This window comes from Candidatus Nitronereus thalassa, from assembly GCF_032191465.1.
Taxonomy (GTDB): Bacteria; Nitrospirota; Nitrospiria; order Nitrospirales; family UBA8639; genus Nitronereus; species Nitronereus thalassa.
Window position 1 is genome coordinate 281693 of the sequence record NZ_JAQOUE010000001.1, and the last position, 57671, is coordinate 339363.

The following is a 57671-nucleotide window of genomic DNA, read 5'->3' on the forward strand; positions in this document are numbered from 1 at the left end:
AAGCCAGTTTTCTTGCGGGTGGGGAATTCCCTGTTCCCGTACCCCAATCATTTGGAGTGACCACCATCAAATTTAAGGAATTTGGAGTAAGCTTGAAATTTAATCCAACAGTTTTGGGTGATGGAAATATTACATTGAAAATTGCTCCTGAAGTATCGGAACTAGATTTTTCAAATGGTGTAAATTTTGAAGGATTCACCATTCCGGCATTACTCACGAGAAAAGTCGAAACAATCATTGAATTAAAGGATGGTCAGAGTTTTGCAATCGCGGGTCTTCTACAGGACAACATTCGCGAAGCCATTGCAAAGTACCCAGTCTTAGGTGACATCCCTATTTTGGGGGCCCTATTCCGGAGCACCAGCTTCCGAAAAAATGAGACCGAGTTGATTATCATTGTAACTCCTCGTTTAGTGAAGCCATTGGATATGAAAAAACAAAGTCTTCCCACGGATGCCTATTTGGAGCCGAATGATTTTGAACTCATGCTCATGGGATACATGGAGGGGGTACGACGAAATCCTGGTCAGAATTCAGGAGGAGTATCACAGGAAATATCTAAGACAAAACAGTCAAATCGAAAAACGCTTTCTGTTTCTTCACCCACAGAGCCCCCTTCAGCACTAGTTCCGATGGCTGGTGGGTTCGAGGGGCAGTTTGGGCATTTGGCACCCTAAGATCTAGAGGTATTTGATGGAACGAATAATCCCAAATTTTATCATGGTTGGAATTTTTAGTGTGTTACTTGAAGGATGTCTGGTCTGGCCAACGATGACTGAAACCATGGGGCATCGGCCTGTTGAAATGGGTAAGGATGATCAAGTCATGTTCCCAACGGCTCCTCAACCCATTAACTTATCCACAAATTATGGCAATTCATTTAGAGCGGCCCGTGACAATCAAATTCTTAATCCTGAGGCTTCAGATAATTTAGAACCTGTTGAAGGGTTGGATGGAAATGCAGGTGTTCTTGCGACACAACGATTCAACTCATTCTTTAAGAAGCCTCCATTTGGAGGAAAAAAAGCCGGAGGCTCTGGTAAGTAATGAGTCAACAATCTTGGAAACCAGTACGATTGAATGATGGGAAGTCTGGAGGGAGCAAGGGAGGATCGTCCAGCCAATTTCTGGTGGACTTAGTCATTTATAATCCAGAAGTCAAAAAAACCTTTCAAGAGGTGGTTGACGCTCATCCAAGTTTACAGGTCAAAGATCCCAATGATCCTACTGTGGCGCGACTTGTTATTTTAGAACTTGATGAAGACCCATCTGAATCCTTTTCCTTTATTGAAACTGTCGTCCAAGCGGTCGAAGGGCGAGAAGTATTTCTTACATCACCCCGCACAGATTCTCAGGTACTACTGGAAGCACTTCGGGCGGGCGCCAAAGAATTTTTTCCTCAGCCAATTCAAGAATCTGAAGTGGGAGTGGCTTTAGAGAAATTCGTGACTCGATGTCAACAGGCGACAAAGGAACACACGAAAAAAGTTGGAAATATTCTTTGTCTCCTTGGAGGAAAGGGTGGCGTAGGGACCACGACAGTAGCCGTAAACCTTGGCTTGGGTCTTCATGGCGCTTCGCCAGGAAGATCGGTGGTCCTGGTTGAATTAAATCAGCATGGTGGGGACCTAGCGATCTTTCTTGATGTGCAGTCCAATCATAGTTTGCGTGACCTCGGCTCAGATTTGACTCGATTGGACCTTGCCTTGTTGACGCGTGTGCTCACCAAGCATTCTTCAGGAATGCATATTCTTCCTTCTGGATATGATGATTTGAGTAGTGGCCGGATTTCCCCAGAATCCGTGGAGCCCATCTTGAAACTCCTCCAATCAGTATTTGATCATGTCGTGGTTGATTGTGGTCATGTGTTGGACCTTCCGACTAAAAAGGTACTTGAGATGGCATCAACGATCATTGTGATGTCGACCTTGATTGTCCCGGTCATTCACCGAACTAAAAAAATCTTAGATTTATTACGGAATTCCGGCATTGATGGGAAAAAAGTTCGTGTGGTGTTTAATCGTTTTTCTACACAAGAACAGGAGGTACTTCGAGAAACCGAGGAAACTCTTAAGATTGACTCCTCCTTTGTGATACCTAACGACTATCCCACAGCAAGTGATTCAATTAATAACGGGACGCCAATGGTCCTCTCGGCTCCCCGAATGCCTATTACCAAGGTCTTTCATGATATCGTAAAGGATTTAGGGTTTGGTTCAGATGACCCAAAAGAGCAGGCAAATTGGATGGGGCGTTTGCGAGGAATGATGAATGGGCGGGCGGCATCCAAGACCGCTCAAGTGTCATAGGATTTCCTTCCAGTGAAGGGTTTTTACCTCAATGTTTAGTCCTAATTGGGATGATAGTGCAGCTATTGGACTTGCGAATTATGGTGACCTCAAGCATGAATTGCATCGGAAGGTCATCGAAGCACTTGATCTTTCTGTTGTCTCAAAACTCGATCCGGATCTACTCAAAAAAGAATTAAGTACACTTGTCGAACATCTCCTCGAGCAGGAGTCTGCCCCGCTTAACATCCGAGAACGCGAACAACTAATTTCCGAAATTCAAAATGAAGTGATGGGGCTGGGACCCCTCGAACCGCTTGTTCAAGATCCAACGATCAATGATATTTTGGTGAATCGTTGCGATCAGATTTATGTGGAACGGGCAGGGAAGCTTGAATTAGCCGACGTACGATTTCGCGATGAAGCGCACCTGAGGAAGGTGATCGAAAAAATCGTGTCTGCCATAGGGCGTCGGATTGATGAGTCTTCCCCCATGTGTGATTGCCGGTTGTTGGATGGCTCTCGGGTAAATGCCATTATTCCTCCTCTTGCCCTTGATGGTTCATCAATCTCAATCCGGAAATTCAGCAAAGACAAACTTCAGATTCAAGATCTCGTCAATAAGCGATCCTTGACCCCAGAAATTGCGGAGCTGCTCCAAGGCATTGTGGAAGCAAGACTAAACGTCATTATTGCAGGGGGTACTGGCTGCGGAAAGACTACGATTTTAAATATTTTGTCAGGATTTATTCCAGACGACGAGCGAATCATTACGATAGAAGATGCGGCGGAGCTCCAACTTCGGCAGGATCACGTCGTTCGTCTTGAAACACGGCCACCCAATGTTGAAGGGAAAGGAGAAGTCAACCAACGAGATTTGGTGAAGAACTGTCTCCGTATGCGACCCGATCGAATCGTGATGGGGGAATGCCGTGGTCCCGAAACCTTGGACATGCTCCAAGCGATGAACACGGGTCATGATGGTTCGTTAACAACGATTCATGCGAATACTCCACGGGATGCCTTGACTCGAATTGAAACCTTGGTGGCCTTGGCTGGTTTGAATATTAGTACCAAGGGCCTTCGCCATTATATTAGTTCAGCGGTAGATGTCATTTTGCAAATGACTCGCTTGTCCGATGGGTCAAGGAAATTAACCAGTTTGCAAGAAATTACTGGGATGGAAGGAGAGATTATCACACTCCAAGAAATTTTTACGTTTGAACAGACTGGGTTATCTGATGATCGAAAGGTCCGTGGAAAATTTACGTCAACGGGAGTTCGCCCGAAGTTCACGGAGAAGTTTAGAGCGTTGGGAATTGAATTGTCTCAAGATGTCTTTGATCCCTTAAAAGTCTATGAAGTGTAAGTTATTTTGTGGGCGATACTTCTTGAGCACATCTCTGGTAACAGCAATGACAGGATTTAGAGGACGGGGCTGAGGAATTAATCATGACAATTCTCATGAGTATAGGCATTTTCTTGTCAGTGATCCTATTTATTGAGGGAGGTGCCTATGCCTACCATGCTCATTTGAATCCTAAGACCAAAGCCCTGAAACGGCGTTTACGCGGTTCTGTGGGGTCAACACCTACAAGAAAGACCCCAGAGCAAGTTGAGGTCATGAGAAAAAGAAGTTCAGGGGACATGCCCTGGATTGATCGGTTGTTAACAAAGTTGCCGAAATTAGACTCCCTCGAAAAAACTCTTCAACAAGCTAATAGTAGTATGCCGCTGGGCGTGTTTTTGTTTCTCTCCGTAGGGATGGCCGTGACAGGCTTGGCCATTGCTGCCCTCAATAATGCCCCTCTTTATGCCATGTTCATTGCGACGATCGTTGGTGGGTTTTTGCCGTGGTTGTATATGCGTCGGCAGCGAGCTCAGCGCTTTAAAGATTTTCAACGCCAACTTCCTGATGCATTAGACTTAGTCTCTCGGTCACTTAGGGCCGGCCACGCGTTTAGCGTGGGCATGAAAATGGTAGGGGACGAATTCCCCGATCCGATTGGGCCAGAATTTAATCGAGCCGTTGAAGAAATATCTTTTGGCATTGATGTGGCGGAAGCATTAAAAAATCTTTCAACGAGAATCGAATGTGTGGATCTACGGTTTTTTATTACTTCTCTGATTGTACAACGAGAAACAGGTGGAAATCTTGCAGAAATCCTAGAGTCGATTAGTCGGCTGATTCGGCAACGTTTCGAATTGTTAGGAAAGGTTGCCGCTCTATCAGCTGAAGGGAAATTGTCTGGAATAGTTCTTGTCTTGTTGCCCTTTGGGATTGGCATTCTTCTCTGGTTTCTGAATCCTGCCTATATGAATCTGCTTGTCACCGACCCTATGGGAAAAAACATGTTAACGATTAGTGGGGTCTTGATGGTCATTGGTTCATTTATGATGAAAAAAATGATTTCTTTTAAAGTGTAAGGATTTCATGGATCAAGCGCTTATCATTGCTTTTATGGTGTTTATGATGACGGTCCTCACCATGGTGGGTGTCTATACTCTTGTCCGTTCTCGACAAACTGCAAAAGATTGGGGTGAACGTATAAGGGGAAGAACGCCGACAGTTGAAAGCACGGAAACCGGTAAAGGCTTGGCATATCTGAGCGGAATATTTCTTAAGCTTCTTGAGCGATTAGGTCAGGCCAATAAACCCAAAGACCAAGCGGAAACCTCTCGTCTTAAAAAGACGCTTGTGACGGCAGGGTATCGTGGACCTCGGGCTCCAGTAATTTTTCTTGGGAGTAAAATATTTCTCGGGATACTTTTTGGTGCATTGTTTTTTATTTTTGGTGACCAGATTACAAAAGGTATGACGGCTAATGTCTTTTCCATGATCATGATCGCTACGGCACTTGGGGGCTTTTATATGCCTCAATTGTGGTTGTCTCTGGCAACTTCACAACGAAAGCAAAAGTTGCTCAATGGGTTTCCCGATGCCCTGGATCTTATGGTGGTCTGCGTAGAAGCTGGTCTTGGGCTTGATCAAGCCATTGCTCGAGTGGGTGAAGAAATCAAAATTGGGCATAAAGACCTTGGTGATGAATTCCAATTAGTGAGCTTGGAATTGCGCGCTGGGTTTTCTCGTGAACAAGCGTTGCGAAATTTAAGTGATCGCACTGACATTGATGAAATAAGAAGTTTGATTGCCCTGTTGATTCAAACTGATCGGTTTGGGACGAGTGTGGGCCAAGCCTTACGCGTGCATTCAGATTCCATGCGAATGAATCGACGCCTTCGGGCCGAAGAAATGGCGGCGAAGCTGCCGGTTAAACTCATGCTTCCCCTTATAGTGTTTATCTTTCCGAGTTTAATGGTCGTCATTATTGGTCCAGGTGCGATAAAACTTATTCGAAATTTTCTGCCCGCTATGTCAGGAAGTTAGTTATTTTAGGCGGTACCTTATTAGGGCCACTCGTCAATACATATTACCGCGAAGGGAATATCATGAAATTAATTCAGATGCCACAATATCTTATTGTTACTGCTTGTTGCGGCCTCATCTTAGTGGGGTGTGAGTCTTTTTCTATGAAGCCCCAAAAATTTTCTACTCCCGATGAACATTATCAGCAAGTATTAGAGGCACAAAAAGCTGGTGTAGAATTTGATGAAGCTGCAAAAAATCTTCCGGAAGCCACGGCTGAAGAGCATGCCAAACTTGGAGATGCTCATCTTCAACAAGGGCAGTTAGGGCTGGCGATTGGTCAATATCTTCAAGTCTTAGAAAAAGATCCCACACAAACTGCCACTCGGTATAAATTGGCTATGCTGTTATTAAAGCATGGCAAGGCTGATGCTAGTCGGAAAGAATTTAAGAAAGTGCTCGAGCAAGATGACCAATTTGCCTTAGCCTACGAGGGGCTAGGCCAAGCATTTCTCGTGTTAGGTGACCATCTTGGTGCAGATCAATCGTTTCGCAAAGCACTCAGCCTTGATCAAAATCTTTGGCGATCCCATACCTATTTGGGCATTATGGCTGATCGACGTCATCTGCATTTATCGGCCATTGAGGCATACAATGCAGCGTTAGCCATTCAACCTAGAGAAGGGATGGTCTTGAATAACCTAGGTATGGCTCAATATATGAACCGGCAATATCGTCAAGCTGCAAACACTTTTCAGTTGGCCATTCAGGCAGGAACAGACTCACCGAAAGTAGCAAACAACTTGGGATTAGCACTTTCAAAGCTAGGAAAGTTTCCAGAGGCTTTTGATGCATTTAAAAAGGGGACAAATCCTGCCAAGGCCTACAATAATGTCGGAATTGCTTTGCTGGAAGCAGGGCGGCCAAAGCGTGCCATATCCTGCTTTGAAAAGGCCATTGAGTTGGAACCGACGTTTTATGAAAAAGCCAATGAGAATCTTGAACAAGCCAAACGAGCTGCGAGTCAGGTTGACCCAAAGGGGTCTACTAAATTAGAGGCCTGTTTGTAGCGTTTAGAGTTTGAAAGGACGTCTCTAGTTATCCGGAAAACTCTGACGAGAAAAAATTCCCACCGTTTTGGTTAATGAACTATGACGATAATGTTGAATTTCTTTTCTTTTTTTTCACTCCTTTCTCCCCAATAGAAAAACGTGGGTACGTTATGGCCTCACTCCGGCAGTGCGGGCAACGGCTAGGTCGTTTGAGGCGAGTCCGATGTCGAAATTCATACCCGCAATCAATGCATGTCGGTTTTTCCATCATAATTTGTTGTGACGGGCTTCTGGCGAAAGAACGAATGATATGAGTCAGATGGTCCTCTACCTGCCGTTCTGAGAGATGGACTAGACCAGATAGTTCGTGCACGGTATAGGATTGATGGGCCAATAAGTGAATGAGGTATTGTCGAGCGGTCAAGGCCGAGGAAATCCTATGGTGTCAAGATTACAAGAACCTTTAAGTAAGTGGTGTATGGCCTTTGGTTCATTGGCGTAAAATGGCTTCTCTTCTAGCATGTAGTTTTCCTGCTTCTTCTTCACGATTCATCAAGTTCATTAGAGAACCATACACTTCAAGGGTTGAGGCAATCTGTGGATGCTCCATTCCAAAGGCCTTTTCTCGAATCTTTAACGCCTGTTTAATTAATGGTTCTGCCTTTTGGTATTCTTGCCTGTCCTGGTAAATTTGAGCAAGACTCGTGAGAGCGTTGGCCATGTTTGGGTGTTCAGCACCTACGGATTTTGTCCAAATTGGGAGTGCCCTCCAAAAATAGGGTTCGGCTTTTGCCAAGTCATGTTGCCGCCGATATACCTCCCCTAAAGAGTACAAGACCGAGGCGAGTCGGCTATCGGACTCTCCCCACATTTCGGCCTGTGGCAAGGCTTTTGTCAGGAGACCTTCTGCATAGGCATATTCCTTCTGTTCAATGGCTTCCTGAGCTTCTCGTAAGGAAGCTTCCCAGGGGGATTCCTGACCGCTGCATCCATACAGCGGGAGCCCCAACAATACTAATAGGAAAAGACACCTCAGTTGTTTCATCAGTTCTTTCATAGTAAAAAACTTATAAGGTTTTCGCCAACTTTGTTGTGGAGGAGATTGGAAAGTCTATCCATTTAGGCTTTTTCCTGGACATTTCCCTTTCTCCACTGTAGCCTTATTAATTGGAGTGAAGCATTCTTATGTCTTTGAAATTAGGCATAATTTCGAGGTGCAAGGGGTTTAAGCATGAGTGTCATTTCGAGAATTGAAAAATTCCTACGACGAGATTTATGGCTCCCTGAGCTGGAAACGCTCCGAGGCTGGGCAGCATTCTATATCAAGACCCTTCGGTTGATCGTCGTCGCATTTTCAGACTTTCGTGACGGTGCGTTAAGCATTAGGGCCACGAGTTTGGTGTCTACTACCCTATTGTCTTTGGTCCCGGTATTGGCAGTGACGTTTTCTGTGCTGAAAGGTTTTGGCATTCATCAGCAAGTGGAACCGCTCTTGGCACAAGCTCTTGAGCCATTAGGCGCCAAGGGGGCGGAGCTTACCACCAAAATCATCGAATTTGTGAATAATCTTAAAGTGGGAGCTTTGGGGGCGGTGGGTGTGGCTGGACTCTTTTATACGACGTATTCGCTCATCGATAAAATCGAGGAAGCGCTCAATCATATTTGGCGTGTTCGCCAAGCCCGTCCGTTGGCTCGGAAATTCACCGATTATTTGAGCGTCATTCTAGTAGGGCCCGTACTGGTCTTTACCGCTTTTGCGACTACAGCTTCTGCCCAAAGTCATTGGTTGGTTCAATCCATATTGAAAATTGAACCACTCGGCGCGGCCTTTGTGTGGGCGACGACCCTTATGCCCTTTCTGTTGATTTGTGTGGGGTTTAGCTTTCTTTACAAATTTGTCCCGCATACCGTGGTTCACACGTCTTCCGCGTTGATGGGAGGAGTCACGGCAGGAATATTGTGGCAAATCGCAGGAATGCTCTTCGCGACCTTTGTCGCTGGGACAGCCAAATATAGTGCGATTTACTCAAGCTTTGCAATCCTTATTTTGTTCCTCATGTGGGTCTATGTTGGATGGTTAATTGTGTTGATTGGGGCCCAGGTGGCTTATTATTATCAACACCCTTCGGCGTATCTCACGAGACTACGCTGGAAGCACAATACCGCCGCATTCCGAGAACACCTGGCGTTGACCATGCTTGTCCATATGACCCGCCGTTATCTTGCTCAAGAGCCACCCTTTGAGGAGGCGGAATTGGCCAGCATGTTAGGGGTGCCCCTTTCTGCTCAAGAGGAAATCGTTGAGGATTTTATTGATCATGGGTTGGTCTACCGCACGGTAGATCCCAAGGGTCTCATGTTGGGGAAACCCCCGGAGCAAGTCACCGTGTTGGAAATTCTGCAATTGGTCTCCCATCGGGAATATCCTCCGGCGCCGATGGATTCCCATGCGGACGATCCTGTTGGGTCGATTTTACGCGTGAAGGATCAGGCCGTGAATGAATCATTGAATGGGTTGACCTTAAAAACATTGTCGGAAAAAGACCCTTCTGCCTTCACACTTTCAGAATCCTCCTCAATTTTAATTGACGAACCTGTCTCGTAATTTGGCATAGTGCAGTTCCCCCGGGCTGTTGGTGCTAGAATATGAAACGTAACCCGACTACTGTCGTTCCAATTTTTGGAAGGAAATTCTGTGATGGGATAGGGTTATGGAAACGAAGAGAGTATCAACTGATGTCCAAATCATCACTCATGCCCAGACGGGGGAAAGATTAGGCACTGGCCATTGATTCAAAGGATGATTTATCCCGCCCCAGGATTGATCCAGAGGCATTATGTACAAAGTCTATAAAGAAAAGATGAGTTCATTCGTACCAGACTACCTTTTAACTGCCTTCGTTAGCGTTCCATGGATTCATGATTATGCAACCTTCAAGTAAGATTCGCGTGGGTCTTGTTCAGCTTGCCTGTTCCCCAGGTCCAAAAGATAACCTGGATCGGGCGGTGGCCAAAATTGAAGTAGCCGCTCGTGACGGTGTGACGCTGGTGTGTTTGCCAGAGCTATTTACATCCCAATATTTTTGCCAAAAAGAAGATGCGGCATTGTTTGATTTGGCCGAACCTGTTCCTGGGCCTTCAACGGAAGCATTAAGCAAGATCGCTAAGCAGTATAAGATCGTCATCATTGTTCCAATTTTCGAAAGACGAACTGCTGGAATCTATCACAACTCCATTGTGGTGTTGGATAAGGATGGCTCCTTAGTCGGGCTGTATCGCAAGATGCACATTCCCGACGACCCGGCATATTATGAAAAATTCTATTTCACGCCAGGAGATAAAGGGTTCCAGGCGATTTCTACAAGTGTGGGAAAGGTCGGCACATTAATTTGTTGGGATCAATGGTATCCGGAGGCCGCACGGTTGACCACGCTTCAAGGTGCCGAAATGTTGTTCTATCCTACCGCGATTGGATGGCATCCATCGGAAAAGGCGCAAGAAGGGAAAGCGCAACGGGAAGCCTGGCAAACGATTCAACGAAGTCATGCCATTGCCAATGGCGTGTTTGTGGTGTCCGTGAATCGTATTGGTCATGAGAAACCAAATGCTGGGGCTGACGGAATTGAGTTTTGGGGCAGCTCCTTTGTCTGTGATCCCTTTGGTGTGGTGCTTGCCGAGGCATCTATTGATAAGGAGGAAACTCTAATGACGGAAGTGGATTTACGTCGGGTGGAGGAAGTCCGACGGAATTGGCCCTTTCTTCGCGACCGGCGAGTTGATGCGTATGGTGGTATCACGAAACGGTTTCTAGACCAAGAGGATCCTGGTGAATGCTAAAACAAAAACCGGCCAGGCAGAAATGCGGGGCATGGGGACAGGTTATCGGATGCCTGCAGAATGGGAGCCTCATGAAGCGACCTGGTTGGGTTGGCCGCACAATGTCTCAGATTGGCCAGGAAAGTTGGCTCCCATTCATTGGGTGTATGCCGAGATCGTTCGAAAATTGTCGGAAGGGGAATTCGTCAGGATTCTCGTCCAGTCGAAAGTCCATGAAAATCGTGCCAGGCGGTTTCTTCGTCGCGCTCATGTAAATCTGGATCAGGTTCAATTCTTTCAAATTCCTACCAATCGAGGGTGGACCCGGGATTTCGGTCCTATTTTTGTAACTCAGGAACAACCATGCCTTCAGAGGACCATAGCTCGATTTCGATTTAATGCATGGGCCCGGTATTCCGACTGGAAAAAGGATGATCAGGTGCCGGTACGTTTAGCCAAATGCCTCAAACATCCAATGGTTCCTGTGACCTATAAAGGGAATGATGTGGTCCTCGAAGGAGGGAGTATCGACGTCAATGGCGCTGGGACCTTGTTGACTACTGAAGAATGTTTGCTTGATCCTCATATCCAAGTTCGCAACGTCGACATGACTAGATATGATTACGAAACGATCTTCAAGGACGCATTGGGGATTACCAATACCGTATGGTTAAATAAGGGAATTGCCGGTGATGATACCCATGGGCATGTGGATGATATTTGCCGATTCGTGAATCCACGCACAGTTGTCCTTTGCCAAGAACGAAATGGGTACGACGAAAACCATCGACCTCTGGCTGAAAATCGAGAACGCCTTGAAGGGGCTTTATTACAAGATGGCTCAAAAGTTGAAATGATCCCGTTGCCCATGCCTAGTCCATTAATGTTCGATGGGCGTCGATTGCCGGCGAGTTATGCGAATTTTTATATTGGGAACGCCGCAGTGCTGGTGCCAACCTTTAATGATCCTAATGACCGTGTCGCACTCGGCATTTTGAGCGACATTTTCCGCGATCGCCCTGTGGTGGGAATTCATGCGGTGGATCTCGTGTGGGGCTTTGGCACCATTCATTGCCTCACCCAGCAACAGCCTGTCTTGTCTGTGTCATGAAATTTTACATGCTTCTATGACATTGCAAAAATTATTGCGTCTTTCTTCACCCCTTCGGCTTGGATGGATTGGCACTGGTGTCATGGGCGCCGCTATGTGCCAACACCTCCTGAAGAATTCTTATCCAGTCACGGTTTATTCTCGAACTCGTCAAAAGGCCGAGGGTCTCTTGGCGAATGGGGCCCAGTGGGCTTCATCTCCATCGGAGGTCGTTAAACACGCGGATGTCGTATTCACCATGGTGGGGTTTCCTCATGATGTGCGAGAAGTCTACTGTGGGGATTCCGGCCTTCTGAAGTCCCTTCGCCCCAACACCGTACTCGTGGATATGACAACTTCACTGCCAAGTTTGGCCGTGGAAATTTCGGCAATTTGCAATGCCAAGGGCAGTTATTTTGTTGATGCCCCGGTTTCAGGAGGAGATGTCGGGGCGCAACAGGCTACTTTATCCATCATGGTTGGAGGCGAAACCGAAGTCGTAGTTGCCCTTCGGCCATTTTTTAAAATCTTAAGTCAGACGATAAATCATCAAGGTCCCCCTGGAGCTGGCCAACATGCAAAGCTGTGCAACCAAATTACCATCGCTGGGACCATGATTGGGGTGTGTGAATCTTTATTGTATGGCTATCGAGCAGGTTTGGATTTGGATACCTTGCTGCAATCTATCCGTGGAGGGGCTGCGGCCTGCTGGACCTTAGACCATCTGGCTCCTCGAATATTGGTCAGAAATTTTGAACCCGGGTTCTATGTCGACCATTTTGTGAAAGACATGGGGATGGCATTAGAGGAGGCCAAGCGATTGGGGCTCGTTCTGCCTGGATTGGCCTTGGTACACCAGTTATATCTCTCTGTGCAAGCTTATGGGCATGGTCGTGCAGGAACCCATGCGCTCATGTTGGCCCTTGAACGTCTCTCCAATATTTCTGGAAAAGAGGATATGTGAGGAAGGCAGTCTTAGGTTTCCTTGACCTTTGTGACTGTCCTTAAACGGGAGATTGTGCTTTTCTAGATCACTGAATTGAGGGACGATGGTACTCTGGCCTGGAAATTGCCTAGTTCTAAAAAGCCGGAATTCTCCTAATCCCTAGACGGATTCTTCTGCCATAGCGCTTAACACGATGAGAAGCACGCCAAGCCGTTTTTTCTCAGATAAGCCTAAGGGTGGTTCTGTTCGTAGACGTTTTTTAGAAGCGGATAATGACGCAGGTCTCAATATGGTAATCGTTGGCACGGCTTTTTCGAAAGATTGGGAAATATATCGTTCAGAACCCTGCATATTGTAGGCGCCAATATTGGCCCACCCTTCAACTCCCAAAACTGACAACCCAAAGGAAAGAGTCAGACAACCAACGGCCAAGGCTTTGTGAATGAATGTTTTTCGTTCATGTCGCATAAGTTCCTCCTCAGCCCTGCACCGTGAACGAGTCACGATGCAGGGTGGGCTGGGTAACGAAGGTGCACCAAGGGCGGTGGCGCTTCGTATGAATGAATTCTTACTTCCATTCTCGGCACATTTTGAAACTTATTGCCTCTCCACCTTCAAGGGTAGGAACAAGAACCTGCAGCCAACCACATTTGCTGTTTATTCGAATGGTAGTGATCCTATGCCCCATTTTGTGCTCTCATGGTTGTTATTCAAAAATTCCAACTTTGTCTCTAGGTTGATGGTCTTTTCCCTCAAGCCTAATGAATTGGCCTGGCTCTTTCATTATCGGTCCCTGGTAATGAATGCTTCCAGACTGATTGGTTCGTGAAGATTGGTCGAAGTTGTATTGGAATGGTTTCTGTTGCTAGAAGGCTAAAAAGCGGAGATGGAGTGCGAGGAAAATCGATAGGAAGGGAATTCCTAGGTCAAATCAAAGATTACGTGGCCATTCAAGAGTGGTGTATTCCGTGATGCAAGTTTCTGATCGTGAGATGTTTTGTTGTGAACACGAAATGTTATAACGCGACCCAATCGGCGAGTACCTCTTCAACCGAAACGCCTTCTTTTTCTGCATCAAGCACTTCAGTGATTTGTAGTGGGGGTTCTTCGGGTAAGCGTGTGGAGAAATTAATGGGAATGGGGTTGTCGTATGGTTGCCGATTTGCATCTTGGATGATCAGGACAACCGGATAGAGAAGTTTGCCAGGTGTGATGGCGGTAATGATTCCTCGCTCCCCAGTATTTAATTCTACAAGACTATAGATGGGATAGATGCCAATTTGATTGATCAAGTGGGAAACCAAAGTCAAATCGAGTTCATTTCGTTGACCTCGTTGGTACAACTCACTGAGGGTATCTTTCACAGGCATGGGTTTTTGTAGCCCTTGCCCAGTTAGAAGCTCGTCGTAGGCATCGACCACTCGGAGCACACCACCGGCGGTATTCCATTCACCCGGGCTCCCATCATCTAGAATATTAGAAAAAGTCGATTGGTGGTGAATAGCGATCATCTCGATGACTTCTTCCGAGATCCCTTCACTTTTTTTCAGAATTTCAACTCCGAGAACCGGATGTTGATGGTAAAGTTTTAGTTCGGTTTCAGAAAGGAGTCTGCGTGGGCGGACCACATTGGCGGGTAGTTGTAGAAGGCCGATATCATGCAAAAGAGCTCCCATGGCTAACTGGTGGAGCAGGTGTTTTTCGTAACCTAAGAGGCGCCCGAGTAGAACGGAAATCGTGCAGACGGACAAGGAATGATCATAGAGGTCAGGGGAGAATTCCCGTGTGCGAATCAATGCACCCAGTGCATCTTCGTATCCTATCGTTCGGGCAATAATATCTTCTGCCACTTCCTTCGCTTTTTCTCCATCGACTACGCCTGATGTTCGAACCTGGCTTAATACGTCTTGAACTTCACCAAGCATTTCCTTGCGGAAATCCCGGGCATGATGAAATTCATTTGAAAGGGGATGCCCCTGGGAATCAGCAGGTAGCTTAGCCAGTTCTTCTTCTAGCTGCATGGCTGGATCTGAATCTGACGATTCGGGTATTTCGTCAGTTTGGGGTTGGGTATCATCCAGTCCTTGATCCGTATCTATCTCAACATAGCGAATACCCGTCTCTCGGATTTTTGTGAGTTGGGAGACTTTTTTTATGAGGAATCGGTGCGTAAGAAAAGGAGTCTCAAGCCAAGAACGGTCAAATCCCACAATAAACATGCCAAGTCTGACTGAATCGATTGGGATTTTTTTTATACTCATGGCATGAGATGGCTTTATGCAACGCAGTGACTGAGGGATAGTATTTAATTCATCAACTTTCTTGTTACTCTTCAATTTTTTCGGAAAAGGAGAGAGTGATCTTAAGCAATTGTATATACGTAGTTTTAGATATTTTTATTTGATGCTAGGCACAGGGTCTTAATCGGGAAAAAAGGTTGGGGGAAAACGATAAGAATGATCGAAGATATTGATTGCTGGTTCAAGTTGATGCCTCGTTGCCCCGAAAGGGAAAAGAGAGGAATTGGACGGAGGAAGGTCGAATGGTCGAGAAAGCGGTCATTTCCCCACTATTCTTAGAAGGTGCTTGCGCCAAACGAGAGAGCACCGTTGGCCCTTCCTTTCTTTTTCGTCTGATTCTCTGGTCTTGGGTCATAAGTCTGGTTTTAAATTCCGGTATCCCTCTTCCCTCATTTGCCCAAGAGGTGTTTTTACCAAGTTCAATTCAACGTGTGACCGTACCCATTTTGGGAACTACCCTGAATCGCCATTGGGAACAGATTGGGGTTGTGGCTGAAGTCCAAATACAATTTGAACTTCGTCCCGATCATAATGGCCTTCGGGTACTTTTTCAAAAAACACCGGGTCGGTTTTCGCCTTTGGCTCAACAGGCAGTACAGCAAGCGATTCGCGAAGTGGTAAAAGTTGGTAACGTGGATCCTGATTCGTGGACCGTCACGCTTACTTTGCCTTATCAAGGGTTGACGATGTATGGGGAAAGTTTGTCCGGAATGGTTGGCTTGTGCGTGTTGGCGTTAGCCAGAGGGGATGCATTGCCCAGAGGGCGAGTCTTGACTGGAACCATTACCCCAACAGGGCAAATTGGCATGGTGGGTGGAATTCCATTGAAAATTGAAGCAGCCTTTCAACGAAATCTTCATAAAGTGATTATTCCAGAGGAAATCGATGTAGCCGATGGAGATTGGAGTACCCCATTTTTGATGGTAATTTCTCCAGTGGGGACAATCAAAAAAGCGTATCGTGCCTTGACTGATCGGTCATTGGAATTTCCTCCGTCTAAGCAAGCTATTTCAGCATTTGCGTCGCATAACCTCCGGTAGTCAATTCGATTTTCCAAAGTATGGCCTCTTTTAAGTAATTTTTGCTTGCCGCAGAGTTCGGACCGCACATCTTGACACCTCACCTAAAAATGATGATTCTTCGATATGGTTCGTAAGAACATCCAATACCCTGAATTTTCGGGGAGGGTAGTGTAAGGCTTATAATCAAGAAATAGAGAAGGGGAGAAATGCGACCAGGGTTTGCTGTAGATATTGATAATGTGTTGGCAATTGCTGAAGACGAAGTTCAGCGCATTTTTCAGGAATTAACTGGAGAGGCCTGGCCAGGAGACCTCTACGCAAGTGCCGGAGGGTTAGATGGAAGTGCTCTTGATCGAAGTGTAATTGAGCAAATTTTTGATTATTTCCATGATCGAAGTATTCCCGCTCTTCCAGTCGTTCCTGGAGCCCGCCTGGCATTGGAAACTCTTCAGGAGCAATTTAGGATTGTCATTATAACGGCTCGACGTCCCAGTGCCAGACCTCAAACTTTGGAATGGCTACACCGACATGAATTGCCATTTGATGAGCTTCATCTGACGGGTGAGAAAACTGATGTTTCGGAAGGTGTGGTATGTGCGGTGGATGATCACCCTGCCCATATTCAAGATTACCTCAGTCGCGGGATTCAAACATTTTTGATGGATCAGCCCTGGAACCGCTCGTTTTCAAGGGTTGGGGTGACCAGGGTCGAAAATTGGGAACAATTGCTTCAGACCTTCCATTGAACTCCGCGTTTTGCCCAATTCCCATCTCGGAGGCTTCTTCTACTCCATATTTCTCATGCCTAAAATTGAAAACGTAGAATTTCCGTCCCTCGGTAGTATTCAGCTCATTATTCAATCTAAGCGAGAAATACGTGAATACGAGAAGATGGGAAGTGTTGATGCCGAATCGAGTGAGTGGTTTTACTGGAACCGCATATGGGCGTCCGAGGTTGGCTTGTCGGAGTTTCTTATTCGAGAGTTCTATCCAGATTCCCTTAAAGGGAAAAAGATTTTAGAGCTTGGATGTGGGACGGGTCTTGCCGGAATGGTTTGCGGCAAATTAGGCGGAATCCCAACTTTTTCGGATAAAGTTCCGATGGTAATGGAATCCATCCGCGAAGCCTGTCGACTTAATAAGCTATCCAAGTATCAAACGCTGGTATTGGATTGGGCTAATTGCGAAGGAATCGGGCATCGTTACGATACGGTATTAGGCAGTGAGATTTTTTATGATAACACCTTTCTTAACGATATCTCTCGATTGTTAGATCAGGTACTAACTCCTGGAGGGACCGGGTTATTTTGTGATCCTAATCGTCTGGGATTTGAAGTGGTCGAAGCATGCTTCAGTAAAAAGTTCCATCTGACAATTTCAAATTTGGAGGTTGAATGGCCTCAATCACGGTCCATACATCGAAAGAAAAAGACCGTTTTTCTTTATCAGTTGGTAAAAAAGAAACCTGTAAACTAAGTGTCTGAAAATTAAAAATACCCGAAGACCGGGATTATGCATGGGCCTGTCTGGAAATTCACTTTAAGGTTGTTCTTTTCAGAACGGTAACTTATGGATTTTGTGAATTTTCGGATTTCCCTGTGGAGTGTTTTACTCGCAGAATTCTCTGAGAATCTTGGGTTTTTTGTTGTTTCAATGCAAGATAGATTTGAGATCCATCTGCTAATTGCATAGGAATGTCCCGTGCAGTTACCGTGGCGCAAGGACCGTCATTTGATCGTTCAAATGAAGTCAACCGAGTCACAGAATTTTCTTCTTTCCGAATTTGTAAAATCGTTGATACACAGGTGCCGGTCTTCGAAGGCTTTGTGATGATGTCCGTGTCATTCCATGTCTCAACTTCATAGATATTGGTATAGCTCAGCAAGGTTGGGGTATATCCCGGAGAGAGTTTTGCGGTGGAAACGGCGCATAAATTCCATTTTCTGTGACAAGAAATTTGGGATGTCTGCAGGGCTTCCGCCACGGGAAGATTTTCGACTGCCCATGTTCCATGAGCGGAAACGGTCTCTGGCCAATGTTCGTCTTTAAAGTTAAATTTGGGAATGAACGGAAGAATCTGGTCTAAGGTGTTATTATCGTCAGTGAGATGTTTTAACGTTTCCTTGTTAATCGTACCCGTTTCCGCAATGCCGACATTTTTCTGATACTCGCGAAGCGCCTTTTGCGTTTGTTGATCTAGCTCTCCCGTAAAGGGGCCCACCCCATACCCAAATCGTCCAAGATAAATTTGAGTGCCAAGGACAAGCAAGCGATACTCTTCCGGTTTTAACTTTTCCAATTCTTTGGCTTCTTCAGATTGTTGGTTAGATGTTTGGGATGTGCCAGCCTTGATTGATGGTTTAGAAGGGTCTTCAGCATGTTTCCCGTGATTGGGCTTTGCCGTCTCAGCTAAGGCTGTCGATGAAAGGGAGAATACAAAAAGTATACCGATAACCAAAAAACTTCGTCGCATGAAACCAACCCTCCTTCAGAAAAAATTAGTGAAATTATGGGGGGAGATACCTGTGACTATGATGGCAAGACCATCTCAGAAGGGTCAAGTTGCGGGAAGAATTATTACTAGGGACCTGTGGCGTTTCTGGTCAGAAGAAAGCACAGAAAAAATGTGAAAATAAATTATTGAGGGCTGGTTCTTGGGAATGAGGAATTAATGACATGGCCCAGAAAGAAGAAGTGAGAATCTGCAACAGTAGACCCTGTGTCCATTAAAGAGGTGGCTGGTGTGCCGGTGGTCGAATGTCTTCTCGCTTCTTCTGGCCAAAGTACATGCTGCCAAATTTTTGTTTCAATGTCCGTAGAGTTTTTTGTCAATTATCAAACTCCTACTTGGCCTGATCATCCTCCGGGGGTGGTAATAAATTTTGTGATGGCGGAGATTGTTGTTTACGTCGCGCAACAGCGGACTCTAGCAAATTCACCGAATCTTTGAGTAAATCCGCAGCGCATCCCAGGGTCACTTGCAGTTGCTGCATGGCTTCTGGCCACATGCCAGCCGCTTGCAATTCCTGAAAACGGCGATGTTGTTCCTCAAGAATGGCCTTTTTCGCATCCAGCATTAAACTTTCCGCATCGAGATTTGAATGATTGTCCATAATCATGCCTCCCCCTTGAGTGTTGTTTTCACGTGTTGCTCATCTTCATTGAGCAAGGGGAATGCCATCTCGTTTGGAATGATGCATTCATGATAAATATTTTTGATTAAAGAAGAACGTGTGCAGTTCTTGTCCTATTGATATAAGAAAATGAGTGGAGTTGGATCGGTGTATCGTAAATAATTCTGACACGGCTCTGGTGGATAGGTAAAAATAGTTGAGAAATATTCAGCATTTGAATGAGTTGCATCCTCAGGGCGAGGAGTAAAAAAACCCGACAGCATTGTCGAGACAAATTTCAAGGGCCGGGTTATTCGAATATATGTGCGTTTAGTGCAGGTTGTATTTCAATATTCTCTGTTTTTGGGAAGACACAGGAAGTAGGATTAGAAGAAGACATTTGTAAGTTGTGAAATATCTGAAACAATAAACCAGCCATCCTTATTGAATTTCAATGGCCCCGCCATTGAGATCAACATCGACGTCTTTGAGTTCTAATTTCTTCCCTACCTGCCAAGATTCCGGAGTGACCTCAGATACCATACCTCCAGGTAAATAAAATTTGGCCTGGGGGACTGAGATTGCGGTTTGGCTTTCTTTTTTGATGGCCAAAATGACACCTTTCAGAGTTTTGTCGACGAGGAGGGCGGTTTCGCCTTCCGTCCTTAATTCAAACCTATCCTGCTCATTTGATTCCCATGCATTGTGCTTGAGTTGAGCCACCTGGGTCCCAGCGGGATTAAATAAATCCATGGATAATAGGATTGCCCCATCATCACTGATGGCGACCTGAATGAGGTCTTGGCCTTCAGCTTGGAAAATGCCGTTGGTGTTGCGGAGTTGATTAGATCCGATTGAAATATCCATCCTGTCCTCGTATTCACAAGAAAAATGATGAAGAGGGAATTAGTATAATGGGCAACCCTCACGTCTTTTTGAAGAACCATGCACCTTACCGAAGAAAAACAAAGCTGGTCAACTTGCCTGGATTTACGTAATTGTGCTGAAGGTAAGTGTGTGCACAGGCCCATGGTTAGTGACGAAAATGAATTTCAGTGGGTTTCAAAGGTTAAGTTCTTCATCATGGGAAACCGATGAAGGACTTGTGCATACGATGCTGGTCTTTCCAATCAATGTCATCCTTGTTTCTTACACCACAACTACGATGAGAGTTTCTTATGGTCTCCTTGACTCCTGAATATTCTAGCCTCACGCGGTTTGCCAATTTGTTTTCACAACCTGGTGGGCGGTCAGCGCAAACTTTCTCCAAGGCCGATGTGCAGTCGCAGACCCAAACGGGACTTTCGATTGTTACGGCTGAAGGCGACCGGGTCACACTTTCCACAAACGCTTCTTTTCAGGGAACCGGGGTGAAATATAATGCCCGGGGTATTGCTGAGGGGCAAGCGATAAGCTTAAGGTCGAATGTGTTGGAAGGGCAAACGACGAGTCAAAAGCAAATAACCATCGAAGGGGATTTGAATGAGCAAGAGATTGAAGATATTAAAAAGATCGTCAATCAAGTCAATGGCCTCCGGCAGGATGTGATCAGTGGGGATCTGAACGCGGTGTTGGCCAATGGTCAAAAGTTTTCGACGACGGAATCTATTGCCAGCGTGGAACTCAATATTCAGTATGCTGAGAGAGTTTCCATTCAACAAACATCTCTTCGACAGAGGTCGCAATCTCAGCCTTCTTCCTCAAGTCAGGTGACTTCTGATAGTCCAAGTTCGCGTTCTACAGGGACATCTCCACTCGATTTTCTTAAAGAAATCTTCCAATCGTTCGGAAGAAACCCACGTATTGAAGACGGGAATGCAAAAACTTCAACACAGTCTCCACCATCAACACAAAATTCAATTGTAGAAAATCAGCCTCTTTCACAGACGCCCAACACCACTAAGAATGACAACACTAAGAATGTGGAGCAGACTGAAAACCCATTGAATCAATTTTTGAATGAGATTGGGGCGAAGATATTTAAAGGAGCGAAAAGGATCGCGAAGTTGGCCAACCGGCTTGTGGAGAAAGTTGAAAGGCAGGCTGGGAAAATTGCTAAAAACTTAGCGCGAATTTCCGAGGCCATTGCCAATGGCAATGAAGATAAGGCCGAGCGTTTACAACAGAAGGTTGATCGTCGGATTAATCGGTTGGAACGTATATCAGAAAGAATTGGTAACCGTATCGAACGCGCCACCAACAAACTCAACAATTTCATCGACTCATTGACCAATCGACTGACCCAGTCCCAAGGCCAGTCTGGTGAGACTCCCGCAATACCACCTAGTGCGCCCACCGATACTACCAATGAGGAGCAACCAACAGTGGAGCAAAAACCCGTCGGAGAATCTTTGGTCGCCTAATCAGGTCGCATCACCTCTTGAGGATGACCCCAAGTTCTCGAGAGCGGATGTCGTCGTGAAGGGTCTCCCAGGAAGGGAGACCCTTTTTTTTTATATCCCATCTCAACCTAGTATGTTTCAGCCTGAGCTTTGTACCCAAGCTCGCTGTTTAGCCTTTAAGGAAATTTTGCGTGAAATGACTGGTGTAGTCTTGGTCGGTTTGACAGGAAATACGACGTCACCTACTCTTTGACCAGATTTTTCCAACCGGCCCGCCTACCACTAAAAGAGTGAAAAATTCATGAGTGCCTCTCCACAAAAATCTTGGATTCGACGACATCCTAAAACCACAATTGTTGTGACGGTTCTCTTTTTCACCTTATTTTTTGATTTGGTCGGGACTGGGATCTACCATTTGGCGAAGTATGGTACGCTTCACAAATATGAATATCTCCGTGTCATGCGAATAAAAGATCCCGTCTTTCATCATACGCTCAAACCTGAAGCTGAATATACTTTGGAAAAATGGGGTGGGACGCAGTACATATTAATCACCAATTCCTTGGGGTTTAAAGATCGGCAAGTCCGTGACGTTCCCCTCGAATCTGCCTCGCGCCGGGTTCTCTTTATTGGAGACTCCTTCACCGAAGGGGTAGGGTATGGGTATGACCAAACTTTTGTGGGGCGGATCGATATTGCCTTTGCCGACCGGCAGATTGAAGTGCTGAATGCCGGTGTCGCTTCCTACTCGCCCATAATGTATTACGCCAAGGTTAACCATCTTTTAAAAACCGTGGGCTTGAAATTCGATGATCTGGTGGTGTTTTTGGATATTTCCGATATCCATGATGAAACTGGGTATGAATTAGAAAATGGGCAAGTGATCCCAAATGCCATTCCGAGTTCAGTATCCGTCTTACGCGGGTTTTTCTTTGAATATACAATGATTCCCAGAAATATTTGGAGTACGTCCGAGAAGCTGTGCCGAAAGTTTGTAAAAGATCCAGATTCGCATCCCCGTTCGAAAGAGGACCACAGTTATGGGACCAATACCTATAGAAGTTTATGGACGATTGAGGATTCGATTTATGAAGCCTATGGGGAGGAAGGGCTGCAAAGAAGCCGACAGCACATGAATCTTCTTTATCAGTTACTGAAAGATCATGGAATAACCATGACTGTGGCCGTATATCCGCAACCTGATCAAATCCTTCATCATGACCTAGATTCCCGGCAAGTGAAGTTTTGGCAAGCCTGGGCTCGTGAACATTCAGTGCCTTTTCTTAATTTCTTTCCTGATTTCATACAGGAGGGCCAAGATCCTAAAGAAGCCATACGTAAATACTTCATTCCCGGGGACCTTCATTGGAATGATGAAGGGCATCGGCTCATTACCGAGAAATTTCTGGAGCGCTGGCAGCCAGCCAACCCGTTGGATGGGGAGGCCGTGGTAGCAGGGGCTGAAGGCGCTTCTAATCGCTCCGGTCTTCAATGAAATATTGTACCGCCTCGATTTGCACCACTGGCATGATCATGCCTTGTTCCAGCCCATCATGTGAAAACCCATAAATAATCGATTCCCAAGGAATGAGGGTTCCGGTAAACAGGATGCCGATTTCAGGTGGATGGCCTTTGGCAATGTGCTCCTTGATGACGGGCGCAAGAAGAGGCGAAGGAATGGTCACCATTTCATTGGGCAACCCTGTCGGTTTAAAACGAACGATGCCCCAGCGAGTTTGGGTGGGATGTGGGCCAATCACGACTTTATATCCGTTATGTTTTTCGTGAAATTCGTGGAGAAAGCCGGACCAGACAAAAGCAATCCGTTGATTGAGAAGTGGATTGCCTTCCCGCAGGTCATCTCGATGTCGATTCAAATCAAAAAGTCTTGCCCCATGTTCTTCTCCTGGAGGATCGTGTAATTGGTCCCACGGTGGGGGCTGTTGTTCTAATTCAAAAAGAAACGATTCTTGTTCAGTGGCTGTTAACAATGGGCGAATGGATAAGTCTTTGATGAGGGAATGGGCATCGGTGCCCTGAAGTTCGTGCAAAGGTTGGATTCCTGATGGAGCCTCAGCATAAAGGAGAGATGGAACCCAAATTAGAAAGGAAAATAGGAGCGCAGAAAAAATTCTCGAGCCATAACACATCAAGTGGTTTCTTCGATTCATGAGGACCCCATATCACAAAACCCTATTCTATCTCTCCTGCTTATGATCGAAATAGCTCCAAGGGAATACGAACCTGGTTAATAAATAAGTGAACCTTTGCGAGTGGCACATGGGCGGTGATGGAATCGCCGGCCTGTCGGCCAAGGGTGGGGGAAGCTCGTGCCGTGAGGTGCTGCCCTTGTGCCAGAAGATAGACAATATGATCTCCCCCAAGATTTTCTATCATATCGATAGTACTCGACATGGAAAAATGAGGGTCACCAGGAAAATTGAATGTAATATCTTCGGGTCGAATGCCCAGGGTGGCCTGATCAGATTGGAGTGAAGTGGTGAGTGGGGAGGGAGTGTCCAAGGTTAACGAAAAATCGCCGGCATGAAATTCTAGCTTTTGACCTTCAAGGCGAACGCTTCCTGAAAGCAGGTTCATGGGCGGGTTCCCAATAAAGGCGGCAACGAAAGGATTGATGGAATGATGATAGATCTGATCCGGTGTCCCGATTTGCTGAATTATTCCTTGATCCATGATGACGATCGTCTGCCCTAACGTCATGGCCTCAACCTGATCGTGGGTCACGTACACCATGGTGACTCCAAGTCGCTGATGAAGTTTTTTTAACTCTACGCGCATGGAAGCTCGCAGACGTGCATCGAGATTAGAAAGGGGTTCGTCAAAAAGAAACAATTTCGGCTTGCGAACAATGGCCCGTCCCATGGCCACGCGTTGACGTTGACCGCCGGACAGTTCCTTGGGCTTGCGGTCGAGTAGTTCGTGGATTTCCAATAGCTCGGCCGCCTCGGCAATCCGCTCTTCAATCACCATGGGAGACTCTTTTCGCATTTTTAGACCAAACGCCAAATTGTCTCTCACGGTCAGATGCGGGTACAGTGCATATTGCTGAAATACCATGGCAATGTCGCGGTCACGCGGTGGCAAAGAATCCACGACACGTTCACCGATACTCACCGAACCGCTCGTCTGGGCTTCAAGCCCAGCAATAATGCGAAGGAGTGTAGACTTGCCGCACCCTGATGGCCCAAGCAGCACCACAAACTCGCCATCCGCCGCTTGCAGCGAAATGTCGGTCAGGACGTTCGTCGTTCCAAACGATTTGCTAATCTGAGAAAGTACGAAGCCTGCCATTATCCTTTCACCGCTCCTGAAGACAACCCACTAATAATCCCTCGTTGAAACAGGAGAACCAGTATAATCAAAGGCAGTGTTGCCACCACGGATGCAGCGGCAATTTCTCCCCAAGGCATGGTGAATTCGCCTTGGAAGAGCGCAATGCCAACGGGAAGTGTTTGCTTGGCCGGATCGGTCAAAATCAACAGCGCAAAGAAAAACTCATTCCACGCATATATAAAGGTGAGAATGGCAGCGGTAAAGATTCCCGGTGAAGCAAGAGGTAGCATGACTTTATAGAGCGCTTGCCATGTCGTACAGCCATCGATCCGAGCCGCTTCTTCCAGTTCCAGTGGAAGCTCCTTGAAAAAGGTCGCCAGAATCCAGACCGAAAGAGGAAGCGTTAACGTGACGTAGGGCAGTACCAAGCCCCAATGAGTATTGAGCCCACCTATGCGTTCCAGGATCTGCCACACCGGTCCTGCTATGACAATTTGTGGGAACATGGCCACGCAGAGAAGGCCACCCAGAACCCAGACTTTTCCTGCCAAACGAATGCGTGCCAGGGCATAGGCTGCGGGTGTGGCGATCAACAGTGCGATAATCGTGGTTGCACTCGCCACAATCACGCTGTTCACAATATAGTCCACAAGTTGATGATCGATCAGAGCCGAATAATAAAATTCCAGACTTCCATCAGGCCACCAGGTTGGGGGAATCGCTTCGACTTGAATTTGTGATTTCAATGAAGTGAGCACAAACCAAAGAAAAGGCAACAAGCTGCCGAAAACGGCAGAGACAATGCCAACGATTAACAGCAAGCGCTCTGTCAATGACTTGGTCATGCTCGTTCCTGCTCCAGTAGTTTCGACCCAACCGTGCGCACATAAAACAAGGAGAGAATCAAAATGGCCACAAAGACGGTGACGGAGATCGTCGTCCCATAGCCCACACGTCCTTCGGTGAAGAGTGTTTTGTATCCATAAAATTGAATCACTTGCGTGGCATCGCCCGGCCCACCCTGGGTCATAACAAAGACCAAGTCAAAGACACGAAACGCATCGATCGTTCGAAACAACAGCGCGGTGAGCAAGGCGGGTTTCAGCAAGGGGAGGGTGATGTGCCAAAAACGTTGCCAGGCGGTCGCGCCATCGATACGCGCGGCGTCATACACATCATCGGGAATGATTTGCAGCCCGGCGAGTATCAGCAGCCCTGCGAAGGAAGAGGTTTTCCACACATCAGCCAGGACAATGGCGCCAAACGCCATCCACGGATCGGCCAGCCAAGGCACGTACGACTCTACTCTCTCCCCAAAGAGCAGGAGGTTGGCGAGGCCATATTGATCATTCAACAAAAACCGCCACATCTGGGAAGCCACGACCGTAGGTATGGCCCAGGGAATCAACACTGCTGCCCGTACCCAGCCTCGCCCTGAAAAGTGCTCATGGATCACCAGGGCGATGCCAAGGCCAAGAACCAATTCGAACGTGGTAGACAAAACCACAAAACCCAATGTTACCAAAAACGCCTGATGCGCCACCGGATCTTGAAAAAGCTGGACGTAATTGTCCAATCCAATAAACGGTTCCCCCAAACTCGGTAGCCCAAGGTAAATCTGATGTAAACTCAACAGAAACGAGTCCACTGCCGGATACAGCGAAAAAATCCCCACCACCGCCAAGGTCGGAAACACCATGACCCAACCGGTTGTCTGATCTGTAGAAAACTTGGTCATAATTAGAAACAGATGTGAGATACCCGCTTAAAAAGACAGGTATGACAGATAAAAGCTGTAATACCCCATTTACTTAATTTTCCTTGGAGGTTTCGTTGAAATGAAACTGATAGTTTGGTTGGAAAATTTTCAAATTGGAAAAGAGTTCAATTTTCAAAGAAAGCATTGAGGGATGAACTTTAAAAATTTTCTGTATTTCCACGCTACTCATAAATTTACTAACCCTCAACGTGATCTTCTTTCCCCCAGGAAAATTTAGGTCAGCGTATCCATTGAAAGAAAAAAATGAGGAGGGTAAGTAGTGACAAAACGCTGTGTTTCACACTCACCAGTTAGAAAAATATTTTGCTCGTTGATTGTAGCCCTCCTGTATCACAGGAACCCTTCGGGAGCAAGAAAGTTGCAAGGGAAGTAGAAACTTCCTGAAGTCTTGAGACCGCAGGAATTTGGAATATGTCTTGGTCTGACCCAGTAGATTTAAGAGGTCGAGGGAATGCCATAATTTACTAATGCCGACAGAAATGGCTAACATTTCCATTTGGTTGAAAGGTTGAAAAAAAGTCATTAATGGGCATTTTTTTATATTAATCATTATGTTATATAGATACGGATTTCTTCGTAAAGTATATTAATCCACGGTTAATTTGTATCTATGTGGGGGCATTTCTAATTTCAAATTTAAGAGTTTAGTCAGTTGAGATTGATATCCACGGAGGTCTGATATTCTCAAGGTCAATCAAGAGGGGATCTTTTAAATAGGATCTGAGTGCAATCCGAATAACGCGTAGCTTCTTTCCCAGAAGGTAAGATCCATGCATGAGATACACAGTCGTTTCGTGGCCATGGTGAATGGAATACCCTTCCCCGCTGGAAAAGATTCGAATAGAAATGGGTGCTGTCTGAGGTTGGTGGTAACCCGCAATACTGGTTCTCTTGTAAGAAAACTAATTGATTTGCTCCTGTGCGCGTCCTTCCTCACGGACCGAATCACCTACCTTAACTCAAATTTACAATCCGATATTCAACAAACCCGATGTGAAATCATTGGTCCGATTTCTGTTTGTCTGGTGAGACAGGTTCCTGGTGGCATGGCAATTTTCTGTCATTAACTAAGTGGGGAGAAATAGTGTGGCTGGGGTGCCGAGGGAGCAGCGGTGTTCTAGGTGAGTGCTAGGTGGACACGGGTTTCAAGAATTGGAACGATTCTGGTGGGCTGCCTGAAAATCCACCAAACCGAAAGGGCAAAAGTTTCCTAAATCCCAAATGGAAGTTGAAATGAATAGGAATATGTTTACAAAAGCCCAATGGGGATTTTCCACAAAATTAGCGGTTCTGGTTGGCGTGTCCGTCCTGGTGACGGGGAGCATCATCTTTTTGTGGACGTATCAAAGTTTTCATGCGGCACTGGTCACTCAAACTTTGGATGAGGTGGGGAATGAGGCACTGGTAGCCAGTGTCCGCCTCACGGCTTCCATTGACCGAGTGAGTGAAGACGTACGATTTCTGTCAGATATGCCCCCCGTACAAGAGATTATTCGTGCAACGGAATCGAAAGACCGGAGAAGTAGGGATGGAGAGATATCGAAAGCACAATTGGCCGGTCTGTTTGTGGAAATGCTAAAGGCCAAACCACTCTATTTGCAGATTCGGTTCATAGGTGTGGCGGACCATGGATTGGAACTCGTGAAGGTTGAACGGGTTGGCGGTACTATATTAGTGGTTCCCCCTTCTCAGCTGGAGTCCAAAGAGCATCGTGACTATTTTCAAGAAACGATCACTCAGCAGGAATCCACGGCTCCGTATATTTCTCCGATAACACTCACCCGTCAGCATAACCAGATTCAATCGCCGTATCTTCCGGTAATGCGGGTTGGCCTTCCGGTTTTTTCGGAATTCACCGGCGAACTGTTTGGTTTAATCGTGGTGAATGTCAATATGGGTCTTATTTTTCTCGAGAGAACGAGCAGTCTTCCCTCCTTTCAAACGCTTTATATCGTGAATGAAGATGGAGAGTTTCTTGTCCATCCTAATCCCGAGAAAACGTTCAGATTCGAATTCGGCCAATCCCATCAGCTAGCCGACCAATTTCCTGAAGTGGCCGGGCAATTTGGCAATTTGAATACCCAGTCCCCTCCACTCGTTTGGGAAAGTAGAGAAGGTTCGCAGGTGCTAGGGATTCATAAGGCTTATTTAGATCCTCCGAATCAACAGCGATTTCTCGGGGTCATGGTTGAGGATTCTTATGAGCATGCTCTCGCTCAGGTCGTGGCGTTACGAAATCAGACTATTGCCGTCGGTCTCGGGCTGTTAATCCTGGCGTTTTTAGCTGCACAGTTCTTCTCGCGGAAAATGACCCGCCCACTCTTTGAAATTGCTCAAGCCGCAATTAACGTTGGAAAAGGAATAGCCGGAATTAGGATTCCCGTGCAGGGAAAGGATGAGATTGGTCAATTGGCACAGTCCTTTAATACGATGGTAGAGCAGATAGAGGATCGTACAAAATTAGCAGACCTCGAATCGGAGATGGCTGTAGCCATCAGTCAGGCAGACCGGATGGGTGTGATGCTGCAGGATTGTACCAACGCTCTAGGGCTGCATCTAAAAGTGGCATATACCGGAATTTGGCTGGTCAATGAGGTGAACCAAAGTCTTGAGTTTCAGGCGAGGGCCGGTTGGGATTCCCAATTGGAAGGAGTACCCCAGGTCAAGGCTTTGGGCCATGAAGAGGCGGAGCGGATTGCGACTGAACGTACTTCTTATTGGACCAACACCATTATTGGAGATCCGGGTATTGTAAATCAACATTGGGCCAAGCAGGACAATTTGGTCGCGTTTGCTGGTTATCCGTTGATGTTAGGGGAGCGGGTGCTTGGAGTCGTGGTCCTATTTGCCCGGCAGTCGTTTTCCGCCGTGACATTGCATGGGTTAGAACGGGTGATGGACCGATTGACCTTGGGCATCGATCGTTTCCGCCAGGAGGAGTTGTTCAAGACTATCGTGGAATCTTCTCCTAATGGATTGCTGATGGTCAATCCCGATGGAAAAATTACGGTGTCCAACCACCGGATGGAAACCCTGTTTGGATATTCTCGGACGGAGCTACTCGGACAACCCGTTGAAATGCTTGTGCCTAACCGATTTCGTGATATCCATCCTGGAGAGCGCACAACATTCTTCGGCAACCCAAAACCACGAGCCATGGGAGCGGGGAGAGATCTTTACGGGCGGCGAAAGGATGGTTCGGAATGTGCGATTGAAATTGGTTTGAATCCCGTCAGGACCGATCAGGGATTGTTTGTTCTTGCCTCCGTGGTCGATATCACTGAACGTAAACAGGCTGAGGAGCGCTTTCGGTTAGTATTCGAAGCCTCTCCGAGTGCCATTCTTTTGGTTGACGCCGATGGAATAATGACATTGGTTAATAAGCAGACCGAAGAATTGTTCGGATATACCAGGGATGAAATGGTCGGTCATTTAGTAGAAATGCTGGTGCCACAACGGTTTCGAACCTTGCATTCTGAGCAGCGCGAGGGTTTTTTCCGAATGCCGTCTACGCGACAAATGGGAAAAGGGCGCGACCTATTTGGGCTTCGGAAGGACGGGTCAGAATTTCCCACGGAAATTGGACTGAATCCGGTCACCATGGACCAAGGCACTTTTGTCCTTGTGTCCATCGTGGATATTACCGAACGTGTACAGGCTGGTAAACGTCTCCTTGATTCCCTGCAAGAAAAGGAAGTCCTGCTAAAGGAAGTCCACCATCGCGTGAAAAATAATCTTGCGGTCATTGGGAGCCTGTTTTATTTGCAATCGACAACCACTCAGAGCCAAGAAGTCCGACGAATATTACAAGACTGTCAGGACCGGGTTCGATCAATGGCTTTGGTACATGAGCGGCTCTATGGGTCGGATGACTTGGCGAGCGTGAATTTTGCGGAGTATGCAGAAGAATTGGCTATGCATCTCTTCCGAAATTATTCTTTGGATCCAGATGCGATTCAACTCAAGCTCGACCTAGAAAATATTTCCCTGGATATTGATCAAGCTATCCCGTGTGGTTTGATTTTGACAGAACTCATCTCGAATGCACTTAAACATGCCTTTCCCAAGGGGAGGTCGGGAGTTATTCAGATAACCTTGAAACGAATCGCGGAAAACAGAATAGTGTTGCGGGTAGTCGATGATGGGGTCGGGTTACCCGATGAACCCACCTTGACGACCAGCCGCTCGCTGGGAATGCGTTTGGTGAATTCACTGGCGACGCAACTGGATGCTGTGTTGCAATTCCTTCATGGTAATCCCGGAACAAAAGCACAGTTAGAAGTGGAGGTGTCCAATGGTTCGAAACTCTGAAGCCTTGAAAGATCTGCGAGTGTTGGTGGTGGAAGACGAGATTCTCATAGCGGAGGAACTCCGAGAACGGTTGACACAAAATGGGCTGCGTATCGTGGATGTGGTTGACTCCGGTGAACGAGCCATTCAAGTGGTAGAACAGGATCATCCCGAATTGGTCTTGATGGATATTCGGTTGAAAGGTCGTCTGGATGGAATTCAAACCGCCGAGGCGATTCGCCCAACCATGCGTGGGCCAGTCATCTTTTTGACGGCGCATTCCGATCAGGACACGCTGCAACGTGCCAAAGGAACCGAACCCTTTGGATTCGTCGTGAAGCCGTTTAACGAGCGTGAACTCGTAGTCGCTATTGAAATGTCGCTTCACCGCTATGGCTTGGAAAAACGTCTTAAGGAAAGCGAACAGCGCTATGCCGCCACGCTGGCCAGTATTGGAGATGGCGTCATTGCGACCGATCCGGAAGGGCGGGTGACATTTATGAATCATGTCGCTGAAGCTCTCACACAATGGCGGTTTGCCGATGCCCGTGGACGTACCATTGATGAAGTCTTCCCCCTTCTCGTAGAGAATTCCCAAGAAAAATTCGAAAATCCTGCGCTCAGGGCCATGCGGCTGAATCAAAAGGTGACATTGAATGAGCCAGTTGAAATGATTATGCGAAACCAGGAACTGATACCCATCGATGATTCCGCGGCCCCGATCATTGATGAAAAGGGGAAACTCCTTGGAGCCGTGGTAGCCTTTCGGGATATTCGCCAGCACCGGCTCGCCCAAGATGCCCTCAGAAAGGCAGAGGATCAGTTGCGACAAGCGCAAAAGCTTGAAGCCATTGGGCAATTGGCGGGAGGCGTCGCTCACGACTTCAATAACTTGATTACCGTCATCAACGGATTTGCCGACCTTCTCCTTTCCAGAGATAGCTTAGATGGGCGGTCGCGGACGTTGGTCAAGGAAATTCGGAAATCAGGAGATCGTGCCTCGAGCCTAACCCGTCAATTATTGGCATTCAGTTGCAAGCAAGTTCTTCATCCCGTCACGCTTCAACTTGACGAATTAATCACCAATATTTCCCGCATGGTGGAACGGCTCATTGGTGAGGATATGATTTTGACGATCACTTCCGGTCCCGATCTGTGGGCTATTTGGGCGGACCCAGGTCAAATAGAACAAGTGATCCTTAACCTTACGGCTAACGCACGGGATGCCATGCCGAATGGAGGACAAATCATCGTGGAGACCTCAAATATCGAGGTTATGGAAGAAGTCGATGAGGCTGGGCTGGAAATTCCAGCTGGCCCTTATGTGCGCCTATCGGTATGTGACACCGGCACCGGCATTGATCAAGAAACACAGGAACATATCTTTGAACCCTTTACGACAACCAAACAACCAGGGGAGGGGACGGGGCTTGGACTTGCTTCGGTGTATGGAATTGTTAAGCAATCTGGCGGGTTCATATCCTTTTCCACCGAAATCGGGAAGGGGACAACGTTTACATTGTACTTTCCTGCCATGCCATCGGTTGTTCCCAAAAAAAGAGGAGAGAGCCTTGATGATGAAATGTCTTTGTCCGGGACCGAAACAATATTAGTGGTGGAAGATGACGATTCGGTGCGGTCGCTTATTGTTTCAGGGTTATGCCTGCATGGGTACACGGTGTTCGATGCCAAGAATGGGGAAGAGGCGGTACGGCTTTTCACAGAACATGCTGATAACATTCAAATGGTCGTGACGGATGTGGTAATGCCAGTCATGAGCGGCCGTGAGGTTGCCGAACGGGTGCATCTGATAAACCCTAAGGTTCGTTGGTTGTATATATCAGGATACACCGATGATAAAATCTTGCGGCATGGCGTGCTAAAAGGCGAAGCAGCACTGCTGCAAAAACCGTTTACGCTAGAGATGCTTGCTAAAAAAGTTCGCGAAATCCTGAATCAGTGAGTGGGGGGAAATATCGAAACTTGAGCTTCCCGGATGGAGTGAAAAATAAGAAAAGAGAAAATCCAGAGAAATGTGTTCCCTATTTGGTAATCATAACATCGTTAAAAGTTAGTTCTCCTCCTTTACCAATTTCAAAAACCGATTAATCTGCCGATCCGCCTCTTTGGCCTCTTCCATAATATCCGTCTCAGGAAACGCCAACACGCGACTAAAATACCGCTGCAGAATGTGAGACACCATCGGATACACCGGCGTACGTGGCCGAGGTCGCGCGGTTTGAAATACTGGAAATAAATCCTCGTACTGAGGATTCGCCTGAAGTATCTCTGGATCGGAATACAACGAAATCCGCGAAGGCGCCAACGACGCATGAAGCGCAAAATACTTTTGCATCTTCACACTCGTCATAAATTCGATAAACGTCCAGGCTTCATCAGGGTGTTGCGAGTAAGCACTAATGCCATATAACCATCCTCCTAACGCTGATACGCTCCTGCCATTTTGAAAATGCGGGAGCACCGTCACGCTAACGTTGCCGACAATCTTTGAGTGACGTGGATCACTCGCTAATCCCCAGGCATACGGCCAGTTGCGATGAAACACTGCTTTCCCCTGAACAAATACCGCCAGAGATTCAGGCTCTTGATAGGTGAGTACCGCAGGTGTTGCAAGCTGTTGAATAATCTGTTCTCGCACAAACTGTACCGCTTTGGTGGTTTCCGTTGAGGCCAAATTAGAGCGAGTACTATCTTTAGATAGAAAAGAACTATTGTGACTGCCCACAAACTCCAACATGTCACACACTAATCCTTCATATTGTTTGAACTGCCCGCTATAACCTCGCAATGCCGGTTGCCTCGCCCGCTCACCGTCCAAAATTGTCTTTGCCTGTCGCACCAACTCCTCCCACGTGACGGGTGGCGAAAACCCATACTTTGCCAACAGGTCCTTTCGATAGTAGAGCATTCCGCTATCAATCCGAGAAGGTACGCCATAGACATGTCCTTGATACGTTCCCGCTTCAATGGTGGCGTTCAAGAAGTGGCTGCGTTCTGGGGAAGTGAAATACTCATCCAAACGCAAAGCCCAACCCGCCGCCGCAAACTCCGATGGCCAAATCACATCCATGAAAAACAAATCCATGGACCGATCTCGATTCTTCAGCTTTTGCGTCAGCAAGTCGTGATACGCAGTAGAAGAATGCGGAGCAATCTCCCGTTCAATTTTTATATTCGGATGAGCTTGTTCAAACCGCGCAATGGCTTCATCCCAAACCTTAGGGTTGTCGGCCTTCATCGTGACGAAATGAAGAATAACCGCATCGGTATTCGTAACTTGGGCAAAGCTAGTGCATACGAACCAAAAAATGACATGGCATGTCAGAAATAGTGAGGAAAGAAACCTTCTTACGGTATTCTGTTTCATGGAAAGAGTCGCGTTATAAAAGTTTTCATTAAGTCTTGTGGTCGTGTACCACAGGCCCACCCTGGGAGCAACAAGTTATATTAACTGTCCCCCTCTTTTGTGAGGATATCTGCCTGTTCAAGGCCACTCAGGCGAAGTTAGGGGTTTATACGTAGCACTATAAGATCTTAGAAAAAGACGGACACTGCGTGGTAAGACCACAAAGGCTTTCTTGGACAATAGGGTACGCTGTTTTATTGTGTCGCAATTTCAAACGGCTTATACTGCAGAACCCCTCATGTGGGAGCTTATACAGAACCAGATAATCTATAGTTAGGCGAAAAAAGTAGATAAAGCAATATTCTGGAAGTACATTTGCACACTCGACACACAAAGCAAACTAATGCCGACGGTAGATGATCGACTAAAACACGTAACGCTAAAGATTGAACGCGCTAAGGAACACGCCGCTGAACTCAATCGGCAGATAAACGAATTCTTTGGCGCTAGCCCTTATAAAGTTGCCACTAAAGTCGATCCAGATACAAAAAAAAATAATTTACTACGTATCAAGTGTCGAAACTATTCCTGAAGCCATACCCCTAGTTGCCGGGGATGCAATTCAAAACTTAATGAGTGCACTAGATCATCTTGCATATCAGCTTGTTTGTAGTGATACGGGGGACAATCCACCTAATCCAAATTGGATCTATTTTCCGATTTCGGATGATGCCTCTAAATATCGTCAGAAGAAATCAGGAAAAATTGCAGGTGCAGCCCAAGCTACGTTTGACGCTATAGACGGCCTGAAACCATATAAAGGTGGAAACGACCTCATTTGGAAACTTTATAGATTGAATAATATTGAGAAGCACCGGTTGCTACTGAATAAAGAGCAATTCGAACTTTTGAGAAGAAGGCGGGAAGGTTTTGGTTAAGTGCTCCTTCTTCTTCCCGATCCACAATTTGAAGCCTGGGCCTTTTCTTCCTCGGAATTTTTTTACCCGGTAATGGGTTTGCTATGGCGAGTGATGCCATGTCGGTTTGATTTTCGCGAAGGCCAACACGAACCCTGTCGTAAGTATGGCCCCGGCTAGGGCACAGGCCATGTCTTTCTGCGCGTCCCATTCATCACCCTGCATGCCGAGGTAGGCCGAACCTAATTCAGGGCTCACCATTTCGGCCACAATCGATTCCAGTACTTCGAACAATCCGCTCTTTGCGAGTATGACACACACCGCCAGGCCGTAAGCCCAGGGGCCTTGCACTCCCCCAAAACGAACGAGCAGTTCACGAATTGGCAAGACGAGAAGAAGCCCGTAGGAAAAGTGCGCGATGCGGTCGAAGGGGTTACGGCTGAGATGAAACACATCTTGCAACCAGAATCCTGCTGGCACTTGGGCATAGGTGTAATGTGCGCCGATGGCATGAAGGGTCATAAACAGGGCCAGGAGTACATAGGATAGGTTGGAAAAATTAAACCGGCGGTAACTCACGACTAGCCCAACGACCAGGGCGATGGCTAGAATATTTTCCAGCATCCAATCTTTCCGGTCGACCGGGTCAATGGCTGTCACGATCCAGCACAACAGGTACCAGGCCAGCAGCATATGCGGAAGGCGTGATCTGGTCCTCAACTTGTTGTTGTGAGAGGCGCCGATGGCTGCCATATCAGAAGGGATGTTGTGCCGTGGTATCGGCCGGCAGGGTTGGGCGGGACGATAATTTACGGAAGAAGCGACTTCCGAGGAGGAGCATCATGCAGAGTAATGAACCGTAAAGGGCGGCTTCCATGTCGTGTTGTGCATCCCAGATATCTCCCTGAGACCCAAGGTAGGTGATGCCGAGTTCCGGATGTAAGGCTTGGGTCGCCCAGGCTTCGATGATTTCCCACAAGGCGCTCAATCCTAGGACCGTGATCACCGGCAGATAGTACACCACCCAACCGCGCACATGAGCGACAAATCGAAACGCCTCTTCGATAGGATAGGCCAGGAGAAACCCAAAGCTAAAGTGCACGATGCGATCAAAGTGATTGCGCCCGAGATCCAAACCCTGATCTAGCCAGGACCCCAGCGGAACCTGTGCGTAGGTGTAGTGCGCGCCGATTGAATGGAGGGTCAGAAAGAGGGCAATCAAGACATACGAGGCCACCGAAAGCGGCAGCATCCGGCGTGTGGCAATGAGGCTTCCTACGAGGAGTGTAGGGAGAATGCTAGAGTATAGCCAAAATTCCGGATCTGCCGGCATGTATGCGGTCCACACCGAGAGCAGGACGTACCAAACGAGCAGACCCTTCAACAATAATGTGTTATTACCCATGACAGAGCTTTCAATAATTCCGGATGATCCCAAATACTGTACAAGGCAGCTTGTCGTGGCGCAAGACTCAGGATGGTGGGGATAGCTTAGAATTAGGCCCGCAGGGTTCTGCTAATTTTACGGGTGAACGATGGGTTTTTGTGTTAGATCGTTTTTTCATGTGCTTTGTATGAGCCCATATTGTAGATGAAATGGTTACATTTCATTGTCCTGATCGCGGATGAGGGTACAGACTATTCGACGCTCGGTGCGGGGGCCGTCGAATTCACAGAGGAAGATGTTCTGCCAGCGGGACAATCCTAATTGCCCATCGATAACCGGAATGGTTTCTGATGGACCCACCAGCCCAGCTTTAAGGTGCGCATCTCCATTGCCATCTTGTGCATCGTGGAGCCACACGCCTTTGGGAATAAGGTTCCGCAAAAAGTTGACAACATCCTGTTGCACGCTGTCATCCCAATTTTCTTGAATCATGATTGCTGCCGTTGCACCCTGAACGTAGACTTGGGCGATCCCATTCTGTATGTGGCTATGTTCGACCATCGAACGAACGGCTGTGGTGATATCAATGAGTTCTTCACGTTGTGTCGTTTTTACGGTAATGGTTTCGCGCATGAATCCAGCATAGCGTATCGTTCAATGGCAGGGAAACCCCGGACCCTTAAAAAGGGTTGAGTCTTTATGGACGGGAGGGTTCGTATTGGTGTTGCGGGTTCAACCGAATGATCTCTGAGTGGGATTGTCTATAGGATCATGCTATTCTACGAAGAGAGTTTTTGGGATTGGTTGTCGGTATTGGTCGTAATTATGCTCTATGCTGCCTATGGCTCCAACTTGCATCCTGACCGATTGCGGGAACGCGTTCCGTCTGCCTGTCTGCGCGGTAGTGCGGTATTGGAGGGATGGGGATTGCGATTTGAAAAGCGAAGTCCGGATGGGTCGAGTAAATGTAGCGTTGTTCCCAGCTCAGAAATTCTTCATGTCGCTGTTTATGAGATGCTTCCTGCTGAAAAGCCAATTCTTGATCAGTTTGAACATGCGGGTATCGGTTACGTTGAACAAGAAATTCATGTCCCAGGGTTTGGTACTTGTTTCTGGTATGTAGCCCATGAGTCTCATGTTGATCCTCACCTTCGCCCGTATGGTTGGTATAAGGAGTTGGTGCTTGTTGGTTGTGGGCATCATCAATTCCCTTCGGACTATGTCGAACGAATTCGACAAGTTCCGCATATAGAAGACCCCGACGTTCAGCGCCATGAGAAATGGATGAGTTTGGTCAATCACATTCAACATTCTTCCTTGTAAGTTCACTATGGACTATCAAAAAGTGTTTTCAGAAATGGCTGCAGAAGTCGATTATATCGAGGATCACGGTAAAGTGCCTTCTTATATTCCGGAGTTGCAAAATGTCGATCCCAACAAATTTGGTATCCATCTCACCACCATCGATGGTCAGAATTTTTATTTGGGTGATTCCAATGAAAAATTCTCGATTCAAAGTATCGCCAAGGTGTTCTCCCTGGTTCTAGCTTTTGGATTAGAAGATGATCGATTATGGGAGAGAGTGGGAGTGGAACCGTCAGGGACACCTTTTAATTCTCTGGTGCAATTGGAATATGAAAAGGGAATTCCGCGTAATCCGTTTATTAATGCTGGGGCGCTAGTCATTTGTGATATTTTGGTCAGCCGATTAGAGCATCCGAAACGGGAAATCCTTGATTTTGTTCGAGGGGTTTCGGGTAATCCTGCAATCGAGTATTGTTCCAGAGTTGCCGAATCAGAAAAGTTAACCAGCTTTACCAATGCGGCGTTGATTAATCTGATGAAGGCCTATAGCAATATTCACAATGATATCGATGTGGTGCTGGACGTGTATTTTCATCTCTGCTCCATTGAGATGACTTGTCAGGAACTGGCACAGGGATTGTTGTTTCTGGCGAATAACGGCGTGAATCCGTTTGCCGAGAAACGCGTGGTGAGTGAAAGTAAATCCAAACGAATAAATGCCATCATGCAACTTTGCGGATTTTATGACGAGGCCGGGGAGTTTTCCTTTAAAGTGGGGTTGCCAGGAAAGAGTGGCGTGGGTGGTGGAATTATTGCCATTTATCCTGGGCACTATAGTATTGCGGTGTGGAGCCCCAAGTTGAATGCGAAAGGGAACTCGTATAAGGGTATGAGAATTCTTGAATTTTTAACGACTCGCACGAAAGCTTCCATATTTTAACCGGCCTGTTTCCTGCCTATAGGATTCGGGTTTTCTCCTTCCTCTGTTTTTTCTTAGGATTAGCATCTCCGAATTATCGTGATGGTTTCTCGGTGTATCTGATCGGATACTCTCGTGTATCTGTTCATGTACAGCATTCGTGCATGGTGAATGGATACACCATAGTCTGTTGGTCGCCTGCGAGAGTTTTTCTCCTTGTATGACTGGTTTTACGCAGCAGGAGAGGGTCTAGAGAATTGCACTGTTATATTGGCACCGAAATTGTATCTTTAAATTATTGGCAGGACTTATCAAGAAGGTTATACTGGCGCCCACTTAGTGGGACCTAGTATAAGGAATCAGAGGATTCTTTCATTGATCGCCATGGATGGCATGTGAGTGCGACCTTCCGACCGAAGAACTTCCCGCATGATTTTATTTTTCACTGTCTTCCTGGCTCAGGTCGCGTCTTTTAACTAGAAAGGACTGTGGTCTCATGCCTGATCAGCAGGAAGAGAAACCCAAATTGCCACTCACCAGCATGTTGGCGTTGGTGGCGGTGGTAAGCGGTCTTCTCGTTTCACAGATCCCCTTGAAAACCTCACGGCCCATCGGGAAGGAAGCCGATAACCTTGTGCTTGTTGGCGATGACCGTGTGCAATCCCGGCTCTGGCAGGATCCGTTCGAAGCCGTGGATGACCATTTGGTCAAAGAACGGCAGCAGGCCAAGGAAAATAATGTTTCGCATGAAGGCCATCATGCGTTAGAGGATTTAGCCCATGTGATTCATCGTCTTGCGCCAGAAAATCCTTCATTTCTCATCCTGCCCGTCATGACGGATGGAAATCCTTATTCCAAGGGAGTAGAAACACGATTGCGTCATCGATATGCGCTGGTCTCTGCTCTGGGGGCGTCAGAATATCTTCCCGAGGCGTCGCAATACGTTCGGTTTTTTAGGTGGAAAAGGCAACCCTGCGTAAAGTCATCCTGTGCGCCGTTGATTGTTCCGGTGGAATGGTACAAACCCAAACCGAGTCTGGGGCCTATGGCACCACCGGTGTTAATTCTGTGGCTCAAGGGGCAAGATTTTAGTGAAAAGCCCTTGGCGGGATTGACTCAACTCATCAAGGATCTGAAAAAAAATTTTAACCAGGTCGAGCATCAATTTCGGATTCTTGGGCCTCGAGGGTCGGGTGGGTTATCGGCAATGGTCAAAGAGGCCGATCAATTTCCGGATGACTATGAAATATTACACAATGTTGAAATCTTCTCTTCCTGGGCCACCGCGGACGACATCTTTTTAATCGGTGATCCTCCTGGTGAATCCCGTATATTGGAAAGCCAACAACCGATCATTGAATCTGTACGGTCCTTGCCGTTGGCACCGGGTAAAGTAGAGAAAATTTTTAATAAGGCCCATATTCCCTTCTATCGGACCATTGGCACGGATACGATGTTGGCGGAACAGTTGGTGAAGGAATTATCGCTTCGGAACGTCAATCTCACTGAGTCATGTTCGGATTCACAATGTCCTCATCATGTGGCTCTGATCTCCGAATGGGATTCGTTGTACGGTCGTGTGTTACCTCGTACTTTCGTGGCTGTGGCTCAAAATCAAGGAAGTGGAAAACCGAGTCCGCAATTGGATGACCATATCAATACGCTTCGTCGAGATATTTGGCCGACCTGGGCACATCATTTTTCCTATTTAGGTGGTCTTGACGGAGAGCTTCCTCCGAAGGATAGCGATAAAGGGGGAAAAGCGAGTTCGTCAAAAGATAAAGGGGGAGACAACACGAGTCGTTTGTCAAGGGGCTTGGAGCTTCCCGAAGGCCGTGGGCAATTAGATTATATTCGTCGGCTCGTCAAGACCTTGCAAGATGCCGAAGCGAATATTCCCGGAGGGTTTAAGGCCATTGGCGTACTGGGCAGTGATGTGTATGACAAGCTGTTGATTCTCCAGGCTGTGCGCAACAGTTTCCCTCAGGCGATTTTTTTTACGACTGATCTCGATGCGCAATTGATACATCCTCAACAATGGTCATGGACACGAAATTTGGTGATTGCCTCTCACTTTGGTTTGGAACTTCGGCGCCACCTTCAAGAGCCCATTCCACCGTTTCGGGATAGTTATCAAACGGCTTTTTTCTTTACGGTCTTGCAAGCCCTTAAGGCGAAAGACAAGCGAAAAGTCATCACGGATGTTCCTCCGCGGGTTTATGAAATTGGCCGTCACGGCCCCTTTGATTTGAGTGCCTTGGATGCCCCCAATGCGCCTCCGGGTCTTCATCCAGAGCGGACCGATCTGGATCCAGACACAGGCCATCCCTCCTCTATGAGTGTTTTTACTCTCCTCACGATTGCTGGGGCCTGTGCACTCATTTTTTTATGTTTCATGCTCTTAAGTAGCCAAGTGTGGACAGCGTTTATTGGCCTTGTGACGAGTTGGTCGTTTTGGTTGACGACAGTAATCGCCATTGCCATGGCAATAGGTTTAGATTTATGGGCCATGAGCGATGGGGCAGAGGGCGAACCGTTTGTGGTGACCGAAGGCATTAGCGTTTGGCCAACGCAAGCTCTTCGCCTTCTCGCATTTTTATTAAGTGGAGGATTTTTTATCTATGCGGGATGGAGTTTGCGCAATAATGAAATCCAGTTGCGTGATAAATTTCCCTTACCCGAATTGTCTAAGGATTGTCCGCAAGGGCCGTGGTATTCCCGGTTCATTGGGATTCATGGGTGGTGTCCAGAAGTGGCAAAGCCAAGGACGATTCAACAATTATGGCTGGACTATATGCGGTTGGGACGCTGGGATAATCGATGGTTGCGCTATTTCCTGCAATCTCTCCTCTACCTTCTGTTTGGCGGGTTATTAATGCTGTATTTTGGTCCACCCCATACTCCTTGTCGTGGGCCTGCCTGCTTTTCCATAAATACAATGTTTCTGATTTTCAGTGTCTTGGGAATGGTATTATTGATTTTCTTTGTGGTAGATGCGACGCGTTTGTGTCGGCGATTGATCAAACATCTTGTCGTAGGATCGATCCAATGGCCGAAAGAATTTTTGGAACACGAAGCCCGGAAGCGAGGAGTCGATAGAACATGTGTGCACGAATGGCTGTGCATCGATTTTATCGCGGAACGGACGGCGGTGATTGGCCACCTCATCTATTATCCCTTTGTGATTGTCTTTCTCATGGCTGTGGCCCGACATCCGTATTTTGATCATTGGGATCTTCCTGTAGGCCTTGCCATTCTAATTTTTTTGAATATCGCGTATGCCTTCGGAAACGGAGTAGCGTTACGTCGGTCAGCAGAGCAGGCAAGACGAGTGTCCCTTGATCAATTGAATGCACGGTTACTTCCGTTGAACGATCAAGTTCCGGTTGAAAAAGAATCCAAGCGTCATATTGAGCGGGCAATCGAGGCCATCAAGCATAACCGAAAGGGAGCATTCATGCCCCTTGCCGCGCACCCAATTGTGGGAGCGATCGCGTTACCCTCGGGCGGGTATGGGTTTATTCTTCTGGCGGAATATCTCTCCACCGCTTTTTAAGTTTGGTAGAAAGCCCAACCGTTACTGGATAATCCGCATGGCATCTACCTATGAAACGATCTACGGTGTTGTGAAAAAGATCCCGCGTGGATGTGTGGCGACCTATGGGCAGATTGCGGACCTTGCGGGACTTCCCGGGCAACCTCGGCAAGTTGGCTATGCCCTCAATGCGCTACGGAGAGTTCACTCAATTCCCTGGCATCGGGTGATTAACGCCAAAGGAGAAATCAGCCAACGGTCGCAACCAGGATGTGAAAAGCTTCAGCGGAGGTTGCTTGAAGGTGAAGGCCTTGAGTTTGATGGGCGGGGGCGTGTATCTCTGGCTCAATTTTGTTGGAAACCAAGAACAAGAAGGTGATTGAAATGCAACATGTTTCGACCGTTTTTCGACATGGTATCCTTGTGACCTTGCTGGTCCTGATGCAGAGCTGTGCCGGGCCGCAATTTCAACCAGCGTCGCCAGATGCTGGAAACGCCTTGTTGTACATTTATGAACCTTCAGCGCTTTTGTCTGATGGGGAACATAACCTGGTTGCGGTGAATGAAAAAATTGTGGCCGAGGTAGAGCCTGGTAGTTATTTTGTGATGACCATCCCGCCCGGCCGGATTTCCATTACCCGCAAATTGGTTTCAACTTTTGGTCTGTTGTCCCCAAGCGCTCATATTGGCCTATGGGAGGGATTTGTCGAGGTGGAAAGTTTTGGAGCCAAAGGCGGACAACGATATTACATTCGCTTTCCCGAAGGTGTCTATGTAGAAGATGAACAACGGGCGCTTGACCAATTGTATGGACTCAAATTATTGCAACCCTATCAGGAATAAGTATTAGCCTCATATCTCATTCATCTATGATGTAACCCAAAGGGGGTGCCATGGCGATTCGGCTGTGTTCCTATAACATTGAGTGGTTTAATCATCTTTTTAATACCAATAACTCCATGAAAACCGGCCAGGAGTCAGTGGAACGCTTAGAGGCGATTCATAGGGTGTTGAAGCAGGTCAATCCCGATTTGATTGGGATTACTGAGGCTCCGAATTCTACCTCCACGGGAACACAGTCTACGGTCACGAAACTTGAAAATTTTGCTTCTCATTTCGGACTTCGCACCAGCAAAGCTAAGGTCGGATATATTTCCGGCGGCGCGCAGGAAATTGCCGTTTTGTATGATCCTGCCATTCTGACGGTGTCGCATGCTCCTGGAGGCTCAACGACTTCAAAGTCCAATCCGCGGTTTAATGGGGAGTACCAGTTTGATACAGACGATGATCGTATCAAAGAATTATACAACCACTATCGCCCTCCGCTTGAAGTCAAAGTGAAAGTAAAGGCATCTGGAAATGAATTTCGGGTCATCGTTGCTCATACGAAATCCAAGGGTATCTTCAGTAGCGTCGACATGGTGCACCTGGAACGTGAGTCGCGGCGGAATCGCCTGAAAATTTTTGCGGAATGCAGCTGGATTCGCCGTCGTGTGGATGAATGGCTCGACAAGGGGTATCACGTCGTGGTGATGGGGGATATCAATGATGGACCCGGGATGGACGAATATGAAATGCGGTATGGTCGCAGTGGGGTAGAAATCCTGATGGGAAGCATTTTTGAACCCGAACGACTTCTTCGCAATCATGCGGGCAAACCGAAATGGGGAAATTTAGGGTGGGCGCCTTCGTCGGTGCGGTTTAAGGATCGAATCACGGAAACCTATATTAACGTGCTGATCGATCATATTCTTATTTCTTCTGGTCTGAAAACGTCAGGGCAGACACCGTATCAAATTTGGAATCCCTATGAGAATGATGTGGCTAAGCCTTTCAAGGTTGATCTCTTGAAGGCTTCCGATCATTTTCCTATTAGTATTAATCTGAATGTATAGTGATGGATGACTGAAGTAGGTAAATATTTTGCGTTTATGAGAAGTGCGTTTTGATGAGCGAGTTCGTTGAATATCTGAAAGAGGTCTTTATTGATTTCGGCCAGATACAAGCCCGCAAAATGTTTGGCGGGTATGGCATCTATCACCAAGGAGTGATGTTCGGATTGGTCGCCGATGATCGGTTATACTTGAAAACAGATACCGAGACCGCGAAAGTTTTTGAAACCAAAGGCTTAGGACCCTTTGAATATGACAAAGGTGATAAAATGGTGAAGATGTCCTATCACTTGGCCCCTGATGAACTGTTAGACGATCCTCAAGAGGCGGCCATTTGGGCGAAACGGTCATATGATGTCGCCGTTCGGGCAAAGACTCTGAAGAAGCCCAAATCTCAAAAATCCAGAGCGTGGGGGAGAAATTAATTAATGAACGATCAAATGTTTAAGAAACTGTGGGGGCTGCGACTTAGCTTGTTGGTTATGCTGTTGATCGGACTGAGTGGGATTGGCCTCCATGCAAAGGCAAAGGGTCCAACACATCAGATTTCCGTGACGGCCACGGATTTTAAATTTATGCCCAATATCTGGACTCTTCAATCAGGACAGCCAGTATCCATAACGTTTATGAATCACGGGGTTCAAGAGCATGAATGGGTGTTACTTAAACAGGGGGCTGAGGTTGTTTTGCCATTTGATGACGATGACGAAAGCAAAGTCTATTGGGAAATTGAATCAGGTCCGGGGGCGACGAAGGAAGGCAGGTTTGTGGTACCGGCTCAGCCTGGAAGCTATACGATTGTCTGTGGAAAGCCCCGCCATATCGAACGAGGGATGAAAGCTACCTTGTTGGTCGAGTGAGAGAAGGGACCTGTAGACTTATCTTTATAGCCGTTCTTCGTCGAGATCGATTGCCTCGACCCATTTCGTAATCTTGGGTAATTGGTCGACTGATACACCTCGTTTTTCAGCGATGCCAGTCAGAAGCGCGTTGAAGCGTCCTTGAGCCATGTCATTCTTTGGCTCTCCATTGAGGACCATCTCATTCCATTGCCTTTTTTCCTCTTCTGTCATGGATTTTCCATGACCCTGAACCCATGCCAGGATTTCCTCGTCCGTTCCACCTTCAAGGACACGCTGTTCTAGCACGTCTCCCTTGATCCCCAAATAATCAAGCAAATATTTATCGAATCCGGTGGTCAGATAATTGTATTCTTGTAGAAGTCCAGAATGACGCATTCGAATTTTATCAATTAATCGACCGAGATGGCAGAGGCCACCGAGTTGTTCTTTGGGACTTCGGGGATAGGCTGACGTGCTCATTAGAATGCTCCTTGTCGGATGAATTTTTCTTCTCTGAGGTTTCATTGTCATAGCAAGACTTTAGAGGTTGGAGCAAGGAACAGCTATGCCAAAATGGAAGATCGAATAGTCAATGGAAGCCTGATTGAGCCAGGATTTTCACATCCTGGTCCCTTTCGGCACGGGGCTTGCTTCCTACTAGGAATGAATAGGAAGCGAAGAATCAATATTTGTTAATAAATCAAGTAAACGCTTGCCTGTGGAGGTCATTCTTTAAGGAGGGACCGTATGGAGATTTCTGGTTACTGGGAAAAAGATGCCCGGGTGATTTCTCTTTCTGGTGAAATTGACCCATCAGAATGGAAGGTGCTGGAAGCCGCTTTTCTTGCGGCGCAAGTTGCGCAACGGCGACATATTGTTTTGAATCTAAGCCAAATGGTTGGTGCAGAACCATGGATCATTGTGAAACTGTTTTTCAGTTATCTGCAGCTTCGGCAACAGGGGATTCGATTAAGTTTAGTCAACCCCCAACCCTTTATCCGCAAAAAGTTAGAACCCACCAATATTCCCGCGTTTGTCGATTACTTCTCCACCGAGCAAGAGGCATTGAAAGCCGCCTAACCTTTCAAAAATTCGTTAATTAAACTTCTATCTCTGACCTTTGACGCGATTGCTTCGTAATTTGTTAGACTAAAGAGCGGCTTGGAATCAAAGAAGAATTACGCCTGAAAAAGTGGCCTTGGTTTCAACCTTGAGAATTATTGTGTCCATGTGAATGGGAAGGAGCCGGTGATGATAGGTGGTCAATTATTTTTGGTTCGATGGATGGTGCTGATTGGACTGTTGTTTTGGGTGAATTCTATTTCACCAGTTAATGCAGAAAGCCAAAGTAGTCCCACGGTGAGGGCCGGCAAACAGGTATCTTTTGAATATACTCTCCGCTTAGATGACCAAAAAATATTGGATTCCAATGTTGATGGTGAGCCGATTTCCTATCTTCATGGTCTTGAACAATTGATGCCTGGCCTTGAAAATGGTCTTGAAGGATTAGGGGTGGGGGAGTCCAAGAAAATTATCGTCCAGCCAGAAGATGGGTACGGACCTATCGATGAACATGCGTTTATGGAGGCGGATCGGGCGCGTATTCCCCAAGAATCGTTACATGTGGGGGCCATTGTTGAAGGCCGGGATAGTACGGGGCGTCCGCTGTATCCCCGCATCAAGGAAATTAGGGAGACTGAAGTCATTCTTGATTACAATCATCCTTTAGCAGGAAAAGTGTTGTATTTTGATGTGAGGGTCTTGGACATTAAAAAACCCGAGGTTCCTCCGCATCATGAATAACCCATGGGGCTATTACGGTAGACTTACTTAATTCCGATCACCATCGAATCCGGACCGGCCAGGTGCTCAACTCGCATTTCTCGAAATCCTGTTTCTTTCATCCAGCCACAACAATCTGCCCCGGTGTAATCAAAGCCTCCAGGTAATTCAATTAGCATATTAAGACTCATGAGCAGTCCAAAGGCATTCTCACGCCGTTCATCGTCGATCAGTGCTTCGAACACTATTAAGGCACCGCCCGCAGGCAAGGCATCATAGGCTTTTTTCAACAACATTCTCTTTTGCGCCAGATCCCAATCATGCAGAATATGTCCCATGGATAAGACATCGGCGTGAGGTAACGGATCGTGGAAAAAGTCTCCAGGTATAAACTTAAACCGGTCGCTGAGCCCAAACGAGGCGAGGTATTCTTCAAAGATTGTTCCAGTGAGGGGTAAATCAAAGCCCCCACCCGTAAGATGTGGATGGGCTTTCGCCACTTGTGCAATCAGTCCGCCTTGAGCCGAGCCAATGTCCACATAGGTCTGATATTTTGCCCAAGGAAACTTTCGGGCAATGGCCATACTGGCTCCCATGCTAATGCCGGTCATGGATTGCAAAAAACTTTTCAGTTTGGCTGGATCGCTATAGAGCGTTTCGAAAAAATTTCCTCCTTCTTTTGCTTCATTTTGCGGCTTTCCGGTTTTGAGCCCCTCGGTGAGCGATCCCCAAAATCGATACAACCTTGCATTGGACATTTCCAAAAATCCACCAATGTATGAGGGTTTTGCCTTATCCAGAAATTGGTCGGCATCTGAAGTATTGGAGTATTTCCCCCCATGGCGTTCCAACATGCCTAATGCGACTAACGCATCAAAAAAATCTCGTGCGCTTCGAGGATGAAGGCAGAGCTGTTGTTGTAAGGTGTCAGCATCTAAAGGGTGCTTCGCTAGGACGGTAAACACTTCCAGTTCCACGGCACTGAGCAAGGTCTTGGCTCCCCAAAATGCCATGCCAAGTTGCATGATTTTTTCTGGTGTTGGGATGGGAGGCATGAGGATACTTCCTTTTGAAATGGTCAGGATTTGGAAAATTCAGACAATACCATTAAAAATATGTCGTAAGAAGAAGGGGGCATTCATCATATTGGTTTTACCCCAATGATGTTCGAGGAGCAAGAAGCGTGTGGTTTGTGTACGAACGGAGAAGCGGTTGCGCTGATGTATCCCCCTCAGTACACTCGATTTGAGGTTGTAAATGAACAGTACATCTTTGCAAGAAATTCTTTCTAAACAATCGAACCCGAGTCTGGGGTTGTACATTCACATTCCCTTTTGTCGGGTTCGATGCCAATTTTGTGCTTTCTATGTGCAGATACAACAGGAAGAAAAGATTCTGGCCTTCCTGACAGGGCTGGAAAGGGAAATTACATTGTATGGAAAAAAGGTTGGATTGGAAAATGTTCCCGTCACTTCAGTGTATTTCGGGGGAGGAACGCCGACGGTGTTGTCCTCCAGGCAACTGCTTCATATTTTGGATGGAATACACTCCAACTTTTCAGTTCAAAGTGATGCTGAAATCTCTCTGGAGGCTCACCCTGGGGCAATGAATCGTGAAGATTTAGATTCGCTACGATCCGGTGGTTTCAATCGGCTCAGCATAGGGGCTCAATCATTTGATGATCGAGAATTGCTTCAATTGGGGGGGCGATCCATGAGCCTTACCACCCATGCGGCGGTGGAAGCGGCTCGTCAGTCTGGATTTGAGAATATCAGCCTGGACCTCATGTATGGATTTCCCGGACATACCACTCCTTCCTGGAAGCGCACTCTAGACGTCACGATAACCTTGGCACCGACTCATCTGTCTTGTTATGCGTTTACCGTTGATGAAGGTTCGCAAGTGTACGAAAAGGTAGAGGGTGGGACTCTGTGTGCTCCCGATGAGGAAATGCAAACCAGGCTTGCAGAGTTTACACGTGAGTACCTAACGGTAGCCGGGTATCAACAATACGAAATTTCCAATTTCTGTCGTCAGGGTTTTCCGTGTCACCATAATCTTCGGTATTGGCAAGGTGATTCGTATTTAGGATTAGGCCCCAGCGCACAGTCCTTTGTCAGTGGGGTACGATTTGGGAATTTAGCGGATCTCGACTTGTATGGCTCCACATTAGCTGGAGGGGCCGTCCCTGTGGAGCAAGTCGAAGTGCTCGATCCCCAAGAAATACAGCGTGAGCTTATTGTTTTTGGTCTAAGAACGATTCAGGGCGTACCTATGGAACATATTCAGAATCTTTCCCGTGGGGATGTTCAATGGGATCGGGCCTTAAATACCTTGAAAAGTCAGGGACTACTGGCGGAGGCTGAGGGATGTATGCATTTAACGAATAAAGGGATTCAATTCGCCGATAACGTGGCAGTAACGCTGTTATAGCTATCGGCCAGGTTAATTCTGATCCGGTTGACTGACTTCTTCCGAATCCTTCTTGTCCATGGTTCGACACAAATCATCAAGCCATTTCCCAGAGCATTCTAAGATTTCGCGGATCATCGGTTCTGGGTGTTTGGTCCGCCGAATGGTCCATTGGCAAACATATTCCAACAAATGTTCTCGATCAAATGTTTGTGTTGATGTCTGAGCCAGGCTGGTCAATTCCTGGAGGCCGGTTTCGACAATATCTTCGATGGTGTCTCGACTGTGAGATGTTCGTGCGGTGACGTACTGGATTACCCGCTGGATTTCTTGTGGTTCCATAAGGAAAATATCAAGAGGGGGTTATCATGATAAAAAGCCGTGATATTGTGAATGGGATTCATTGTATGCATCTCACCTAAAAACTCTCAAGCGTCATACAAAAGCTCTCTTTTCTTTACTACTTAGATGCTTAAAAATTAGGCATTTTGCTAGGTTCAGCTTGGTTCTTGGTTGGTGGGTTTTTATAAACATGGTTATCCACATTGGATCAACAGAAGTTGTGGAAACTGCATTAAAAAATACACGAAATATTTCTATTTTAAAAAATTTAAGTTATTCTTTAGGTAATTGCATTTCGTCCATATTTTACAAGCATATTAAGCTGTTTATTATATGAAGTGTTGACTGGGTGTTGTAAATGAAGTCACAGAAAACTAAAAGTAAGACTTGAATGGAAGAATAGAGTATAGAAATCGTTATCCACAGAATTCAGCAGGGTTTTTTCATTGACGTTTGGGATTATTCCCATAAGTACAGAAGAATATGGAATTAGGAGAAATTATTCCCCTTTGAAATGTTAGCTAGGATCCCCCAAATTTCCATATGCTTTGAATTCCCAAGACGATCAGAGTAAGGATTGCTCCCACAGAAATAAAGAGGAGCAAGGTCAGTCCTATCACAAACACCCAGTCTCCTGATGTGGTAGGGGAGGCGCTGCGGGTAGTATGCCGGCGCAACAATTGTGCGTTTTTTTCATTGCTGCGAAACCAAACTGAAAACAAGTCTCCAAAGCCCGGTATGGCGCCAATGACGGTATTCAGTCCCATGTTGAGCGCCATTCGTACCATAATAATTTTGGGAACCTGTAATTGGGTGGCGAGAAATAGGATTGAGGAACCAATCAGATTAGCGATAATGTCCCCGGCACCGGGAAGAAGGCCGAGCAGGGGGTCTAGGCCGATTCGTATGCGTGTCCCTGGGATCAAAAATGCGGAATCCATGAGACGTGCGATAAAATCGGCGAAGGCTCGAATTTGTTCGCGATCCTGGTCTTCTTCAAGAACTGGTTCAACCGTCGGTCTTCTATATTTTGTCTGATCATCCATATTCAAAATTCTGTATCTCTATGGTAGAGAAATGGTAACGCCCGATGAGGGCTTCATTCAACCGACAAGATTCTCTTGACACTTGTCCGAATTGAGGGGCACTGTAGGGTCTTGGGTGAAAAACGTTTATAATTTCAATAGATCGTATTCATGAATACCTTTATTCCGCGCCCACCCCGTTTGTCAAAATCCCGTTTTCTCTCTGGTCTACAATGCGAAAAAAGGCTGTATTTTGAAGCGCATGCTCCTGAATTAGCCAGTGAGATCGATGGCCAACGTCAAGCCATGCTGGATATGGGGCGGCACATTGGTGATACGGCCCAATTATGTTTTCCTGGTGGGCAACTCGTGACCGAGGGATATCGTCAATCCGGAGCAGCTTTGGAACGGACGGCGACCCTCATGGCCAACCCTGACATTCCCGCGATTTTTGAAGCAGCATTTCAATATGAAGGAACCCTTATCCGAGTCGATATTCTCGAAAGAACCGCGGAGCAGACCTGGCGGCTCATCGAGGTCAAGGCGTCTTCCCGGGTGAAGGCTGTCCATTTTGATGATTTGGCTGTTCAGGCCTATGTGTTACAGGGGGCGGGAATTGCCATCTCCAACATTTGTTTAATGCACATGAATCGGCATTATGTCTATCAGGGGGATGAGGTGGATCTTCGGCAGCTCTTTGCCATTGAGGATCTTACGGAAGCCATACTCCCGCGATTACTTGAAATTCCCAGTCAATTAGAACGCATGCGCGCCCTGTTGTTGAGGGAAAATCCTCCGGAGAGAGAGCCAGATGGCCATTGCCATACGCCTTATGAGTGTCCCTTTTGGGATCATTGCACCAAGGGAAAATCTGAACGATGGATTTTTTATTTGCCCGGGACAAAGGACGTGGTCAGACGAATGATGAAGCAGGGAATCGAGCGAATCGACGATATTCCCTCCCGGATAAAATTGTCGGCCTTGCAGCAGCGCATGAAAGATAATGTCGAGTGGATTTCCCCTGAACTTCCACACATTTTGTCATCGGTGGAATATCCTGTACATCATTTGGATTTTGAAACATTCATGCCGGCGATTCCCCTGTACCCACGAACTCGTCCTTACCAACCAATTCCCACCCAATGGTCGAATCATGTGGAATTTGAGAACTTTCAATTACGCCACGAGACCTATTTATGTACCGATCCGCACGACCCGAGGGAGGATTTGGCTCGGGCTCTTCTCGATTCCTTGGGGACAGTCGGAAGTATTTGTGTGTATTCCGATTATGAAAAATATGTATTAACAGCACTGGCCGAAGCTTTGCCATCGTTGCGTACCGAACTCCTTCAGTTAACCCGCCGCCTGTGGGACCTTCTGGCGGTGATTCAATCACATTATTACCACCCCGGTTTCGGAGGGTCGTTTTCTATAAAGTCGGTATTGCCCACATTGGTGCCTTCGTTAAGTTATTCGAATTTAGAAATCCAAAATGGAGCCTCAGCATCTGGCATCTATCATCAGATGGTTTTTCGGGAAACCGATTGGGTGGAACAGCAGAGATTAGAGGCAGCACTACACGAATATTGTGCGCGAGATACCTTGGGAATGGTGGAATTGCGTCGGGTGTTGGCTGAGAAGGCACGACGCATGGCGCCTTCCCCAACATCACCGACTCATTCTGCTTGATGTTGAATGGGCTGCAGGCTTAAATGTCGATGACCCTGAGCCCAAATCTCCTCCATTGACCCAATGTGACCACCTTGTTAGAATCGGCCCACATGTCATACTATTGGGCATGCGCGGTGAAAGAATTGCCAGTGCCAAGTCCCTCCGTACCCGACGCATGCTTCCCTTATTCACACACTCATAAACTGTGATCATGATTCGGATTCTGGTCTTGCACGGTCCAAACTTAAATATGCTTGGGGTGCGTGAAGAGAATATTTACGGAACTCAAACCCTCAATGATATCAATGGTATGCTTGCCACATGGGCCAAGGATGCCGGGGTTCACCTCGAAGCTAAACAATCCAATCGTGAAGGGGAATTGGTCACCTGGATCCAGGAGGCCAGGGGGCAGTTTGACGCTATTGTCATCAATCCCGCTGCCTATACTCACACCAGTATCGCCTTACGAGATGCGGTCTTAAGTGCGGAGATGCCGACCGTAGAGGTCCATCTTTCAAATATTTATCAGCGAGAAGAATTCAGACAGCACTCCTATTTAGCAGGAGTGGCGCTTGGGCAGATCAGCGGTTTTGGCTCAACCAGCTACTTATTAGGGGTGCAGGCTGCCCTTGATCATATCCAATCAAAACTACAATCTTCACCCTCATCGTAAGGAAACGGTCGAGGGAGATCATCAGCATTGAAAAGGATGAGATATTGTGATTTCAACATCTGAATTTAGAAATGGCGTCAGGCTTGAGATTGATGGCGCGCCATTTTACATTGTCGAGTTTCAACATGTGAAACCTGGCAAAGGCGGGGCCTTTGTCCGGACCAAAGTGAAAAATCTGAAAACAGGACAAGTCCTGGAACGCACGTTTCGATCTGGTGAAAAATTTAATGAGCCGGATATCGAGGAATTTGCCATGCAGTTTTTGTATGGAAGCGGCGACTCCTATACGTTTATGGATACCAGCACTTATGAACAGGTGACCTATGAAAAAAGTCAACTTGGAGATAATACCGATTTACTGAAAGAAGAAACCATTGTTCAAATTTTGACCTATCAAGGAAAGCCCATTTCTGTAGAGTTGCCGACGTTTTTGGAGCTTAAAGTCGTGGAAACTGACCCTGGGGTTCGTGGTGATACGGCGAGTGGGGGAACCAAGCCTGCCGTTGTGGAAACAGGGGCCACGATAAAGGTTCCTCTCTATTTGGAATCTGGCGAAGTTATAAAAGTTGACACCAGAAGCCGAGAATATGTTGAACGGGTACGGTAATCTTAATGGAGATGGCGCCGATTTCATTTTTTTGAAAAGGGAGTAATTTTTAAAAAATCAGGTTCTTATGAGAAGTGAACAACGTAAAGAGATTCAAGACCTCGTTCAAATTCTTACCGATCAAAATTTGACGGAGATCGAGGTTGAACGCAAAGATTTGCGGATTCGAATTCGGAGAGATCATGCGCCAATGATTTCCACTCCGCCAGTATCGGCTCCTCCCGTGATAGAGTCTGGTGGGGAAACTGCCCCTCAAATTCCTAAGGAATCCTCCGATGTTGGCAATGCCAGACTCTTAACCGTCACATCTCCCATCGTCGGTACCTTTTATCGTTCACCATCTCCTGATGCGGATGCCTATGTGGAAGAAAATGATATTGTGAGTAAGGGACAGGTTCTTTGTATTGTCGAGGCGATGAAGTTAATGAACGAGATCGAATCCGAAGCCGATGGGCGTCTGGTCAAAGCGCTTGTTGAAAGTGGGGCCTCAGTGGAATATGGCCAACCTTTATTTTTAATAGACCCCATTACCACTTCCTAGCACCATGATGCATTGGGGGGCTCAATGTGACCCCATTCATGAATTCCTCAATTTTTCTTTCGCGTCCCGGAAACGATATTGAAAGTGTGTAGGTAAAGGATCAAGGTGTTTAAGAAAATTCTCATTGCAAATCGCGGGGAAATTGCGCTTCGAATTATTCGAGCCTGCCGAGAAATGGGCATTAAGTCGGTAGCCATTTATTCGGAAGCTGATTCCCGGTCTCTGCATGTGCGCCATGCGGATGAACAGGTCTGTGTGGGGCCTGCAGATAGTGCACTGAGTTATCGGAATATTCCCAATGTCTTAAGTGCGGCCGAAATCACCGGAGCGGATGCCATTCATCCGGGCTATGGGTTTCTTTCCGAAAATGCCCACTTTGCCGAAGTCTGTGAATCTATCGGCATTGCCTTTATCGGACCCTCCTCGAAACATATTTCCTTGCTGGGGGATAAATCCAAGGCGCGAGAAACCATGATAAAACATGGCATTCCCGTGATGCCGGGTAGTGAGGGAGAAATCGATAATCTGGATGATGCGCGACGTGTTGCCAATAAAGTCGGCTATCCGGTGATTGTGAAAGCCTCAGCCGGCGGAGGCGGGCGAGGTATGCGGGTCATTACGAGAGAAGAGGATTTGGATCGAGCGATTCTTGCGGCCCAAGTCGAGTCCCGTGCGGTATTTGGGTCTGACGGGGTATACCTCGAAAAGTTCTTTATTGATCCGCGTCATATTGAAATCCAAGTGTTGGCCGATGAACATGGTCATGTTGTGCACTTAGGCGAACGGGACTGTTCCGTGCAAAGGCGGTATCAGAAGTTGGTTGAAGAGTCTCCCTCGCCAGCCGTCGATGAGTCTCTGCGCCAGGAAATGGGAAAGGTGGCAGTCAAAGCGGTGAAGTCTGTGCATTATCGAAATGCCGGGACCGTGGAATTTTTGTTAGACCAAAGTCGAAAATTTTATTTTATGGAGATTAATACACGGATTCAGGTGGAACATCCGATTACGGAAATGGTGACGGGTATTGATTTGATCAAAGAGCAAATTCGTATTGCGGCGGGGCTTCCTTTGACGATTCGGCAAAAAGATGTACGCATGATTGGCCATAGTTTTGAATGTCGAATCAATGCCGAATGCTCGGATACGTTTACGCCAAGTCCTGGTCCGGTTCCCCGTTTTTATGCACCAGGAGGTCCAGGCATTCGGGTCGATACGGCCATGGAGTCCCCGGGGTATGTTGATCCGAGTTATGATTCCCTGATTGCCAAGCTGATTAGTTATGGGCGTGATCGGGAAGAGGCTTTAGCACGGGCTCAGCGAGGACTCGATGAATTTATCATTGAGGGGGTAAAAACGACACTTCCTATTTTGCGATTGATACTGGGCGATCCGGACTTTCAAAAGGGCCGAGTCTCCACGGGGTTTTTGGAACGGTTTATGGCCAACCGCCGATCGTAAATTTTCTTCACGCCGTGCCTACCTTTAACCTTCATGGTGCCTATCTTCTTTTAGACGAACAATGGGCTTCACAAGTTTCTCTACTTCGAGTGCTTGAAATCGCGGCACAATGTGGCGTGCGTCTGTTTCAATACCGAAACAAGATAGATTCGATGCGTGATGCGTATCAAAAGGCGAAACCTTTGCGACAAGCCGCATTAGACATGGAAACTATCTTTATTGTGAATGATCGGTGCGATTTAGCCTTATCGCTTGAAGCGGATGGAGTGCATCTTGGGCAAGAGGATCTCCCAATAGACCTGGCAAGAGAAATTCTAGGTCACGAAAAAATTATCGGCATCTCTACCCATCGACCAGAAGAAGTAAAAGCCGCGATGGCAGAAGGTGCGGATTACCTCGGCTTCGGCCCGATCTTTCCAACCTCAACAAAGGCTGATCACGAACCCGTTGTAGGGGTTGAAGGGTTGTCCTACGTTCGCAATTTAACAACATTGCCTATTTTTGCTATCGGCGGGATTTCGCTAGATGTTGTACCAGCAATTCAACAGGCAGGGGCCAATGGTGTGGCTGTTGCTTCGGTGGTGTATCGTTCGGAAAATATTCAACAAACACTTCAACACTTAGTCAAGTTTTTTCCTGCAAAATACTCCTGAGTTGGGTAATAGCTGGATCGCTCGCCAGCTTGCTCACCCCTTGCTTCCACTCACTTTTGAATAAGGGTTCAAATGCGATGGGTCCCACTACGGGAGTGCCACTCAATTCTCGTATTAATTGAATCGTCGAATCCCTTTGAAGTCGTTCATCGTTGTTATTTTGAGGGGCTGATGATTGATTAAGGACGACCCCAAGGACCTCAATGTCCAGATCCCGTAAAGCATGAAGCGATAGCAATGTGTGGTTCACGGAGCCTAGCGTGGGACGGCTAACGACGATGCAGGGGATTTGAAGATGTCGAATTAAGTCTCTCACGGTTTCTTGTGTCGTGAGCGGGACCATGACTCCACCAGCGCCTTCCACCAAGACGAAATCGCTAGTTCGTAAGAGTTCTTCATGGGTCGTGACGATATGTGAGAGGTCGATGGGTTGGTGATGTTTCCGACTGGCGGCCAATGGGGCAATCGGTTCGCGATATTGATAAAGAGAGGGCTTGTCGGGTGGGGAGGGGCTATTGAATAAGCTCTGTAACCGTGAGGCGTCATCCCTCGGGTCTTTGAGGGAAGTTTCGACTCCTGTTTCTATAGGTTTCATGACTTCCACGCGGAACCCCTGATGTTGGAGGGCCATGCCCAGTGCTGCGGTGACGGCGGTCTTACCAACTCCAGTGTCGTTTCCGGTAATGAAAATACTCCTTCTGCGAGGTGGGTTATGGTGGGAAAGGTTACTCATGGACAAAGGTCTTCACCAGATTCGACTGTCGAGATTGAAACATTGGCCTGAAATATCTTTGGACGTGGCCAAGTGAAAAATATGGTCCGCAGTTTCTCGAAGGTTTGGGGTTCGGCCAAGCAAATGATCATTTAATGTTTCTGGTGAAGGGAAGGCATCACCAGATAGTATTGAAGGGTGCCATCCTGGGAACACGGCATTGACGCAAATATTACTTTTTCCCCATTCATGGGCTGCCGATCGTATCAATCCTAATATTCCCGCTTTTGTTGCTGCGTAAGCTGTTTGTCCGATGTCTCCTTGAGTACTGGCAAGGGAACTCACGACAAGGACTGATCCGTATCCTTGGTTATGAAAAATTGATCCTACCTGTCGCAAACAAAAAAATAATCCCGTGAGGTTGATTTGAATGAGCGTATTCCATTGTTCGGGGGATGTGCGAATGGTGGCCAAATTCTTGGTTTCCCCCACGGACCAAATCAATACGTCGATTTTGCCCCAATGCTCCATGAATCGATTAATCGCATTGGCGACTTGTTGCGGGTCTTGAACATCCGCATGGTATAGGGAGTGGGTTTCTTCTTGGTCATAAAAATGTGCGTAGATCTTTTTGGCTGAATCATCGTGTTGATGGTAATGGATGCCGACTTTCCAATTCATTTCGGCAAATCTCATACATATGGCGCCTCCAATGACCCCAGAGCCACCCATGACGAGTACGGTCTTGGGATCGATTGTCGAGTTTGAATTGTGGGCATTCATAGGACAGGATAAATCGTAGGTTCGTGGTTGGCCAAGATTCCGTGATTATCACTAACCATTAGTGGGAAGGCAAACTTTTCCAAGGGTCGATATCTTGCAGCAGCAAGATCCCTATGGTAGTTTGATTTTAAGTGGAAGAGAGGGAATTCCC

57 protein-coding genes (1 of these 57 cut by a window edge) are annotated in these 57671 nt (G+C 46.9%); 36 read left to right on the top strand and 21 right to left on the bottom strand.

The window, feature by feature from the left end; genetic code table 11:
* From PPG34_RS01495 to PPG34_RS01525, 7 genes are all read left to right on the top strand, one after another.
* Positions 1-677, top strand: the end of a protein-coding gene (locus tag PPG34_RS01495; protein ID WP_313831361.1) for a type II and III secretion system protein family protein. Its footprint begins 874 nt before the window's first position; 677 of the gene's 1551 nt are visible here — the last part of the coding sequence; its start codon lies off the left edge, out of view; the stop codon is at positions 675-677.
* 43 nt (positions 678-720) lie between these two features.
* Positions 721-1047: a hypothetical protein gene (locus tag PPG34_RS01500; protein WP_313831362.1), complete on the top strand. Its 327-nt coding sequence runs from the start codon at positions 721-723 to the stop codon at positions 1045-1047.
* A complete protein-coding gene (locus PPG34_RS01505; protein WP_313831363.1) occupies positions 1047-2309 on the top strand; it encodes a CpaE/TadZ family protein in 1263 nt (420 codons plus the stop codon). Before PPG34_RS01500 ends, PPG34_RS01505 begins: the two co-directional genes overlap by 1 nt.
* Before the next feature lie 31 nt (positions 2310-2340).
* Entirely contained in the window at positions 2341-3657 is a 1317-nt protein-coding gene (locus PPG34_RS01510) for a TadA family conjugal transfer-associated ATPase (protein WP_313831364.1), read from the top strand.
* Between the two features lie 83 nt (positions 3658-3740).
* A complete protein-coding gene (locus PPG34_RS01515) occupies positions 3741-4715 on the top strand; it encodes a type II secretion system F family protein (protein ID WP_313831365.1) in 975 nt (324 codons plus the stop codon).
* A gap of 7 nt (positions 4716-4722) precedes the next feature.
* Positions 4723-5676, top strand: a complete 954-nt coding sequence (locus PPG34_RS01520; protein ID WP_313831366.1) for a type II secretion system F family protein — start codon at positions 4723-4725, stop codon at positions 5674-5676.
* 62 nt (positions 5677-5738) lie between these two features.
* Entirely contained in the window at positions 5739-6725 is a 987-nt protein-coding gene (locus tag PPG34_RS01525; protein WP_313831367.1) for a tetratricopeptide repeat protein, read from the top strand.
* Positions 6726-6804: 79 nt separating this feature from the next.
* Here the strand turns inward: PPG34_RS01525 and PPG34_RS18430 are convergent, their stop codons facing one another.
* Positions 6805-7131, bottom strand: coding sequence for a transcriptional regulator (locus PPG34_RS18430; RefSeq protein ID WP_478219260.1), 327 nt, complete (start codon positions 7129-7131; stop codon positions 6805-6807).
* A gap of 66 nt (positions 7132-7197) precedes the next feature.
* Positions 7198-7752, bottom strand: a complete 555-nt coding sequence (locus PPG34_RS01530; protein WP_313831368.1) for a tetratricopeptide repeat protein — start codon at positions 7750-7752, stop codon at positions 7198-7200.
* 186 nt (positions 7753-7938) lie between these two features.
* On the opposite strand from PPG34_RS01530, the gene PPG34_RS01535 reads away from it, so the two are divergent.
* From PPG34_RS01535 to PPG34_RS01550, 4 genes are all read left to right on the top strand, one after another.
* A complete protein-coding gene (locus tag PPG34_RS01535; RefSeq protein WP_313831369.1) occupies positions 7939-9312 on the top strand; it encodes a YhjD/YihY/BrkB family envelope integrity protein in 1374 nt (457 codons plus the stop codon).
* 320 nt (positions 9313-9632) lie between these two features.
* Positions 9633-10544 carry a carbon-nitrogen hydrolase gene (locus PPG34_RS01540; protein WP_313831370.1) on the top strand — a complete coding sequence of 304 codons (912 nt, stop codon included), beginning with the start codon at positions 9633-9635 and terminating at the stop codon, positions 10542-10544.
* The gene (locus PPG34_RS01545; RefSeq protein ID WP_313831371.1) at positions 10534-11634 is read left to right on the top strand and encodes an agmatine deiminase family protein; all 1101 of its coding nucleotides are present in this window, start codon (positions 10534-10536) and stop codon (positions 11632-11634) included. Before PPG34_RS01540 ends, PPG34_RS01545 begins: the two co-directional genes overlap by 11 nt.
* 16 nt (positions 11635-11650) lie before the next feature.
* Positions 11651-12577: an NAD(P)-dependent oxidoreductase gene (locus tag PPG34_RS01550; RefSeq protein ID WP_313831372.1), complete on the top strand. Its 927-nt coding sequence runs from the start codon at positions 11651-11653 to the stop codon at positions 12575-12577.
* A 141-nt stretch (positions 12578-12718) separates the two neighbouring features.
* Here PPG34_RS01550 and PPG34_RS01555 read toward each other — a convergent pair whose 3' ends face one another.
* Both PPG34_RS01555 and PPG34_RS01560 read right to left on the bottom strand, forming a co-directional pair.
* Positions 12719-13027 (bottom strand): hypothetical protein, encoded by a 309-nt coding sequence (locus PPG34_RS01555; protein ID WP_313831373.1) that lies wholly within the window; start codon positions 13025-13027, stop codon positions 12719-12721.
* Positions 13028-13575: 548 nt separating this feature from the next.
* A complete protein-coding gene (locus PPG34_RS01560) occupies positions 13576-14820 on the bottom strand; it encodes an HD-GYP domain-containing protein (protein ID WP_313831374.1) in 1245 nt (414 codons plus the stop codon).
* Positions 14821-15101: 281 nt separating this feature from the next.
* Here PPG34_RS01560 and PPG34_RS01565 point away from each other — a divergent pair, with 281 nt between their 5' ends.
* From PPG34_RS01565 to PPG34_RS01575, 3 genes are all read left to right on the top strand, one after another.
* Positions 15102-15899, top strand: coding sequence for a S16 family serine protease (locus PPG34_RS01565; RefSeq protein ID WP_313831375.1), 798 nt, complete (start codon positions 15102-15104; stop codon positions 15897-15899).
* Positions 15900-16087: 188 nt separating this feature from the next.
* Positions 16088-16627, top strand: coding sequence for a 5' nucleotidase, NT5C type (locus tag PPG34_RS01570; protein ID WP_313831376.1), 540 nt, complete (start codon positions 16088-16090; stop codon positions 16625-16627).
* 55 nt (positions 16628-16682) lie between these two features.
* Positions 16683-17357, top strand: a complete 675-nt coding sequence (locus tag PPG34_RS01575; RefSeq protein WP_313831377.1) for a class I SAM-dependent methyltransferase — start codon at positions 16683-16685, stop codon at positions 17355-17357.
* A 91-nt stretch (positions 17358-17448) separates the two neighbouring features.
* Here PPG34_RS01575 and PPG34_RS01580 read toward each other — a convergent pair whose 3' ends face one another.
* From PPG34_RS01580 to PPG34_RS01590, 3 genes are all read right to left on the bottom strand, one after another.
* A complete protein-coding gene (locus PPG34_RS01580; RefSeq protein ID WP_313831378.1) occupies positions 17449-18354 on the bottom strand; it encodes a peptidoglycan-binding domain-containing protein in 906 nt (301 codons plus the stop codon).
* Positions 18355-18724: 370 nt separating this feature from the next.
* Positions 18725-18994, bottom strand: coding sequence for a hypothetical protein (locus PPG34_RS01585; RefSeq protein WP_313831379.1), 270 nt, complete (start codon positions 18992-18994; stop codon positions 18725-18727).
* A 441-nt stretch (positions 18995-19435) separates the two neighbouring features.
* The gene (locus tag PPG34_RS01590; protein WP_313831380.1) at positions 19436-19861 is read right to left on the bottom strand and encodes a hypothetical protein; all 426 of its coding nucleotides are present in this window, start codon (positions 19859-19861) and stop codon (positions 19436-19438) included.
* A gap of 311 nt (positions 19862-20172) precedes the next feature.
* Here PPG34_RS01590 and PPG34_RS01595 point away from each other — a divergent pair, with 311 nt between their 5' ends.
* Both PPG34_RS01595 and PPG34_RS01600 read left to right on the top strand, forming a co-directional pair.
* A complete protein-coding gene (locus tag PPG34_RS01595; RefSeq protein ID WP_313831381.1) occupies positions 20173-21357 on the top strand; it encodes a hypothetical protein in 1185 nt (394 codons plus the stop codon).
* Positions 21358-21637: 280 nt separating this feature from the next.
* Positions 21638-22831, top strand: coding sequence for an SGNH/GDSL hydrolase family protein (locus PPG34_RS01600; protein WP_313831382.1), 1194 nt, complete (start codon positions 21638-21640; stop codon positions 22829-22831).
* Here PPG34_RS01600 and PPG34_RS01605 read toward each other — a convergent pair.
* From PPG34_RS01605 to PPG34_RS01620, 4 genes are all read right to left on the bottom strand, one after another.
* The gene (locus PPG34_RS01605; protein WP_313831383.1) at positions 22809-23387 is read right to left on the bottom strand and encodes a hypothetical protein; all 579 of its coding nucleotides are present in this window, start codon (positions 23385-23387) and stop codon (positions 22809-22811) included. The genes PPG34_RS01600 and PPG34_RS01605 overlap by 23 nt on opposite strands.
* Positions 23388-23547: 160 nt before the next feature.
* Positions 23548-24648 (bottom strand): ABC transporter ATP-binding protein, encoded by a 1101-nt coding sequence (locus tag PPG34_RS01610; RefSeq protein ID WP_313831384.1) that lies wholly within the window; start codon positions 24646-24648, stop codon positions 23548-23550.
* The gene (locus PPG34_RS01615; RefSeq protein ID WP_313831385.1) at positions 24648-25475 is read right to left on the bottom strand and encodes a carbohydrate ABC transporter permease; all 828 of its coding nucleotides are present in this window, start codon (positions 25473-25475) and stop codon (positions 24648-24650) included. The genes PPG34_RS01610 and PPG34_RS01615 overlap by 1 nt, the downstream gene beginning before the upstream one ends.
* A complete protein-coding gene (locus tag PPG34_RS01620; RefSeq protein WP_313831386.1) occupies positions 25472-26368 on the bottom strand; it encodes a carbohydrate ABC transporter permease in 897 nt (298 codons plus the stop codon). The genes PPG34_RS01615 and PPG34_RS01620 overlap by 4 nt, the downstream gene beginning before the upstream one ends.
* 1287 nt (positions 26369-27655) lie before the next feature.
* Here PPG34_RS01620 and PPG34_RS01625 point away from each other — a divergent pair.
* Both PPG34_RS01625 and PPG34_RS01630 read left to right on the top strand, forming a co-directional pair.
* Positions 27656-30721, top strand: coding sequence for a PAS domain S-box protein (locus PPG34_RS01625; protein WP_313831387.1), 3066 nt, complete (start codon positions 27656-27658; stop codon positions 30719-30721).
* Positions 30705-32663 (top strand): response regulator, encoded by a 1959-nt coding sequence (locus PPG34_RS01630; protein WP_313831388.1) that lies wholly within the window; start codon positions 30705-30707, stop codon positions 32661-32663. The genes PPG34_RS01625 and PPG34_RS01630 overlap by 17 nt, the downstream gene beginning before the upstream one ends.
* Positions 32664-32771: 108 nt before the next feature.
* Here the strand turns inward: PPG34_RS01630 and PPG34_RS01635 are convergent, their stop codons facing one another.
* A complete protein-coding gene (locus PPG34_RS01635; protein WP_313831389.1) occupies positions 32772-34088 on the bottom strand; it encodes an ABC transporter substrate-binding protein in 1317 nt (438 codons plus the stop codon).
* A 479-nt stretch (positions 34089-34567) separates the two neighbouring features.
* On the opposite strand from PPG34_RS01635, the gene PPG34_RS01640 reads away from it, so the two are divergent.
* Positions 34568-35005 (top strand): hypothetical protein, encoded by a 438-nt coding sequence (locus tag PPG34_RS01640; protein ID WP_313831390.1) that lies wholly within the window; start codon positions 34568-34570, stop codon positions 35003-35005.
* Between the two features lie 81 nt (positions 35006-35086).
* Here the strand turns inward: PPG34_RS01640 and PPG34_RS01645 are convergent, their stop codons facing one another.
* From PPG34_RS01645 to PPG34_RS01655, 3 genes are all read right to left on the bottom strand, one after another.
* Positions 35087-35737, bottom strand: coding sequence for a DUF2238 domain-containing protein (locus PPG34_RS01645; RefSeq protein WP_313831391.1), 651 nt, complete (start codon positions 35735-35737; stop codon positions 35087-35089).
* Between the two features lies 1 nt (position 35738).
* The gene (locus PPG34_RS01650; protein ID WP_313831392.1) at positions 35739-36389 is read right to left on the bottom strand and encodes a DUF2238 domain-containing protein; all 651 of its coding nucleotides are present in this window, start codon (positions 36387-36389) and stop codon (positions 35739-35741) included.
* Positions 36390-36584: 195 nt separating this feature from the next.
* Positions 36585-37004, bottom strand: coding sequence for a secondary thiamine-phosphate synthase enzyme YjbQ (locus PPG34_RS01655; RefSeq protein WP_313831393.1), 420 nt, complete (start codon positions 37002-37004; stop codon positions 36585-36587).
* Between the two features lie 138 nt (positions 37005-37142).
* On the opposite strand from PPG34_RS01655, the gene PPG34_RS01660 reads away from it, so the two are divergent.
* The 8 genes from PPG34_RS01660 to PPG34_RS01695 all read left to right on the top strand — a co-directional run bounded on the left by PPG34_RS01660 (position 37143) and on the right by PPG34_RS01695 (position 44882).
* A complete protein-coding gene (locus PPG34_RS01660) occupies positions 37143-37694 on the top strand; it encodes a gamma-glutamylcyclotransferase family protein (protein ID WP_313831394.1) in 552 nt (183 codons plus the stop codon).
* Positions 37695-37701: 7 nt separating this feature from the next.
* A complete protein-coding gene (locus PPG34_RS01665; RefSeq protein WP_313831395.1) occupies positions 37702-38616 on the top strand; it encodes a glutaminase in 915 nt (304 codons plus the stop codon).
* A gap of 475 nt (positions 38617-39091) precedes the next feature.
* A complete protein-coding gene (locus PPG34_RS01670) occupies positions 39092-42151 on the top strand; it encodes a basic helix-loop-helix domain-containing protein (protein ID WP_313831396.1) in 3060 nt (1019 codons plus the stop codon).
* A gap of 37 nt (positions 42152-42188) precedes the next feature.
* Entirely contained in the window at positions 42189-42509 is a 321-nt protein-coding gene (locus PPG34_RS01675; protein WP_313831397.1) for an MGMT family protein, read from the top strand.
* A gap of 5 nt (positions 42510-42514) precedes the next feature.
* Complete coding sequence (locus PPG34_RS01680) at positions 42515-42973, top strand: DUF2846 domain-containing protein (protein ID WP_313831398.1); 459 nt, start codon at positions 42515-42517, stop codon at positions 42971-42973.
* A gap of 50 nt (positions 42974-43023) precedes the next feature.
* The gene (locus PPG34_RS01685; RefSeq protein ID WP_313831399.1) at positions 43024-44025 is read left to right on the top strand and encodes an endonuclease/exonuclease/phosphatase family protein; all 1002 of its coding nucleotides are present in this window, start codon (positions 43024-43026) and stop codon (positions 44023-44025) included.
* Between the two features lie 53 nt (positions 44026-44078).
* Positions 44079-44447, top strand: coding sequence for a TfoX/Sxy family protein (locus tag PPG34_RS01690; protein WP_313831400.1), 369 nt, complete (start codon positions 44079-44081; stop codon positions 44445-44447).
* 3 nt (positions 44448-44450) lie between these two features.
* A complete protein-coding gene (locus PPG34_RS01695) occupies positions 44451-44882 on the top strand; it encodes a cupredoxin domain-containing protein (protein WP_313831401.1) in 432 nt (143 codons plus the stop codon).
* A gap of 24 nt (positions 44883-44906) precedes the next feature.
* On the opposite strand, the gene PPG34_RS01700 is transcribed toward PPG34_RS01695, so the two are convergent.
* On the bottom strand, positions 44907-45344 hold the full coding sequence (locus PPG34_RS01700) for a DUF5069 domain-containing protein (RefSeq protein WP_313831402.1): 438 nt from the start codon (positions 45342-45344) through the stop codon (positions 44907-44909).
* Between the two features lie 267 nt (positions 45345-45611).
* Between PPG34_RS01700 and PPG34_RS01705 the strand changes: the two genes are divergently transcribed.
* Both PPG34_RS01705 and PPG34_RS01710 read left to right on the top strand, forming a co-directional pair.
* A complete protein-coding gene (locus PPG34_RS01705; RefSeq protein WP_313831403.1) occupies positions 45612-45944 on the top strand; it encodes an STAS domain-containing protein in 333 nt (110 codons plus the stop codon).
* A gap of 171 nt (positions 45945-46115) precedes the next feature.
* Complete coding sequence (locus tag PPG34_RS01710) at positions 46116-46667, top strand: FKBP-type peptidyl-prolyl cis-trans isomerase (RefSeq protein ID WP_313831404.1); 552 nt, start codon at positions 46116-46118, stop codon at positions 46665-46667.
* A gap of 23 nt (positions 46668-46690) precedes the next feature.
* Here PPG34_RS01710 and PPG34_RS01715 read toward each other — a convergent pair whose 3' ends face one another.
* The gene (locus tag PPG34_RS01715; protein WP_313831405.1) at positions 46691-47701 is read right to left on the bottom strand and encodes a methyltransferase; all 1011 of its coding nucleotides are present in this window, start codon (positions 47699-47701) and stop codon (positions 46691-46693) included.
* 202 nt (positions 47702-47903) lie between these two features.
* On the opposite strand from PPG34_RS01715, the gene hemW reads away from it, so the two are divergent.
* Positions 47904-49079 carry a radical SAM family heme chaperone HemW gene (gene hemW, locus PPG34_RS01720; protein ID WP_313831406.1) on the top strand — a complete coding sequence of 392 codons (1176 nt, stop codon included), beginning with the start codon at positions 47904-47906 and terminating at the stop codon, positions 49077-49079.
* Positions 49080-49091: 12 nt separating this feature from the next.
* Here hemW and PPG34_RS01725 read toward each other — a convergent pair whose 3' ends face one another.
* Positions 49092-49400, bottom strand: coding sequence for a hypothetical protein (locus PPG34_RS01725; RefSeq protein ID WP_313831407.1), 309 nt, complete (start codon positions 49398-49400; stop codon positions 49092-49094).
* Between the two features lie 521 nt (positions 49401-49921).
* Complete coding sequence (locus tag PPG34_RS01730; RefSeq protein WP_313831408.1) at positions 49922-50446, bottom strand: DUF4112 domain-containing protein; 525 nt, start codon at positions 50444-50446, stop codon at positions 49922-49924.
* Between the two features lie 150 nt (positions 50447-50596).
* Between PPG34_RS01730 and PPG34_RS01735 the strand changes: the two genes are divergently transcribed.
* The 6 genes from PPG34_RS01735 to thiE all read left to right on the top strand — a co-directional run bounded on the left by PPG34_RS01735 (position 50597) and on the right by thiE (position 56025).
* Positions 50597-52114, top strand: coding sequence for a DUF2779 domain-containing protein (locus tag PPG34_RS01735; RefSeq protein WP_313831409.1), 1518 nt, complete (start codon positions 50597-50599; stop codon positions 52112-52114).
* Between the two features lie 193 nt (positions 52115-52307).
* On the top strand, positions 52308-52769 hold the full coding sequence (gene aroQ, locus PPG34_RS01740; protein ID WP_313831410.1) for a type II 3-dehydroquinate dehydratase: 462 nt from the start codon (positions 52308-52310) through the stop codon (positions 52767-52769).
* A gap of 46 nt (positions 52770-52815) precedes the next feature.
* The gene (gene efp / locus PPG34_RS01745) at positions 52816-53376 is read left to right on the top strand and encodes an elongation factor P (protein WP_313831411.1); all 561 of its coding nucleotides are present in this window, start codon (positions 52816-52818) and stop codon (positions 53374-53376) included.
* Between the two features lie 67 nt (positions 53377-53443).
* On the top strand, positions 53444-53917 hold the full coding sequence (accB, locus tag PPG34_RS01750; RefSeq protein ID WP_313831412.1) for an acetyl-CoA carboxylase biotin carboxyl carrier protein: 474 nt from the start codon (positions 53444-53446) through the stop codon (positions 53915-53917).
* Between the two features lie 105 nt (positions 53918-54022).
* A complete protein-coding gene (accC, locus tag PPG34_RS01755; RefSeq protein ID WP_313831413.1) occupies positions 54023-55372 on the top strand; it encodes an acetyl-CoA carboxylase biotin carboxylase subunit in 1350 nt (449 codons plus the stop codon).
* 14 nt (positions 55373-55386) lie between these two features.
* Positions 55387-56025 (top strand): thiamine phosphate synthase, encoded by a 639-nt coding sequence (thiE, locus tag PPG34_RS01760; protein WP_313831414.1) that lies wholly within the window; start codon positions 55387-55389, stop codon positions 56023-56025.
* On the opposite strand, the gene bioD is transcribed toward thiE, so the two are convergent.
* Together bioD and PPG34_RS01770 are read right to left on the bottom strand one after the other, a co-directional pair.
* Positions 55997-56758, bottom strand: a complete 762-nt coding sequence (gene bioD / locus PPG34_RS01765; protein ID WP_313831415.1) for a dethiobiotin synthase — start codon at positions 56756-56758, stop codon at positions 55997-55999. The genes thiE and bioD overlap by 29 nt on opposite strands.
* Before the next feature lie 12 nt (positions 56759-56770).
* Positions 56771-57520 (bottom strand): SDR family NAD(P)-dependent oxidoreductase, encoded by a 750-nt coding sequence (locus PPG34_RS01770; RefSeq protein ID WP_313831416.1) that lies wholly within the window; start codon positions 57518-57520, stop codon positions 56771-56773.
* Positions 57521-57671: the final 151 nt, after the last annotated feature.

What these genes read in the sequence shown, in the direction of transcription:
- PPG34_RS01585 (WP_313831379.1), bottom strand. Translation starts at nt 18,994, where the DNA reads ATGGACAATCATTCAAATCTCGATGCGGAAAGTTTAATGCTGGATGCG.
- PPG34_RS01650 (WP_313831392.1), bottom strand. Translation starts at nt 36,389, where the DNA reads ATGGGTAATAACACATTATTGTTGAAGGGTCTGCTCGTTTGGTACGTC.
- PPG34_RS01565 (WP_313831375.1), top strand. Translation starts at nt 15,102, where the DNA reads ATGGTCGAGAAAGCGGTCATTTCCCCACTATTCTTAGAAGGTGCTTGC.
- PPG34_RS01610 (WP_313831384.1), bottom strand. Translation starts at nt 24,648, where the DNA reads ATGGCAGGCTTCGTACTTTCTCAGATTAGCAAATCGTTTGGAACGACG.
- PPG34_RS01655 (WP_313831393.1), bottom strand. Translation starts at nt 37,004, where the DNA reads ATGCGCGAAACCATTACCGTAAAAACGACACAACGTGAAGAACTCATT.
- PPG34_RS01505 (WP_313831363.1), top strand. Translation starts at nt 1,047, where the DNA reads ATGAGTCAACAATCTTGGAAACCAGTACGATTGAATGATGGGAAGTCT.
- bioD (WP_313831415.1), bottom strand. Translation starts at nt 56,758, where the DNA reads ATGAGTAACCTTTCCCACCATAACCCACCTCGCAGAAGGAGTATTTTC.
- PPG34_RS01530 (WP_313831368.1), bottom strand. Translation starts at nt 7,752, where the DNA reads ATGAAACAACTGAGGTGTCTTTTCCTATTAGTATTGTTGGGGCTCCCG.
- PPG34_RS01580 (WP_313831378.1), bottom strand. Translation starts at nt 18,354, where the DNA reads ATGCGACGAAGTTTTTTGGTTATCGGTATACTTTTTGTATTCTCCCTT.
- PPG34_RS01615 (WP_313831385.1), bottom strand. Translation starts at nt 25,475, where the DNA reads ATGACCAAGTCATTGACAGAGCGCTTGCTGTTAATCGTTGGCATTGTC.
- PPG34_RS01660 (WP_313831394.1), top strand. Translation starts at nt 37,143, where the DNA reads ATGCTATTCTACGAAGAGAGTTTTTGGGATTGGTTGTCGGTATTGGTC.
- PPG34_RS01595 (WP_313831381.1), top strand. Translation starts at nt 20,173, where the DNA reads ATGGTCTCCTTGACTCCTGAATATTCTAGCCTCACGCGGTTTGCCAAT.
- PPG34_RS01685 (WP_313831399.1), top strand. Translation starts at nt 43,024, where the DNA reads ATGGCGATTCGGCTGTGTTCCTATAACATTGAGTGGTTTAATCATCTT.
- PPG34_RS01725 (WP_313831407.1), bottom strand. Translation starts at nt 49,400, where the DNA reads ATGGAACCACAAGAAATCCAGCGGGTAATCCAGTACGTCACCGCACGA.
- PPG34_RS01645 (WP_313831391.1), bottom strand. Translation starts at nt 35,737, where the DNA reads ATGGCAGCCATCGGCGCCTCTCACAACAACAAGTTGAGGACCAGATCA.
- PPG34_RS01730 (WP_313831408.1), bottom strand. Translation starts at nt 50,446, where the DNA reads ATGGATGATCAGACAAAATATAGAAGACCGACGGTTGAACCAGTTCTT.
- PPG34_RS01695 (WP_313831401.1), top strand. Translation starts at nt 44,451, where the DNA reads ATGAACGATCAAATGTTTAAGAAACTGTGGGGGCTGCGACTTAGCTTG.
- PPG34_RS01700 (WP_313831402.1), bottom strand. Translation starts at nt 45,344, where the DNA reads ATGAGCACGTCAGCCTATCCCCGAAGTCCCAAAGAACAACTCGGTGGC.
- aroQ (WP_313831410.1), top strand. Translation starts at nt 52,308, where the DNA reads ATGATTCGGATTCTGGTCTTGCACGGTCCAAACTTAAATATGCTTGGG.
- PPG34_RS01635 (WP_313831389.1), bottom strand. Translation starts at nt 34,088, where the DNA reads ATGAAACAGAATACCGTAAGAAGGTTTCTTTCCTCACTATTTCTGACA.
- PPG34_RS01600 (WP_313831382.1), top strand. Translation starts at nt 21,638, where the DNA reads ATGAGTGCCTCTCCACAAAAATCTTGGATTCGACGACATCCTAAAACC.
- PPG34_RS01735 (WP_313831409.1), top strand. Translation starts at nt 50,597, where the DNA reads ATGAATACCTTTATTCCGCGCCCACCCCGTTTGTCAAAATCCCGTTTT.
- PPG34_RS01555 (WP_313831373.1), bottom strand. Translation starts at nt 13,027, where the DNA reads ATGCGACATGAACGAAAAACATTCATTCACAAAGCCTTGGCCGTTGGT.
- PPG34_RS01520 (WP_313831366.1), top strand. Translation starts at nt 4,723, where the DNA reads ATGGATCAAGCGCTTATCATTGCTTTTATGGTGTTTATGATGACGGTC.
- PPG34_RS01570 (WP_313831376.1), top strand. Translation starts at nt 16,088, where the DNA reads ATGCGACCAGGGTTTGCTGTAGATATTGATAATGTGTTGGCAATTGCT.
- PPG34_RS01630 (WP_313831388.1), top strand. Translation starts at nt 30,705, where the DNA reads ATGGTTCGAAACTCTGAAGCCTTGAAAGATCTGCGAGTGTTGGTGGTG.
- PPG34_RS01710 (WP_313831404.1), top strand. Translation starts at nt 46,116, where the DNA reads ATGATAGGTGGTCAATTATTTTTGGTTCGATGGATGGTGCTGATTGGA.
- PPG34_RS01705 (WP_313831403.1), top strand. Translation starts at nt 45,612, where the DNA reads ATGGAGATTTCTGGTTACTGGGAAAAAGATGCCCGGGTGATTTCTCTT.
- PPG34_RS01540 (WP_313831370.1), top strand. Translation starts at nt 9,633, where the DNA reads ATGCAACCTTCAAGTAAGATTCGCGTGGGTCTTGTTCAGCTTGCCTGT.
- PPG34_RS01770 (WP_313831416.1), bottom strand. Translation starts at nt 57,520, where the DNA reads ATGAATGCCCACAATTCAAACTCGACAATCGATCCCAAGACCGTACTC.
- PPG34_RS01665 (WP_313831395.1), top strand. Translation starts at nt 37,702, where the DNA reads ATGGACTATCAAAAAGTGTTTTCAGAAATGGCTGCAGAAGTCGATTAT.
- PPG34_RS01535 (WP_313831369.1), top strand. Translation starts at nt 7,939, where the DNA reads ATGAGTGTCATTTCGAGAATTGAAAAATTCCTACGACGAGATTTATGG.
- PPG34_RS01675 (WP_313831397.1), top strand. Translation starts at nt 42,189, where the DNA reads ATGGCATCTACCTATGAAACGATCTACGGTGTTGTGAAAAAGATCCCG.
- PPG34_RS01680 (WP_313831398.1), top strand. Translation starts at nt 42,515, where the DNA reads ATGCAACATGTTTCGACCGTTTTTCGACATGGTATCCTTGTGACCTTG.
- PPG34_RS01525 (WP_313831367.1), top strand. Translation starts at nt 5,739, where the DNA reads ATGAAATTAATTCAGATGCCACAATATCTTATTGTTACTGCTTGTTGC.
- PPG34_RS01670 (WP_313831396.1), top strand. Translation starts at nt 39,092, where the DNA reads ATGCCTGATCAGCAGGAAGAGAAACCCAAATTGCCACTCACCAGCATG.
- PPG34_RS01715 (WP_313831405.1), bottom strand. Translation starts at nt 47,701, where the DNA reads ATGCCTCCCATCCCAACACCAGAAAAAATCATGCAACTTGGCATGGCA.
- hemW (WP_313831406.1), top strand. Translation starts at nt 47,904, where the DNA reads ATGAACAGTACATCTTTGCAAGAAATTCTTTCTAAACAATCGAACCCG.
- PPG34_RS01620 (WP_313831386.1), bottom strand. Translation starts at nt 26,368, where the DNA reads ATGACCAAGTTTTCTACAGATCAGACAACCGGTTGGGTCATGGTGTTT.
- PPG34_RS01575 (WP_313831377.1), top strand. Translation starts at nt 16,683, where the DNA reads ATGCCTAAAATTGAAAACGTAGAATTTCCGTCCCTCGGTAGTATTCAG.
- PPG34_RS01590 (WP_313831380.1), bottom strand. Translation starts at nt 19,861, where the DNA reads ATGGATATTTCAATCGGATCTAATCAACTCCGCAACACCAACGGCATT.
- PPG34_RS01550 (WP_313831372.1), top strand. Translation starts at nt 11,651, where the DNA reads ATGACATTGCAAAAATTATTGCGTCTTTCTTCACCCCTTCGGCTTGGA.
- PPG34_RS01515 (WP_313831365.1), top strand. Translation starts at nt 3,741, where the DNA reads ATGACAATTCTCATGAGTATAGGCATTTTCTTGTCAGTGATCCTATTT.
- PPG34_RS01625 (WP_313831387.1), top strand. Translation starts at nt 27,656, where the DNA reads ATGTTTACAAAAGCCCAATGGGGATTTTCCACAAAATTAGCGGTTCTG.
- PPG34_RS01510 (WP_313831364.1), top strand. Translation starts at nt 2,341, where the DNA reads ATGTTTAGTCCTAATTGGGATGATAGTGCAGCTATTGGACTTGCGAAT.
- PPG34_RS01690 (WP_313831400.1), top strand. Translation starts at nt 44,079, where the DNA reads ATGAGCGAGTTCGTTGAATATCTGAAAGAGGTCTTTATTGATTTCGGC.
- PPG34_RS01560 (WP_313831374.1), bottom strand. Translation starts at nt 14,820, where the DNA reads ATGAGTATAAAAAAAATCCCAATCGATTCAGTCAGACTTGGCATGTTT.
- PPG34_RS01500 (WP_313831362.1), top strand. Translation starts at nt 721, where the DNA reads ATGGTTGGAATTTTTAGTGTGTTACTTGAAGGATGTCTGGTCTGGCCA.
- accB (WP_313831412.1), top strand. Translation starts at nt 53,444, where the DNA reads ATGAGAAGTGAACAACGTAAAGAGATTCAAGACCTCGTTCAAATTCTT.